54 protein-coding genes (2 of these 54 running past the window's edge) are annotated in these 57,671 nt (G+C 57.2%); 24 read left to right on the top strand and 30 right to left on the bottom strand.

All coding sequences use genetic code 11. The features are described from left to right. From QC816_RS01070 to QC816_RS01055, 4 genes are all read right to left on the bottom strand, one after another. Window positions 1-898, bottom strand: the 5' portion of a protein-coding gene (locus QC816_RS01070; RefSeq protein ID WP_085917196.1) for an arsenic resistance protein. The gene continues 74 nt to the left of window position 1, outside the view; the window shows 898 of its 972 coding nt (coding positions 1-898); it begins with the start codon at window positions 896-898; its stop codon lies beyond the left edge, outside the window. Window positions 899-963: 65 nt separating this feature from the next. Next, on the bottom strand, window positions 964-2,124 hold the full coding sequence (cfa, locus tag QC816_RS01065; protein ID WP_085917195.1) for a cyclopropane fatty acyl phospholipid synthase: 1,161 nt from the start codon (window positions 2,122-2,124) through the stop codon (window positions 964-966). 155 nt (window positions 2,125-2,279) lie between these two features. After that, window positions 2,280-3,140 carry a universal stress protein gene (locus QC816_RS01060; protein ID WP_085917287.1) on the bottom strand — a complete coding sequence of 287 codons (861 nt, stop codon included), beginning with the start codon at window positions 3,138-3,140 and terminating at the stop codon, window positions 2,280-2,282. A gap of 35 nt (window positions 3,141-3,175) precedes the next feature. Continuing rightward, complete coding sequence (locus tag QC816_RS01055) at window positions 3,176-4,666, bottom strand: SulP family inorganic anion transporter (protein ID WP_309780593.1); 1,491 nt, start codon at window positions 4,664-4,666, stop codon at window positions 3,176-3,178. Between the two features lie 550 nt (window positions 4,667-5,216). Between QC816_RS01055 and QC816_RS01050 the strand changes: the two genes are divergently transcribed. Further along, on the top strand, window positions 5,217-6,230 hold the full coding sequence (locus tag QC816_RS01050) for an isocitrate dehydrogenase (RefSeq protein WP_199283915.1): 1,014 nt from the start codon (window positions 5,217-5,219) through the stop codon (window positions 6,228-6,230). 11 nt (window positions 6,231-6,241) lie between these two features. Here the strand turns inward: QC816_RS01050 and QC816_RS01045 are convergent, their stop codons facing one another. Next, window positions 6,242-8,380, bottom strand: a complete 2,139-nt coding sequence (locus QC816_RS01045; protein ID WP_309780592.1) for a heavy metal translocating P-type ATPase — start codon at window positions 8,378-8,380, stop codon at window positions 6,242-6,244. A 68-nt stretch (window positions 8,381-8,448) separates the two neighbouring features. Here QC816_RS01045 and QC816_RS01040 point away from each other — a divergent pair, with 68 nt between their 5' ends. After that, a complete protein-coding gene (locus tag QC816_RS01040; RefSeq protein ID WP_268901966.1) occupies window positions 8,449-8,913 on the top strand; it encodes a MerR family transcriptional regulator in 465 nt (154 codons plus the stop codon). A gap of 12 nt (window positions 8,914-8,925) precedes the next feature. Here the strand turns inward: QC816_RS01040 and QC816_RS01035 are convergent, their stop codons facing one another. The 3 genes from QC816_RS01035 to QC816_RS01025 form a co-directional block, all read right to left on the bottom strand. Beyond that, entirely contained in the window at window positions 8,926-9,705 is a 780-nt protein-coding gene (locus QC816_RS01035) for a ZIP family metal transporter (protein WP_085917190.1), read from the bottom strand. 52 nt (window positions 9,706-9,757) lie between these two features. After that, window positions 9,758-10,342, bottom strand: a complete 585-nt coding sequence (locus QC816_RS01030; RefSeq protein ID WP_309780591.1) for a TetR/AcrR family transcriptional regulator — start codon at window positions 10,340-10,342, stop codon at window positions 9,758-9,760. Window positions 10,343-10,564: 222 nt separating this feature from the next. Next, complete coding sequence (locus tag QC816_RS01025) at window positions 10,565-11,536, bottom strand: sulfurtransferase (protein ID WP_309780590.1); 972 nt, start codon at window positions 11,534-11,536, stop codon at window positions 10,565-10,567. 253 nt (window positions 11,537-11,789) lie between these two features. Here QC816_RS01025 and QC816_RS01020 point away from each other — a divergent pair, with 253 nt between their 5' ends. From QC816_RS01020 to QC816_RS01000, 5 genes are all read left to right on the top strand, one after another. Then, entirely contained in the window at window positions 11,790-14,081 is a 2,292-nt protein-coding gene (locus QC816_RS01020; protein ID WP_309780589.1) for a PqqD family peptide modification chaperone, read from the top strand. A 57-nt stretch (window positions 14,082-14,138) separates the two neighbouring features. Then, on the top strand, window positions 14,139-14,384 hold the full coding sequence (locus tag QC816_RS01015) for a hypothetical protein (RefSeq protein WP_085917186.1): 246 nt from the start codon (window positions 14,139-14,141) through the stop codon (window positions 14,382-14,384). A gap of 77 nt (window positions 14,385-14,461) precedes the next feature. Further along, window positions 14,462-15,022, top strand: a complete 561-nt coding sequence (locus tag QC816_RS01010) for a DinB family protein (protein WP_309780588.1) — start codon at window positions 14,462-14,464, stop codon at window positions 15,020-15,022. Between the two features lie 425 nt (window positions 15,023-15,447). Continuing rightward, complete coding sequence (locus tag QC816_RS01005; RefSeq protein WP_309780587.1) at window positions 15,448-15,663, top strand: hypothetical protein; 216 nt, start codon at window positions 15,448-15,450, stop codon at window positions 15,661-15,663. A gap of 535 nt (window positions 15,664-16,198) precedes the next feature. Next, window positions 16,199-16,585, top strand: coding sequence for a DUF302 domain-containing protein (locus QC816_RS01000; protein ID WP_309780586.1), 387 nt, complete (start codon window positions 16,199-16,201; stop codon window positions 16,583-16,585). A 78-nt stretch (window positions 16,586-16,663) separates the two neighbouring features. On the opposite strand, the gene QC816_RS00995 is transcribed toward QC816_RS01000, so the two are convergent. Together QC816_RS00995 and QC816_RS00990 are read right to left on the bottom strand one after the other, a co-directional pair. Beyond that, window positions 16,664-17,722: a L,D-transpeptidase family protein gene (locus QC816_RS00995; RefSeq protein WP_422823720.1), complete on the bottom strand. Its 1,059-nt coding sequence runs from the start codon at window positions 17,720-17,722 to the stop codon at window positions 16,664-16,666. Between the two features lie 84 nt (window positions 17,723-17,806). Then, window positions 17,807-18,580: a YiiX/YebB-like N1pC/P60 family cysteine hydrolase gene (locus QC816_RS00990; protein ID WP_309780585.1), complete on the bottom strand. Its 774-nt coding sequence runs from the start codon at window positions 18,578-18,580 to the stop codon at window positions 17,807-17,809. 198 nt (window positions 18,581-18,778) lie between these two features. On the opposite strand from QC816_RS00990, the gene QC816_RS00985 reads away from it, so the two are divergent. From QC816_RS00985 to QC816_RS00950, 8 genes are all read left to right on the top strand, one after another. Further along, window positions 18,779-19,336 (top strand): carboxymuconolactone decarboxylase family protein, encoded by a 558-nt coding sequence (locus QC816_RS00985; RefSeq protein ID WP_309780584.1) that lies wholly within the window; start codon window positions 18,779-18,781, stop codon window positions 19,334-19,336. Between the two features lie 60 nt (window positions 19,337-19,396). Continuing rightward, window positions 19,397-19,705: an EthD family reductase gene (locus QC816_RS00980; protein WP_309780583.1), complete on the top strand. Its 309-nt coding sequence runs from the start codon at window positions 19,397-19,399 to the stop codon at window positions 19,703-19,705. A gap of 57 nt (window positions 19,706-19,762) precedes the next feature. After that, a complete protein-coding gene (locus tag QC816_RS00975) occupies window positions 19,763-20,329 on the top strand; it encodes a sigma-70 family RNA polymerase sigma factor (protein ID WP_309780582.1) in 567 nt (188 codons plus the stop codon). 142 nt (window positions 20,330-20,471) lie between these two features. Then, window positions 20,472-20,903 carry a DoxX family protein gene (locus QC816_RS00970; protein WP_085917182.1) on the top strand — a complete coding sequence of 144 codons (432 nt, stop codon included), beginning with the start codon at window positions 20,472-20,474 and terminating at the stop codon, window positions 20,901-20,903. Window positions 20,904-20,945: 42 nt separating this feature from the next. Continuing rightward, complete coding sequence (locus QC816_RS00965; RefSeq protein WP_309780581.1) at window positions 20,946-21,224, top strand: hypothetical protein; 279 nt, start codon at window positions 20,946-20,948, stop codon at window positions 21,222-21,224. Window positions 21,225-21,273: 49 nt separating this feature from the next. Continuing rightward, window positions 21,274-21,474, top strand: coding sequence for a zf-HC2 domain-containing protein (locus QC816_RS00960; RefSeq protein ID WP_085917180.1), 201 nt, complete (start codon window positions 21,274-21,276; stop codon window positions 21,472-21,474). A gap of 10 nt (window positions 21,475-21,484) precedes the next feature. Further along, window positions 21,485-22,147 carry a DUF3047 domain-containing protein gene (locus tag QC816_RS00955; RefSeq protein WP_309780580.1) on the top strand — a complete coding sequence of 221 codons (663 nt, stop codon included), beginning with the start codon at window positions 21,485-21,487 and terminating at the stop codon, window positions 22,145-22,147. Between the two features lie 221 nt (window positions 22,148-22,368). Beyond that, the gene (locus QC816_RS00950) at window positions 22,369-23,640 is read left to right on the top strand and encodes a methyl-accepting chemotaxis protein (RefSeq protein WP_309780579.1); all 1,272 of its coding nucleotides are present in this window, start codon (window positions 22,369-22,371) and stop codon (window positions 23,638-23,640) included. Between the two features lie 88 nt (window positions 23,641-23,728). On the opposite strand, the gene QC816_RS00945 is transcribed toward QC816_RS00950, so the two are convergent. The 8 genes from QC816_RS00945 to QC816_RS00910 all read right to left on the bottom strand — a co-directional run bounded on the left by QC816_RS00945 (window position 23,729) and on the right by QC816_RS00910 (window position 31,058). After that, window positions 23,729-24,379, bottom strand: a complete 651-nt coding sequence (locus tag QC816_RS00945; RefSeq protein ID WP_085917177.1) for a peroxiredoxin — start codon at window positions 24,377-24,379, stop codon at window positions 23,729-23,731. 156 nt (window positions 24,380-24,535) lie between these two features. After that, window positions 24,536-25,588 (bottom strand): CNNM domain-containing protein, encoded by a 1,053-nt coding sequence (locus QC816_RS00940; RefSeq protein WP_085917176.1) that lies wholly within the window; start codon window positions 25,586-25,588, stop codon window positions 24,536-24,538. A 245-nt stretch (window positions 25,589-25,833) separates the two neighbouring features. Beyond that, complete coding sequence (locus QC816_RS00935; RefSeq protein ID WP_085917175.1) at window positions 25,834-26,301, bottom strand: S-ribosylhomocysteine lyase; 468 nt, start codon at window positions 26,299-26,301, stop codon at window positions 25,834-25,836. A gap of 52 nt (window positions 26,302-26,353) precedes the next feature. Next, entirely contained in the window at window positions 26,354-26,701 is a 348-nt protein-coding gene (locus QC816_RS00930) for a putative quinol monooxygenase (RefSeq protein ID WP_309780578.1), read from the bottom strand. 87 nt (window positions 26,702-26,788) lie between these two features. Continuing rightward, window positions 26,789-27,247 (bottom strand): DUF302 domain-containing protein, encoded by a 459-nt coding sequence (locus QC816_RS00925; RefSeq protein WP_264823594.1) that lies wholly within the window; start codon window positions 27,245-27,247, stop codon window positions 26,789-26,791. 16 nt (window positions 27,248-27,263) lie between these two features. After that, window positions 27,264-27,941, bottom strand: a complete 678-nt coding sequence (locus tag QC816_RS00920; protein ID WP_085917172.1) for a haloacid dehalogenase type II — start codon at window positions 27,939-27,941, stop codon at window positions 27,264-27,266. Window positions 27,942-28,056: 115 nt separating this feature from the next. Beyond that, window positions 28,057-29,490: an aminotransferase gene (locus tag QC816_RS00915; protein WP_264823596.1), complete on the bottom strand. Its 1,434-nt coding sequence runs from the start codon at window positions 29,488-29,490 to the stop codon at window positions 28,057-28,059. Between the two features lie 71 nt (window positions 29,491-29,561). After that, on the bottom strand, window positions 29,562-31,058 hold the full coding sequence (locus tag QC816_RS00910; RefSeq protein ID WP_309780577.1) for an NAD-dependent succinate-semialdehyde dehydrogenase: 1,497 nt from the start codon (window positions 31,056-31,058) through the stop codon (window positions 29,562-29,564). A 361-nt stretch (window positions 31,059-31,419) separates the two neighbouring features. On the opposite strand from QC816_RS00910, the gene QC816_RS00905 reads away from it, so the two are divergent. Further along, on the top strand, window positions 31,420-32,622 hold the full coding sequence (locus tag QC816_RS00905; protein WP_199283924.1) for a GGDEF domain-containing protein: 1,203 nt from the start codon (window positions 31,420-31,422) through the stop codon (window positions 32,620-32,622). A 40-nt stretch (window positions 32,623-32,662) separates the two neighbouring features. Here QC816_RS00905 and QC816_RS00900 read toward each other — a convergent pair whose 3' ends face one another. The 10 genes from QC816_RS00900 to QC816_RS00855 all read right to left on the bottom strand — a co-directional run bounded on the left by QC816_RS00900 (window position 32,663) and on the right by QC816_RS00855 (window position 46,825). Further along, window positions 32,663-35,440: an aminotransferase class I/II-fold pyridoxal phosphate-dependent enzyme gene (locus QC816_RS00900; protein ID WP_085917168.1), complete on the bottom strand. Its 2,778-nt coding sequence runs from the start codon at window positions 35,438-35,440 to the stop codon at window positions 32,663-32,665. Window positions 35,441-35,501: 61 nt separating this feature from the next. Continuing rightward, a complete protein-coding gene (locus QC816_RS00895; RefSeq protein ID WP_268901956.1) occupies window positions 35,502-36,485 on the bottom strand; it encodes a C45 family autoproteolytic acyltransferase/hydrolase in 984 nt (327 codons plus the stop codon). 56 nt (window positions 36,486-36,541) lie between these two features. Then, window positions 36,542-38,164 carry a biotin carboxylase gene (locus QC816_RS00890; RefSeq protein WP_233337272.1) on the bottom strand — a complete coding sequence of 541 codons (1,623 nt, stop codon included), beginning with the start codon at window positions 38,162-38,164 and terminating at the stop codon, window positions 36,542-36,544. 32 nt (window positions 38,165-38,196) lie between these two features. Beyond that, window positions 38,197-39,075: a carbon-nitrogen hydrolase family protein gene (locus tag QC816_RS00885; RefSeq protein ID WP_264823598.1), complete on the bottom strand. Its 879-nt coding sequence runs from the start codon at window positions 39,073-39,075 to the stop codon at window positions 38,197-38,199. A gap of 186 nt (window positions 39,076-39,261) precedes the next feature. Then, complete coding sequence (locus QC816_RS00880) at window positions 39,262-39,732, bottom strand: Lrp/AsnC family transcriptional regulator (RefSeq protein WP_085917166.1); 471 nt, start codon at window positions 39,730-39,732, stop codon at window positions 39,262-39,264. Window positions 39,733-39,740: 8 nt separating this feature from the next. Further along, the gene (gene doeB, locus QC816_RS00875) at window positions 39,741-40,772 is read right to left on the bottom strand and encodes a N(2)-acetyl-L-2,4-diaminobutanoate deacetylase DoeB (protein WP_085917165.1); all 1,032 of its coding nucleotides are present in this window, start codon (window positions 40,770-40,772) and stop codon (window positions 39,741-39,743) included. A gap of 12 nt (window positions 40,773-40,784) precedes the next feature. Then, a complete protein-coding gene (gene doeA, locus QC816_RS00870; protein ID WP_085917164.1) occupies window positions 40,785-41,984 on the bottom strand; it encodes an ectoine hydrolase DoeA in 1,200 nt (399 codons plus the stop codon). 163 nt (window positions 41,985-42,147) lie between these two features. Further along, window positions 42,148-43,347, bottom strand: a complete 1,200-nt coding sequence (gene iadA, locus QC816_RS00865; RefSeq protein ID WP_309780576.1) for a beta-aspartyl-peptidase — start codon at window positions 43,345-43,347, stop codon at window positions 42,148-42,150. Further along, entirely contained in the window at window positions 43,344-45,980 is a 2,637-nt protein-coding gene (gene cphA, locus QC816_RS00860; protein WP_268901953.1) for a cyanophycin synthetase, read from the bottom strand. The genes iadA and cphA overlap by 4 nt, the downstream gene beginning before the upstream one ends. Continuing rightward, entirely contained in the window at window positions 45,977-46,825 is an 849-nt protein-coding gene (locus QC816_RS00855) for a cyanophycinase (protein ID WP_233337273.1), read from the bottom strand. Before QC816_RS00855 ends, cphA begins: the two co-directional genes overlap by 4 nt. Before the next feature lie 356 nt (window positions 46,826-47,181). Here QC816_RS00855 and QC816_RS00850 point away from each other — a divergent pair, with 356 nt between their 5' ends. The 7 genes from QC816_RS00850 to QC816_RS00820 all read left to right on the top strand — a co-directional run bounded on the left by QC816_RS00850 (window position 47,182) and on the right by QC816_RS00820 (window position 55,319). Beyond that, complete coding sequence (locus tag QC816_RS00850) at window positions 47,182-48,483, top strand: ATP-grasp domain-containing protein (protein WP_085917160.1); 1,302 nt, start codon at window positions 47,182-47,184, stop codon at window positions 48,481-48,483. Between the two features lie 41 nt (window positions 48,484-48,524). Further along, window positions 48,525-50,567, top strand: a complete 2,043-nt coding sequence (locus QC816_RS00845) for a CocE/NonD family hydrolase (RefSeq protein ID WP_085917159.1) — start codon at window positions 48,525-48,527, stop codon at window positions 50,565-50,567. 125 nt (window positions 50,568-50,692) lie between these two features. Then, on the top strand, window positions 50,693-51,628 hold the full coding sequence (locus QC816_RS00840) for a 2-hydroxyacid dehydrogenase (protein WP_085917158.1): 936 nt from the start codon (window positions 50,693-50,695) through the stop codon (window positions 51,626-51,628). Between the two features lie 76 nt (window positions 51,629-51,704). Then, window positions 51,705-52,274, top strand: a complete 570-nt coding sequence (locus QC816_RS00835; RefSeq protein WP_085917157.1) for a nicotinamidase — start codon at window positions 51,705-51,707, stop codon at window positions 52,272-52,274. Beyond that, window positions 52,271-53,620 (top strand): nicotinate phosphoribosyltransferase, encoded by a 1,350-nt coding sequence (locus tag QC816_RS00830; RefSeq protein WP_309780574.1) that lies wholly within the window; start codon window positions 52,271-52,273, stop codon window positions 53,618-53,620. The genes QC816_RS00835 and QC816_RS00830 overlap by 4 nt, the downstream gene beginning before the upstream one ends. Window positions 53,621-53,672: 52 nt before the next feature. Next, window positions 53,673-54,386, top strand: a complete 714-nt coding sequence (locus QC816_RS00825) for a hypothetical protein (protein ID WP_309780573.1) — start codon at window positions 53,673-53,675, stop codon at window positions 54,384-54,386. Beyond that, entirely contained in the window at window positions 54,387-55,319 is a 933-nt protein-coding gene (locus QC816_RS00820) for a LysO family transporter (RefSeq protein WP_309780572.1), read from the top strand. It begins immediately after the preceding gene. 48 nt (window positions 55,320-55,367) lie between these two features. Here the strand turns inward: QC816_RS00820 and QC816_RS00815 are convergent, their stop codons facing one another. Next, window positions 55,368-55,583: a DUF2798 domain-containing protein gene (locus QC816_RS00815; protein ID WP_085917154.1), complete on the bottom strand. Its 216-nt coding sequence runs from the start codon at window positions 55,581-55,583 to the stop codon at window positions 55,368-55,370. 101 nt (window positions 55,584-55,684) lie between these two features. On the opposite strand from QC816_RS00815, the gene QC816_RS00810 reads away from it, so the two are divergent. Then, window positions 55,685-56,587 (top strand): LysR family transcriptional regulator, encoded by a 903-nt coding sequence (locus tag QC816_RS00810; RefSeq protein WP_309780571.1) that lies wholly within the window; start codon window positions 55,685-55,687, stop codon window positions 56,585-56,587. An 89-nt stretch (window positions 56,588-56,676) separates the two neighbouring features. Here the strand turns inward: QC816_RS00810 and QC816_RS00805 are convergent, their stop codons facing one another. Then, a protein-coding gene (locus tag QC816_RS00805) for an OsmC domain/YcaO domain-containing protein (protein ID WP_264823605.1) crosses the window boundary here: on the bottom strand, window positions 56,677-57,671 show its 3' portion. Its footprint extends 1,189 nt past the window's final position; 995 of the gene's 2,184 nt are visible here — the last part of the coding sequence; its start codon lies beyond the right edge, outside the window; its stop codon occupies window positions 56,677-56,679.

Below are 57,671 nucleotides of genomic sequence, written 5' to 3'. Positions count from 1 at the left end.
GCAATTCGACCAGTGACTGCAGGACAATGACCACCACCGATGCTGCCCAGATATCGGGCAGCGCAATCGCCAACGGAAGTACCACAAAGGAATTGCGGGTACCGAGGCTGAAAACCAGCGTCCGGCCAGAAGCCGTGGGAAGGCGAAACAGCATGTGGAGCGTCTTGCCGACCAGGGCTGCAACCAGCAGATAGAGCACAAAAAGCACGGCGATTTGACCCAGCATCTCCTGCGACTCAATAATCAAGTGCACTTGCGAGGCCGCAATCAAGAACACCACTGCTGTCAGCAAAGGCACGGGTAGCCAGCCCATCACCTCAACGCCTCGCTTGAGTACAGCAGATTGCGCGGCGCCTGTTTCGGTCAGCCAGGCAAGTAGCAACGGCGTTACGATCAGTCCCCAAAAGGCAGGTAATAATTCGCTCAGCAGATGGTCACTGACAAGCTGCTCGCCCATCATTAACGTGACATAAAGCGGCAGCAGCGTTATCTGCAGCAAAAGCAGTACCGGCGTCGCGGCAATTGCCTTGGCACTATCCCCCTGCCCAAGATGGGTAAAGCTGATAAACCAGTCGGTGCAGGGCACCAACAACACCAGCAGGACGCCGAGCAGCACAGCACCTTTCAACCCAAACAGCGTGGCCAACCCCCACACCACCAGCGGCATGACAATAAAGTTACCTAGCGCCAACGCGCTCATAAAGCGTCGGTCTTTGAATGCTTGCGGGATATGTAGCAGCGGTACTTGAGTAAAGGTCGCATACAGCAACAAGCCAAGCAGTGGCCAGAGGGCAACGTTCCATGCCTGAATCACTTCCCAACGCGCCCCCAAACCAATACCGGCAAGGATGGCAACGAGATAAAGCCAGACTTGATACTTTTCCAGGGTTTCGCGCATCAAGGTAGTGTCGGATCCAGAGAAAAATGTCCCTCTCAGGGGCGTTGGTCGTGCCTAAACGATGATTAGCTCACGCGCTCATAACCGCCCACCACGCCTTTCTTGCTCAGCACGAACTGCCAAAGCTGGATTTCCCGCGCACGGAAAGCAGCCGCACAGCTCAGCAGGTAATAACGCCACATGCGGTAGAAGGTCTCATCAAAACGGTAGCGGAAGTTTGGCCAGTTGGTTTCGAAATTGGCGTGCCAGGCCATCAGGGTCTTGTCGTAGTCAGCGCCGAAATTATGTACATCTTCAACGACAAATAGCCCTTCTGCCGCATCGGTGACCTGGCCCATGACCGGCAACTCACCATTGGGAAAAATATACTTGTCGATCCAGGGATCGCAGGCCGTGGCGCGCAGATTTTTACCAATGGTGTGAAGCAGGAAGAGGCCGTCGTCTTTCAGGCAACGATGCGCCACCTCCATGAACTCGCGATAGTTTTTATGCCCCACGTGTTCAAACATGCCAATACTGACGATACGGTCAAACGTCTCGGTTTCATCGCGGTAGTCCCGCAGACGGAACTCCACCGGCAATCCGTTTTTCATCAGGCGCTGGCCAAACTCTGCCTGCTCTCTGGAGATGGTCAGGCCAACACATTCGACGCCATAATGCTCGGCGGCGTAGGCCATGAAACTGCCCCAGCCGCAGCCAATATCGAGCACCCGCATGCCGGGCTCCAGATTCAACTTACGACAGATCAGGTCGAGTTTGGCCTCCTGAGCATCGTCCAGATTGGTGGCATCTTTCCAGTACCCGCAGGTATAGGTCATACGCTTGTCGAGCATGCCCGCGTAAAACTCGTTACCCAGGTCGTAATGTTTTTCGCCCACTTCCCAGGCACGTTTGGCACTTTGCCGATTGATCAACCTGGCACGCAGGGAATGATAAATCAGTTGCGTGGGCTTGATCCGCTGATGAAGCTGAGCACGCATCAGGCGATAAAAGAATTGATCCAGCGACTCAACCTCCCAGTCGCCTTGCATATAACTTTCGCCAAACCCCAGGTTGCCTCGCGAAAGGGCGCTATCGATAACGCCAGGGGCTTTCAGTTGAATATCCCAGGACCTCTGGCCATTGATTTCAATATCGGCTTGCTTGAGCAGGTCGGCAACGAACCGATGGGAAGGTGAACGCTCGTCGAACACCTCACTTTTTTTCTCCAATATTGGTAAGTTCAAGGTAACACCCCCGCCTATCCCGTGAGTGAATTAGTAACACCTCAGTTAAGCATAGAACCAACGTCGACATTAGGTGAAGTGCCTTAATAGTCACACCACCCACAATGATAAAAAAAACCGGCACACTCACTGTACGAGGGCCGGTTTCGGGGAGCTTAACGCAATATCAACACGGGTATGGTGCTCTTGCGCAGCATGTCGGTGGTCGTGCTGCCCACCAACAGGTGGCGTATGCGCGAATGGCCATAGGCCCCCATGACCATCATGTCGATGTCATTGTCCTTTGCGTAGGCATGAAGTGTTGTTTCCACTTCACCGGCGCGAATCGCCCCTTCGGCTTCGTGGCCGGCCTCGCGCAGGGTGGAAAGCGCCCACTCGAGCTGCGAGCTGTTTTCGCCGGTATCGGCGCCGACGATGACCACATGGCAGGCAATACCGCTGAACAGCGGGCTCTTGGCGAGCATTTCAATGCCCTTCCGCGCCGTCTTGCTGCCGTCGAACGCCATCATGACCTTTGCCGGGGTTTTGAAACCGCCTCGCGGCACCATCAGAATCGGCCGGTGCATTTCGCGCACCACGCGTTCAAGATTGGAACCCAGATGGCCGCTGGCCTGGTCGGCGGTTTCGCCGCGCTTGCCCACGACCAGCAGACGCACATCGTTTTCAAGCTCTACCAGGGTTTCCACCAGGGTGCCGTTGCGCTGGCGGGTGGCCGGGTCGGCGATGCCGTCTTCAGCGGCACGCGCCTTGGCCGCCTCGAGCATCAGCTTGCCCTGCTCACGGTTGACCTTGGCCCGCTGTTCATCAAGATCGGAAAGCTCTTCCATGAGCTTTTCCCGCGCGCCGAGGCGCAGACTCCCCGACAGGTTGGCGTCCTCGCTGGTTTGCGGATGGTTGTCCACCACGTGGACGAATACCAGCGGCGCGTTCAGCGCCTGGCTGGCCCAGGCGGCGTAATCGCAGACGCTTTCTGAAAACGATGAGCCGTCGATGGCGGCCAGTACCTGACCGGACATTGAGAATTGATCAGACATTGTGCACTCCTTGCTGATTAGTGGCCGCCCATGAGTTTTTCTACCGCCACGGGGTCGTCATGTACGGCGTAACGATCCACCACGGTGGCGCTCGCCTCGTTGAGGCCGATCAGCTCAACCTCGGTGCCTTCACGGCGGAACTTGATCACCACCCGGTCCAGCGCCTGTACGGCGGTGATATCCCAGAAGTGAGCCCGCGATAGATTGATGGTGACCTTGTCGATGCTTTCCTTGAAATCAAACGCTTCGATAAAGCGCTCGGAGGAGGCAAAAAACACCTGGCCCACGACCTGGTATTCGCGCTCGCTACCTGGCGCGACTTCCGTCGAGCCGATGTACATGATATTGCCGACCTTGTTGGCGAAGAACATCGCCGCCAGCAGAACGCCCACGAAGACACCAATCGCCAGGTTGTGAGTGCCGACGGTGACCGCCACGGTCGCCACCATCACAATATTGGTGCTCATGGGGTGTTTCTTGAGGTCGCGAATCGACTCCCAACTGAAGGTACCCACCGACACCATGATCATGACCGCGACCAGCGCCGCCATGGGGATCTGGGAGACCCAGTCGGCGAGGAACACCACCATCAACAGCAGCGCAATGCCGGCAATCAGGGTCGAGGTGCGTCGACGGCCGCCGGATTTTACGTTGATCACCGACTGGCCGATCATCGCACAGCCCGCCATGCCGCCGATCAGGCCCGAACCGATGTTGGCAATGCCCTGGCCTTTACACTCACGATTTTTATCGCTCTTGGTATCGGTCAAATCATCGATGATCGTCGCGGTCATCATTGATTCCAGCAGGCCAACAATCGTCAGCATCAGCGAATACGGCAGGATGATCATCAGGGTATCAAGATTTAGCGGCACATCTGGCCACAGGAAAATCGGCAGGCTATCGGGTAGCTCACCCATATCACCCACACTGCGGATGTCCATGCCGGTCATCATATAAACCGCGGTTAGTACCACAATGCACACCAGCGGCGAGGGAATCATCCTGCCGATAGCGGGCACATAGGGAAAGCCGTAGATGATCGCCAGCCCTGCCGCCGTCATGGCGTAAACGTGCCAGGTAACGTCGGTCAGCTCGGGCAGCTGGGCCATGAAAATCAGAATCGCCAGGGCATTCACGAACCCCGTGACCACCGAGCGCGAGACAAAGCGCATCAGGTCGGCAAGCTTCAGGTAGCCGGCGATAATCTGCAGCACGCCGGTCAACAGCGTGGCGGCCAGCAGATACTCGAGCCCGTGCTCCTTGACCAGGGTGATCATCAATAGCGCCATGGCCCCGGTGGCGGCCGAGATCATGCCGGAGCGGCCGCCGGTGAAAGCGATGATCACACAGATGGCGAAGGAGGCGTAAAGCCCGACCTTGGGGTCGACCCCTGCAATGATGGAGAACGCGATCGCCTCGGGAATCAGGGCGAGTGCCACTACGATACCCGCCAGGGTGTCGCCCTTGAGGTTCGAAAGCCAAGACAGTTTAAATTTTTCGTACATGCGGGGGTCCATAGTTAAGGGTTAACGACAGGCCGCAAGCCTGTGGCGTAAAACGCCCGACAGCGGCGCGTAAAGCGCTTGGGTCATACAAGACGGTGCTTGAGTGCTTGAGAGATTGACGTCCGGTGACGCCAGGACATAGCAAAGGCGATATGCAAGATACCGCCAGGCGATGACAGCCGGGTGAAGGCGTCATGCAAAGCAAAATAGGAAGGGAGGCCTAGGGTGGAGTCATCAGCCCTGAGGTGGCAAATGCCGGCAATGTCATAAACAAGGTCACTGTGTCATCTACACGGATTCGTCTATATGCCTGCCCTGAAAATAAGGGCGGCGGCAGAAGGCGCAAGATTCTAACAGTAATTTTACCACGCTGCACCCGGCCATCGCCGTTGGCGTTCTTTGACAACGGTCAGGAAGGCACCATGTTCGACGACCGCAGGGTGCCCAAGCCCATCACTTTGGCGTACCATTGCAACGCAATATATCGACTGATCGAGTCCCAACTTTCCACGTTGAAGCGGCACCCCCGCCGAGAGAAGAGGAGCAGTAGATGAGCCATTCCATAGCAGTGATCAAAGGCGACGGTATCGGCCCCGAAATCATGGACGCCACGCTTCGCGTGCTGGATGCCCTGGATTGCGGTTTGGATTACGAATTTATCGATGCAGGACTTGGCGCGCTGGAAAAACACGGTACGCTGATTCCTCAGGCATCGCTGGATGCCATCGAAAAACACGGTATCGCGCTCAAGGGCCCGCTCACCACGCCGATTGGCAAAGGCTTCTCCTCGATCAACGTGCAGCTTCGCCGTCACTTCGACCTTTACGCCAACGTGCGCCCTGCCATCAGCTTTCCCGGTACTCAGTCACGCTACGACAACATTGACATGATCACCGTGCGGGAAAACACCGAAGGGGCTTACCTCGCCGATGGCCAGGAATATATCGATGATGGCAACACCGCCCTGTCAGTCATCAAGGTGACCCGTAAAGGCTCCGAGCGCATTGTGCGTTATGCCTTTGAATTGGCGAAAAGCAACGGCCGCAAGAAAGTCACTGCCGTGCATAAAGCCAACATCATCAAGACCAGCTCAGGGCTTTTCCTGGATGTTGCCCGGGAAATCGCCGAGGAATATCCCGACATCGAATTCCAGGAGATGATCGTCGATAACGCCTGCATGCAACTGGTCATGAACCCGCATCAGTTCGACGTCGTGGTGACCACCAACCTGTTTGGCGACATCATGTCAGACCTTTGTGCGGGTCTGGTCGGCGGGCTTGGCCTGGCACCGGGCGCCAACATCGGCGAAAAAGCGGCGATCTTCGAGGCTGTGCACGGCTCCGCGCCGGATATCGAAGGCAAGAAGATCGCCAACCCCTGTGCGCTGCTGCTGGCCGCGGCGCAGATGCTCGACCACCTGAACATGGACGACAAAGCCACCGCCATTCGCAAGGGGATTCGCGACGTGCTGGAAAACCGCCGCGATATGGTCACCCCGGACATGGGCGGCACCGGCACCACCGATACCTTTGCCGACGCACTGGTCGACTACGTCGGTCATTAAGCAGCTACCGCTCACCGGCCCTCAGTAACGGCCGGTGAGCGAAACCGGTAGCCCAACAGGCGCATCGCATTAAGCGTGACCAACACGGTAGCGCCGGTGTCAGCCATTACTGCCACCCACATGCCGGTGATGCCCAGTACGGTCGACACCAGAAACAACGCCTTGAAGCCCAGCGCCAGCGCCACGTTGGTCTTGACGTTGTTCAGTGTCGCCCGGGACAGCGCGATGAGTTCGGCAACCCCCATCACACGGTTCTTCAGCAAGGCCGCATCGGCGGTTTCCAACGCCACATCGGTTCCACCGCCCATGGCGATCCCCACGTCGGCGGCCGCAAGCGCCGGGGCATCGTTAATACCGTCACCCACTTTACCCACGGTCCCCAGTCCCTGGGCCTGCCAGTCCCGCACCCGCTGGGCCTTGTCCTCGGGCATCAGCTCGCCTTCGGCCTCAATACCCAACTGCTTACCCATGGCGGCCACCGTGCGCGCGTTATCGCCGCTGAGCATCACCACGCTGACGCCCAGGCGTTTGAGCGCCTCAATCGCGGCTGGCGTATCCTCACGGGGTTCGTCGCGCAGTGCCAACACGCCAAGTGCCTTGCTTTCAGCCAGCAACAGGACCACCGTTTTACCCTCTGCTTCCAGCGCGGCAATTCGCGCTGACTGTGTCTCGGTCCCCTGCCAATGGCGCGGGCTTGTGAGGGTTAACTGCCGGCCCTCGAACCGACCGCTGACACCCTGCCCGGCCTGAGCCTGCCCCTCGGATGCCCTGCCAAGCCACAGCCCCAACTGCTCTGCATGCTGCACAATGGCCTGGGCAACCGGGTGGCTTGAGTCCTGCTCCAGCGCGGCGGCCAACCTGACCACCTCGTCCTCGCTCGACTCGGTCCATGCTTCAACATCGGTCACGCTGGGCGCACCAGCGGTCAGGGTCCCGGTTTTATCCACCGCCACGCGCTGGAGCTTGCCCAGCTGTTCAAGCACGGCACCGCCCTTGATCAAAAGACCACGCCGCGCGGCGGTTGAAAGCCCCGCGGCAATGGCGGCGGGTGTCGAGATGACCAGTGCGCACGGGCAGGCGATCAGCAGCAGCGCCAGCGCCCGGTAGACCGACTCGGACCAGGCAAGCCCGGTCAGCCAGGGCGGCACCACCGCCACCAGCACGGCCACCCCGACGACCAATGGCATGTACCAGCGGGCAAAGCGATCGATAAAGCGCGCCACCGGGGCTTTGGCGGCCTGCGCCTCTTCGACCAGATGGATAATCCGGGCAATGGTATTGTCGGCAGCCCCCCGAGTGACTTCCACCTCTAACGCCGCGTCGAGATTGACCGCGCCCGCCCAGATATCCTCGCCGGTGGCACGCTGCCGGGGCACCGACTCGCCGTTGATAGGCGACTCATCGAGCTGGGAGGTTCCTGCGACAATACGCCCATCGCAAGGCACACGGTCCCCCGGGCGCACCAATACCCGCTGGCCGGGCGTCAACGTATCAGCTGCTACATCGCGGATGGCTTCCCCTTCAAGCAGACGCGCCGTCGCCGGCGTCAGATTGCCTAGCGCCGCGATGCGCCGCCGCGCCTGCCCGGCCGCCACCCCTTCGAGCAATTCACCCACCGCGAACAAAAACACCACCATTGCCGCTTCAGCGGCGGCGCCGATGGTTAAAGCGCCCAGGGCCGCGATACTCATCAGCATTTCAATGGTCAGCGGATTGCCCATGCGCAGTGAGCGCCAGGCGGCTTGCCCGATCGGCACCCATCCGATCAGCGTGGCCAAGATGAATGGCCAGGCACCCACTTCGGGCAGACGCCAGGCCAACAGCCACGCCATTACCAGCAGTGCGCCACTGATCAGTACCAGCCGTCCTTTTGCCGTTCCCCACCAGCGCGGCGTCGATGCCGTGGATGGTGAGGCGTCAATCACCGGATAGCCAAGCTTGGACAGGGTGTGTGTCAGGGCGTCATGGTCCAGCGCCTGATCGGCATAAGCGGTCACGCTTACCGTACCGCTCATGCTTGAGGCGCTGACTTTTTCAACCTGCGACAACCCTTCTAGCGCTGCCTCTACCTTGCGTTCGCAGCCGCCACAGTCCATGCCCTGGACGTTCAGACGCGTGGTGTCGCGGGTGTCTTGCTGGCGAGTGGTCATGGCATCATCCTTCCCGTTCGGCTATCGTGGGAATAGCGTAATACCTGTAGTCACTAGAGGTTCAAGCCATGACCAACACGTCCAGCTATGCCGCTATCGGCATTGGCGAACTCGCCAGCCGGACCCACTGCAAGCCGGAGACCGTGCGTTATTACGAGAAGATCGGCCTGCTACCCGCCGCCCCGCGTAATGAGGGCAACCAGCGGCGCTACAGCGAGGCTACGGTGCAGCGGTTGATGTTTATTCGACACGCGCGGGATTTTGGTTTTTCGGTGGAGGCCGTGCGGGAGTTACTCGATATGGCCGATCACCCGAGCCAGCCGTGCGAGCAGGTCGATAGCCTGGCAAGGCGGCACCTGGCGGAGGTGGAGTCGCGCATTCAGCGGCTGATGGTTCTGCGCGACGAACTGAAGCGCACGGTTGCCCAGTGCGACGGCGACAGCGTGGCCCAGTGCCGGATTATCGAGGTGTTGAGCGACCACCGGCTGTGCAGCCACGATGCCGCCCACGGTGGCGCGGAGGCACTACGCTAATACGGAGGCGCGTCATGCCCCCAGCCACACGTCGAGGAACAGCATGATCACCAGGCCGATGGCTAGGCCAAAGGTTGCCTTCTTCTGGTGACCGCAGCGGTGAGTCTCGGGGATGATTTCATGGCTGATCACGTAGAGCATGGCCCCGGCGGCAAAAGCCATGCCCCAAGGCAGTAATATCTGCGAGACGCTGATAATGCTGGCGCCGAACAGGCCGCCGATGGGCTCGATCAGTCCAGTGAGCGCGGCAATCGTCCACGAGCGAACCCGTGAATACCCCTCACCCATGAGCGCAATCGCCACGGCCAGCCCTTCCGGTATGTTTTGCAGGCCAATGCCGATCGCCAGCGGCATGCCGCCCTCCAGGCCGTTGGCGCCGAATCCCACGCCTACCGCCATGCCCTCGGGCAGGTTATGAATGGCAATGGCAAACACGAACAGCCAGACCCGCCGCAGCGAGGCAGCTTCGGGGCCTTCGCGGCCCTGCTGGAAATGCTCGTGGGGCAGGCGCTCATTGAGCAGCGCAATCGCACCCATGCCCAGCAAAATCGCCGCGCAGACGATGGCGGCAGGCACAGGGCCACCCGCGTAGTAGATTTCGGCGGCGTCCAGCGCCGGGATGATCAGTGAAAAGAATGACGCCGCCAGCATGACACCGGCGGCAAACCCCAGTGCCAGGTCACGAAAGCCGCGGTCAGGCGTTTTGCCCAGCAATACCGGTAGTGCGCCGACGGCTGTCAACGACCCGGCCACAAGGCTACCCAAGAAACCTAGTAAAAACGTATTTTCCATGCGCCAAGCAGGCCTTGTATCTAGAGAATCAGCGCCGGGGGGGATGTGTAGCCTACCCCAGCCCGCGCAGAATAAAGTTTACCGTTTGCCGTGCCTGTTGCTGAGAAGCCCCGCTCTTCATCAACAGCCGCAAACCGGACATGGACAGCGTCAAGAATTGCGCAGCGCTGTCCGGATCCCGCGTATCGGTTATGCTGCCTTCCCGCTGAGCGCGTTTGATCACCTCGGAGAAGAATGCATTGATGCTGGCCACGCTGTCCCGGGCAGTCTGAGCTGGAAGCGAGTCTTCTCCGCCCAGCTCGGTGGCAGAATTGAACAGCAAACAGCCAAGCGATGCCTGTTGGCTGTCGGTATCGGCGGCTGAATACAACAGCTGCTCGATAAACGACCAGGCGCTATCGGCGGCGTCCAGCTGCTCGGACAGCGACGCCAACAGCTCTTCGCGGTAATTCTGCAGGGCTAGCAGGAACAGCGCTTCTTTGTTACCGAACGCCTGGTACAGGCTGCTGCGCGACAGCGCCATGGCGTCCAGCAGGTCGCGCATGGACGTATGATAGTAGCCGGAGCGCCAGAAGGTGTTAACCGCCGCCTTTAGCGCTTCTTCCGGCTGATGCTGTAAGGGTCTGCCGATGGTCATTGTCACCACTCTTGGAAACTGTCGCCCACGCTTCAACGGGACAAATCACTCTCTAGGCCATTAATTTAACATGTTGCGGGGGGATTAGGGGAGTCAGCGCCCCTTCGCGACCGCGGGGCAAAGAAAAAGCTGCGCGTGGCAGCCGAGGGGACACAGCAACACTCACCCCCGGCGCGGCCTGGCCGAACCGAGGATGGGATGCGTTTGGAAGCCGTTGAAGGCTTAGTTCAGCAGCTCTTTCACCTGCTTGATGCCTTCGCGAGCGAGCTGCACCGGGCGGGAATCGCTGACGGTCCAGGCGGCCATCGAGCCGTCATACATGGCGATATTGTCGAACCCGGCGACTTCGCTGAGCACGAACCAGTCGGTAGCGGCCCAGTGACCGGTGTTGCAGAAGGCAATCGTGCGCTCACTGCTATCCAGCTCCACGGCATTGATGCGCGACTGCAGACCCTCGACGTCCAGATAGTAAGCGCCGTTCTGGTCGTTCAGGTGCGACTGGTGGGGCAGGCTCCGCGCGCCCGGAATCGTACCGGCGACCCGTGCCGCGGGGGATTGGTTGTCACCGGAAAAATAGTCCGCGGGGCGGGCGTCGACCAACTGTGCCTGGCTTTCCCGGGCGGCTTCCACGTCCTCGGTTGACGCAATCAACTCCTCGCGGAGCGTCGCCTCGAATTCAGTAGCATCGTAAGGCTCAGGCTCGCCGCTTGCCACGTCGAAGCCCTGCTGTTCCCAGCCCGCAAAGCCACCGTTGAGGATGGCAACATCGTCGTGGCCGAGGACCTTGAGCGTCCAATACACCCGCGCCGCGCTGCCGAAATCGGTGGCGCCGGTACCGGCGGGCACAATCACCACCGCGCTGTCGTTATCGATCCCCAGGTCGCCAATCAGCGTTTCCAGATCGCTCACCTCGGGCATCAAGCCCGCTACGCTGTCGCGGGTTTCGCGCCAGCCGTCATCGGTGTAGCTTGAATAGCGGCTGCCCGGAATGCGGGCCTCGGCAAAGCTCTCGGCATCGCCGCCATCGTCGATGGACGAACGCACGTCCAATACCACAAGTTCCTCTTGATCAAGGTGTTCGTTCAGCCACTCGGCATCCACCAGCGGCGTCATTTCAAGTGGCTTTTCTTCAAGTGCTAAGGCCTGGGCGGAAACCCCCAGGGCGCCGATCAGGCCCAATAGTAAGCGGGACATAAAACCTCCATTGCGGTCGCGAGCAACGCTCATCGACTTCAGTAAAACAGGCAAAAGAACGTTTGGTACATTAATATGATAGTGGGTGATATAAAACCATTATCAAAATGCTTTTTTGGCATAACCGTATAGATAAAGGTACCAATGGTCGTGGCATTGATGCAGGGTCTGCTTTGCAAAATCGCTGAAAATGTTGTGTAAGCAATCGCGCTGATCGACCACTCACTGGTAACGACCCGACAAGGAGCCCAGGATGAGCGCGCACGCTACTCCCCCACCACGCTTTTGGCTGAGCGGCAAACGCCATGCCGAGCAGGATGTTTTTTTTCGCCAGACGCTGGAAGCCAAGGGCTGGCAGCAAGGCGACGACGCGCAGTGGCAGGCAGCCTGGGTCACCGGCATGCCGCCCAGGGCGGCATTCAAGGCGACGTCTCCCAGCCGCGTGATGAACCATATTCCCGGCAACGCCGCGCTCACGGTCAAAAGCCGCCTGCATGCGGGGTTGAGAGGGCTGCGCGAACGCACCCGGCGCCACTTTGGGGAAGCGCACCCCAACACGAAGCGGTTGAACTTCTTCCCCCGCGCCTATGAAATGCCCCACGACTACCCCGCGCTGGTCGAGGACGCCGCCGCGCATCCCGACAAGCGCTGGATCTTGAAGCCGACCAATGCGTCCAAGGGCCAAGGGGTTCAGGTGTTGCGCGATCCGACCACCGCACCGCTGGAACCTAACTGGCTGGTGCAGGAGTATATTGCCAACCCCCACACCATCCGTGGCCACAAGTACGTGCTTCGCCTTTATATGCTGATTGCCAGCATTGACCCGCTACGCGTGTATCTCTACGACCAGGGCTTTGCCAAGCTGGCCTCGGCGCCGTGGAGCCCGGATGACATCGACAATCCCTTTAGCCAGCTGACCAACCCCGACATCAACGCGCTCAACCTGGATGCCAATATTCCGGTGGAGTTTATCGACCTTGACCGCTATCGCCACTGGCTTCGCGAACAGGGCCACGACGACCAGACGCTGTTTAGCCAGCTTCAGGATCTGGCCACGCTGACCGCGCTGTCCGGCGTCGAGGCGATGCGCGCCCGCTCCCGGGAAGACGGTGCCGACCCGCGGGGCTGTTACGAGTTGATCGGCCTTGACTGCCTGGTGGACGACCAGCTCAAGCCCTGGATTCTGGAGTGCAACCTGAGCCCTTCGCTGGGCACCTGCGCCAAGCCCGAACATGGCGGCGTGGTCGAAGAGGCCGTCAAAACCGGGCTGGTGCAGGACATGATTGCCCTCACCGGGCTTGCTCAGCCACCCCGGGAGACGGCCACCTTCGATGCCGCTGCGCTGGCGGCCGAGCGCGAACGGGCGGGTGGCTTCGTGCCGCTCTACCCGACCCAGGACGCCCATCGCCACCTGCCCTTTGTCGGGCTACCCAGCCTTGCCGATTACCGGCTGGCGACCGAACTCGCCCCGCTGAGCCTGTCTTTCCAAGGCCAGGACGTCAGCGAGCTTATCGATGACGATCGTCTGGCGCTTTACCACCATCCCAGCGGTCGCTACTTTCAGCTCAACGACAGCGCGGCGCTGATCTGGCTGCTGGTCAGCGAAGGCGCGCCGATCGAGAGCGTGCTCGAGCAGCTCCAGGCGGCTAGCGGCGGGCAGGTCGATGCCGACACCCTGGCCAGCGACCTCTGGGCGACGCTCTCGCTATGGTGGCAACATGGGCTGCTGGCGCCCGGGGATCGCGACACTTCAGTGCCCGACACGACATCTTCCGCTCGCGAGCGTCCCGCCACCTGGCGCGGTACGTTGTTTTTTGATCAGCGCCGCTGGTCGATCAGCGCGCCACAAGGCCCCGTGGCAGCGCGCATTGCCGAGACACTGGCGCCGCTGCTGGAAGCCGACGGCAACGCCCCTGACACGTCGCTGCATATACTGGAAAGCGCCAACGGTTACTGCCTGACCAGCGACAGCCGCGTGATTCGCTCCCGCCTGCACCTCGACGACATCGTCCCTGCCCTCACCCAGCACTGCTTGTCCCACGCTACCGGTGACGGGCAGTTGGTGCTCGACGTCGTCCTGCTGAGTCGGCCGGAGGGGCATGTCGTCTGCGTGGTGCCCGACCAGGAGCCTGCCCAGGCGATGGGCACGCTGAAGGCTGTGGCGGCACAGAACGGTCTTGCCCTGACGCGCGGGGCACGCCTCTCACTGGCCACACCGGATACCCTGGAACCGCTTAATGTACCGCTTGGGGATGCCGGATTCCTGTTTCAGGAGCGTGGCCCTTGCGTTGGGCTGTTATGGCTTGATGCCGACCCGAGCGACAGCCCAGAGGCGCCGTCGTCGCTCGAGTTACTCGGCGCCCTGCTCCCCGTGGCCCTGGAAACAGCAGACCATTCACAAGGGTTAAGCCCTGAAGCCTTGACCGCGCTGCAGCACATAACCCAGGACGCGCATGGCGCGCGGCTGGCCAGCACCCAGGTCGAGGCCGTTACGCAGTGGCTTGACCGGACACCGCTTTTACCCTCTTCCCACGCCGCGGTATAGCGGCAGGAAGTCGCGCCATCTGGCGCATTTGCTTGTCACACCAAAAGGAGAAGCCTCATGTCTCAACACGAAGCTAAACGTCGTTTACTAAGCCGCCTTAGCCGTCGGTTCGGCTATACCGCCCCCGCCCTTGCGCTGGTCGCAGGTGGTCTGGCCTTTCAGGCCCAGGCCGACGAGCCCACCGACGGATTCACCTCGATGCAGGAAGCACCCATGATGCTGGCAGAAGGTGGCGCTGAGGGCGAAGGCGAAGAAGAAATGGAAGGTGAAGGTGAAGGTGAAGGCGGTGCCGAAGCCGGCTAACACCGGCCTTGCCCACCAAGATAACTGCTTCTGTGCCGGTGTCCGCACCGGCACACTTCACCGGGAGGCTAACGACCATGTCGACATCATCGCTGTCGCCACTGATTGACGAAAACGTGCAAACCCTCGCGCAGCTCGCCCAACTGCTGGGCCGCGTTTCGGCACACGATTACCAGCGCTCGCTCGGCGCCAAGGGGACTCAGTCGCTAGGCAAGCACGTTCGCCATATCCTTGAGCACTACCAAACCCTGCTGGATGCCTGCGCGACGACATCTACCCAGGCGATCTTTGACTATGAAAATCGCCCGCGGGAAGCGGCGCTGGAAACCCAGCCCGGTTACGCGGGTGAGCGCGTCGAAGCGCTGCAGGCGGGGCTCAAGGCATTAGCGACCATGCAACACGATGCCGCCCTGACGCTGAGCTATCCGGTTGAGGGTGACGTTGACGATTCGGTAGCACTGCCCACCAGCCTGGGCCGGGAGCTGGCATTTTTAACCAGCCACAGCATTCACCATATGGCGCTGCTGGGCCTGCTCTGCGAACAGCTGGGCATCGCGCTACCCGAGCACTTCGGCGTTCATCCATCGACGCTACGTTACTGGGCTCAGCCATCAAGTCAGAAAGGTTTATCAGCTTAATCTTATTTCCCGGGCTTCCGAGGCATCACACGGCCCCTAGAGATCAATTGATACGCCTTTTGTGAAACGAAACCAACTGACTTGTTTCCAGTAACACTGGTCTCTTCGTGTAAGGACTCAATCATCGGGCAACTGATATTGCCTTGTAGAACGTGGTATCGGTCGTTCATTTCGTCCAACGTATTTTCGATTTTCTCTAGCCTGTCAATCTTTTTACGCACATGTCGATGAAGTGCAGAATGTCAAATACGAGCAACTTATCATGATCTGTGCCAAATTCATTGCTCTATAACTTAAGATCGCCATACCAAAAAAGTTTGTAAGTTTCTTGCGTACTCCTTCACAAATAAAGACCAAGATTGAGCAACAGCGCAATCTGGTGTCATATCTCCAACACTCATTGCATGATAAAACGAGGTATCACCATGAATATTAAAGTAATTACTACCGGGCTATTAGCAACTCTTATGGCGGGTTCTGCCTTGGCCATGGACTCTGCGGCCATTGAGGAGCATATGGCCAAGATTAACGAAAACTACATTGAGACAACCGAAGAAGAGGGCAAGACCAAAGCTCTCGAAGAAAAAGTGGCAGAGCTTGAGGCTATGGTCCAGATGATACTCGAAGATCAGGATACCTAATACCATCTAGTTTACTAAATGTAATACTTCGAGCTTCTACGATTTCGTAGGGGCTCTTTTATCTTTATGTTTCTATAAGCAATTAAAAACCACTACTTAATCACTACCCAGCGTTAGTCAAACTTGACGACTGCCACTACCAGATGGCTTTTCACTGCATTCAAAACAAAGCCTTTTAAGAGCTTTCCCTCCCTGCAGCCCAGATCAGAACACTTAATGACTCTCCCTTTTTATGGCCGGAAGCCAAACATTTTTTCAATGAGACGCCATTGCATAAAATAAAACGCGCCATGTAAGTAAGGGTCTGCCTGCATTAACCACTAAGCATCAAGATCAAAACGCTACGCCAACACCGAGAGCCCCTATGCTTATAAACTCCAGGCTTTCGCCTTATAGACTACCGTTTTACCGCCCATCTACGTTTGCAGGTTTCAAACGCCGAATAGTGGCTCTTATCAGCGTGGCCATACTCCTAAGCTTTTCGCTTCAGGCGAATGCTCAGAAGTCTATAGACTGGCCACAGGACGGCTGGAACGTGATAACCACAGAGATAGCCTATGCCGACCTGGTGGAGGACCTGCGCCGCGCCGTTGAACAGGCCGACATGCTGATAGTGACCGAAGCCAGTCCAACCGACGCCGCTGCCCGGCGCGGCGAAACGATTCCCGGTAACAGGGTCATCGGCGTATTTCGTAACGATTTTGCCGTGCGCATTATCCGCGAAAGCGTCCCCGCCATGATTGAAGCGCCACTGCGCTTTTACGTCACCGAAAATGACGCAGAAAGCGCCACGCTGTCGTGGAAGACGCCTAGCGCCGTTTTCGCTCCCTACGGGCAGGGTGACGATGATGAGTTGGCGCATGTTGCCAGTGAACTGGACGCGTTGTTCATGCACATCGCCAACTTCGCAACTAATCAATAAGTGCCATTAGCCGACCACATCAAGTCCCATTGAGCCTCATCTCAATGGGGCGTTCGACGCCTGAAACAGAGTCACTCGCTAGCAGCTTGCCGCTGCTGGCTCGTCCAACAAGCGATAAACCGTCATGACATCGGCCTCGCCAGGCGGTTCGATCACCGCCTGATAAAAGGGCGATAACGAATGTATCTGGTCGTCAGGTTCAGCAAAATGCGCCATCAGCCGAACCTTGTCCAGGAGGCCTTCCCTCTCCTCGTCAATGGCACCTCTCGTTACCAGCATGTCCTCTAACTGCCTGATGCCCGACTCGGCACTCTCGACGCTCTTGAAGACCTGAAAGTAGGTATTTCCCTGTTCGTCCTCCCCCACCTTGATGGGGTGGTCAATGATATTGACCTGGGTGTTGGTAGGCACTTCATCAAAGACGGACTCGATATCCTCTGGGTACATGCGGATACAGCCACGGCTGGCCCGCATGCCGATACCGTCGGGCTGGTTTGTGCCATGAATCAGATAGCCGGGGATATCCAGCAGGATGGCGTACTCGCCGAGCGGGTTATCGGGACCGGGAGGCACGACCTCTGGCGGCGGGTCGCCCCGTTCAGCCGCTTCCTGGCGCATCGAACTGGGCGGATACCAGGCCGGTTGTTCTAGCCGCATGGTGGTCTGGGTAATGCCCAGCGGCGTGTCATACCCCTCTCGCCCAATGCCGATGGGGTAGGTCGCCACGCGCGATGGCTGCCCCTCGTCCGACTGGGGATAGTAATAGAGCCTCAACTCGGCAATGTTGATCACCACCCCCTTGCGCTCGACGTTCGGCAGGATATGCCGACGCGGAATGGTCACCGACGTGCCTTCACCGGGCACCCAAAGACTGACCTCCGGGTTGGCGGAGCGGATTTCCTCGTAGCCAACATTATGTTCCCGGGCGATATCCAAAAGCGTATCGTTTTTATTGGCGATGACTTCGTAGTCCTGCCCAATCAGGTCGCCCTGCGCCGGTATCGCATAATAACCGTCCGCATTCGGGTCTGGCTGGGCCGTGGCCATCCCGGGAAGCATCAACGCCCCCACTATCAAGGCGACATGATTTCGCTTGGAGACATACTCAGGATTTAAGGGCGTGAACACTCGACTCATGGGTTTTCTTTACTCGTCATTTCAGGGTGGATGCGTAACCTTGGGGCATTCTGCGATAAATCATGCAGCGCCCCTTTTCAGACATCATGTCAAATACGGCGCGCTAGCTTCTCGCCAGTGCAGCCGATGCGGGTCAAAACCATTCGCCAAGCGCGGTTTGATAATGTCGAAATAGGGCGATAAATCAAAATCTCGCGGGGTGAATAACGAGTAATGGCGCTGTGTCATCAACTGATCGCTGCCGTAAGCTTTCGATGCTGGCGATACATCCCCCTCCTCGATGGGCAAGATCGGATAAAGCACCGACTGAAAAGCCTGGGCGATCAGCGTGGAGCAGATGGCGCGGGTAGGATCACCGCTCCCCAGCGTCAGAAAGCGCTTTCTAAAGCGCTGCGGCACGGGTGGCAGGGGGAAGAAATAACGCCCCAGGTCAACGATGTTGTGCAGGTCGTATCGCTGTCCAAGCCGCTGGCCGACATACGCCATCAACGCCGCTATTTCGCTGTCGTGTAAACCGACCGGGCGACAGATGCGCAGATGGCACCCCTTGAACTCGCTCAACCTGACCAAGCGGACGCCTTCCGCGACGTCGGCCTCAATAAAGCATTCCTCTCCCTGAGCACCGAGGCGCCGGGCTTGATCGGCGCCCAGATATAGTGCCGCATGGGACCATGACGACTGGGTCAGGTATTGGATGACCACACTCAGTCGTGATGAACCCTCGACAAGCAAGACATCGCCCGGCTGTAACAACGACGCCACCTGCTCATTGTTTGGCCCCGCACTCAACTTGTCATGGCGTGGGCAGGACAGCCAGCAGCTCATCATGTAGCCCATGCGATGCAGTATTGCTTTCATCTCAGCTCCTCCCCCGCCTTCTCGCCATAGTGATTGGTGGGATATACGGTCAAAACTTTACAGTTTTTTTCAACAACGGTGACGATCAGGATTTTTCTTATTGACCATTGTTATTTTTGAACCGATTGTTCCATAATCAAGTAGCACAATGCAGCAATCCTGCATCAACCGATTATTCATCGATCCAAGGAGAGCGAAATGGCTGATTTTCCATTACACACCGCCGATAGAGCACCCGAAGCCGCACAAGCGAACTTGAAAGCCGCCGAAAAGAAAATGGGCTTCCTTCCGAATATCTTTGCCAAGATGGCCGAAGCACCGACGCTTCTCGAAGCGTATATGACGCTTGACGGCATCTATGCCAAGACCAGCCTGAGCCCGGTGGAACAGCAGACGGCCTTGCTTGCCATCAGCGCTGATAACCACTGCGCATTTTGCGTCGCCGCGCATACCGGTGGCATTAAACAAGCCGGCGCCGACGACGAGATCGTCAAGGATCTACGCGATCGCAAGACGCCCAGCGATGCCAAACTGGCCGCCGTTACGCGTTTTGCACGCCACTTGAATGCTCAGCGTGGCTGGGCCGAGCAGCCGGAGCTTGACGCCTTTCTTGAAGCGGGCTTTACCCATCAGCAGGTGCTTGAGCTGGTCATTGCCTGTGCGCTGAAAACGCTCTCGAACTACACCAACCACATTGCCGGCACACCGCTCAACGAAGAGCTCAAGCCGCTTGCGTGGGAAGCACCCGCGTCATAAACCGCGTTAACTTGTGGTCGCGAGTACGGCCACAAGCCTATTTATTAGCTGGAGAAATTGATGATTGACGTCATGGTTGCCTACCCAAATACTGATACATTGTCTTTTGACGATGATTACTACTTGGAAAAGCACGCCCCGCTGGTCAATTCGCTGCTTGAAAAACGCGGTTTGCGTTATCTTCGTGTCCACCGCCAGATCGATCCTCAAGCGCCCTATCATCTTGTGGCGCACCTGGGATTTGAATCGGCTCAACGCTTTGAAGCGGCATTTGCAGAGGTCGGTGATCAACTGCTGGCCGATATCGCCAACTTCACCAATATGGAGCCGGTTCTACAGGTAAACGACGTGGTCGATACACCGATATAAACTCGCGTATGAGCATGAACATTTTTCTGCCATCAGATCTTGTCGTTGAGGACTAACGTGATAACCGCCACGCATTCACCCGATGAACATATTGCGGCGCTGCGACCCAAGCTCGTCGCCTTCGCTCGCTTACAGCTTCGCGATAACGCCGCAGCTGAGGATACCGTGCAGGACACGCTGGTCACCGCACTGGAAAAGCACGATACCTTTGCCGGGCGTTCCGCGTTCGAGACCTGGGTCTTCGGCATCCTCAAAAACAAGATTCTCGAAAGATTCCGCCAGCAAGACCGCTATGTCGCGTGGCAAAATGATGATCAGAGTGAGGACGATGCACTGGAAAGCCTCTTTCAGGACAACGGACGCTGGCGGGCAGCGAATCGTCCAACGCCATGGGGCGACCCCGATCAGATACTAGAAAACACGGCATTTTGGAAAGTACTGGATGCCTGCCTCATAGCACTGCCGGAAAACACGGCTCGCGTTTTCACGATGCGTGAACTCATGGAGCTTTCAACGCAGGAAATATGCCAGATACTGGACATAACAGAGACCAATTGCTGGGTCATATTGCATCGAGCTAGGCTAAAGTTACGCCACTGTGTTGAAAAAGGCTGGTTAGCCTAACGCTTCCCCCTCCCCCTCAAAATATGCGATCCGCTGTAAAGTTTTACGTCTCTTGCCCACTAAGACCTGTAAAGCACGGCTTGATGGCTTTTGAAGGCTAGTAGCTAACAATAAGGCTTGGCATTGAGGAGGAGGCAATCAAATGCAAAACGATACGACCACACGCTCCCTAGAGGCATCTTTAATAGAACGCCATGCGCACTGGTTGTTGCGCCTGGGCTTGGCCAGTGTCTTTATTTTCATGGGAATCGACAAATTCATGGGCTCAGGGATTGCCGCATTTTCGGCCACGATGAGCCTACCGCTAATTCTTGGCGTTCTTGTTGCCCTAGGTGAGATTGGCACCGGTTTGCTTGTCGTCCTGGGTGGGTTGATGAAGAGTCGCTTGGGCGACCTCATAACTCGCCTAGGTGCGCTGGGTATGGTGCCCATCCTGCTCGGTGCCATCTTCATGGTGCACTGGGGGCAGTGGCACTTTATGTCCACCGCTTCGCACCCGCTGGGAGGCATGATGTTCCAGGTGACGCTCGCTATGATGGCAATCTATCTGCTAGCCAAAGGCAATAATGCTTAAAAACTTAACCTAATAAACTCATGCCTTTGTGAAGGAGGCTTTATGTCAGACAATAAACGACAAACGTTACTGGATAGCCTGACCAAAGGGTTCGCCTATGCGGTCCCCGTTCTGGCCCTGGTCGCCGGTGGGTCGGCAGTGCATGCCGTCTACTCCGACGTTACCACTGAATCCGGTTATTACATGATGGCCGCAGCAGAAGGTGGAGCCGAAGCTGAGGGTGGTGCTGAGGGTGAAGCCGAAGCTGAAGGTGGCGCCGAAGCCGAAGGTGCCGCTGAGGGTGAAGCTGAAGGTGGCGCCGAAGCCGAAGCCGCCTCATAAGTGGCAAGCTTAACTCACCCTGATCGCTCAACTAACCAAGGAGTCTTCTATGCTGATGTGCCGTGAAGCGACACGCTTGATGTCGCTTAAGCAGGACAAGGCGCTCACCTTACGGGAACGAGCGGCGCTGCGTTTTCACCTTTCCATGTGTGGGGCCTGCCGTGCTTGCGCCCGTCAGTTTGATCTGCTGCACGCCATTGGTGAACACCACCCTGCCGCATTGAAAACGACATCGACATCTGATGACTAGGAGTTGCGCTATGGCGATACGCCCACTTGAAATCGCTGTGGTTATCGTCGGTTCGCTGGCGATCAGCAGCGCGGCAACGGCAGATATATTATTGACGCCCAACCAGATCATGACCTGGCCCACCCGCAGTTTTGACGGTGAGACCCATTACGAGATCGTCGAAAAGGATGGTGCCAGGGTGCTAATGGCCCAATCACAGGGCCAGGCATCGGCACGCTATCTGGAACGCGAAATCGACCTCGATGAAACACCCTACCTGCACTGGTGCTGGCAGGTGGATTCCACCTACCCGGGACTCGATGAGACCACCAAGGCGGGCGACGACTACCCTGCTCGTGTCTATGTCGCTCGCAAAACGGGGCTGTTGCCCTGGCAGGTACAGTCCGTCAACTATGTGTGGTCGTCCACGCAGGACGCTGGCAGCGTCTGGACCAATGCATTTACCGACCGTGCCGAATTGATGGCCTTGCAGGGCGGCACCTCGAAGGTCGGCAAATGGGTCGCTGAAGTACGCGACGTGCGCGCCGACTTTGCCAACTTGTTTGGTGACACGGTGACCACCATCGACGGCGTCGCCTTGATGAGCGATGGCGACAACTCAGGCAGTGACGCTACCGCCTGGTTTAGCCAACTCGGGTTCTCCGCGACTAAACAGCTGCCTAATTGCCCATAAAAACGGCTTCTCGAACTCCTCGGACACTTGATACCCCGAACCTTGCATACCGCCTATCAATATTATCTTGAGGTGTGTAAACAGTTTTTTGATCTACCGTTGGCTCTTCAAGGCGACAAGGGATGTCAATCTCGCCGCTTTCGTATAGGATATGTACAACTATTAAATAACAGCAATACACTGATTACTCAGGCGGCTTAGAAGACACGGGACTTAAGACAATGATTTTTAACAACACGACTAACGCTCATCGACGTGCCTTGATGCAACACACCGCCTGTATAGAGTTTACCCCTGACGGTATTATTCTTGACGCCAGTAAACAGTTCCTGGATGCGGTTGGCTATTCGCGAGAAGCCGTCAAAGGCCAGCATCACCGACTGTTCTGCACGGAAAAAGAGGCGAGTTCTTCAGCATATCTATCATTCTGGCGGTCGCTTTCTGAAGGTGAAAGCCATCAGGGCACGTTCAAGCGCATAGATGCCAGGGGCCAGGAAATATGGCTTGAGGCTACCTATGTGCCTGTTTGTAACCGACGAGGACGTGTCGTCAGTGTCTTCAAGGTCGCTAATGATGTAACGGCCGAGCATCAGGAAGCGGCGCGCAAGGACGCTGTTCTGCAGGCGCTTGATAGCTCCATGGCAGTGATTGAATTCACTCCGACAGGCGACATCATCAACGCCAACACCAACTTCGAGCAAGCGGTAGGCTACACCAATGAACAGTTGGCAGGTACGCATCATCGTCAACTTTGCCCGCCCTCGTTTTATCAACAAAACCCGCATTTTTGGGAAGAGCTGGCCAGAGGCGAATTCAAGCAAGGCAAGTTTGAGCGATTGGATTCGCGAGGCAGAAGCCTCTGGTTGGAGGCGACTTACAACCCGATTACGGATGCCAACGGCGAGGTGTTTAAAGTGGTCAAGTTTGCCACCGACATTACCTCGGCCATGCGGGAAGCCCAGGCTGCCAACCAAGCGGTGTTGACGGCGCAATCGACATCATCGGAAACCGAACAGATTGCCCAGAGCGGCCTGTCTCACTTGCAGCGTGTACTGGAGGACGCCCAGCAATCAGCCCAGGCGCTGTCTGAGGCGCAACGCCTGGTTGAATCGCTCAACGAGCAGGCAAAAAATATCAACATGATTACTGAGGCCATCGCCAACATTGCCAACCAGACCAATTTACTTTCGCTTAATGCGGCGGTGGAAGCCGCTCGCGCCGGAGAGCAGGGGCGCGGCTTTGCCGTTGTTGCCAATGAGGTTCGCCAACTGGCCAAAGGGTCGAGTGAAGCGGTCGACAGCATTACCCTGGTGCTCAGGGAAAACAGTGACCTTGTTACACGCACCACTCAGACCATGAAGCAAGTCATAGACCGCAGCGAGTCGAGCCAGGCAAGCATCAGCGAAATTGAAACGATCGTGAATGAAATACTGACGGGGTCGCGTAATGTATCGTCGTCTATCGACCAGCTAACGCTCAAAGCCGCCAGCTAGCTTTCCTGGCCATCATAAAAAGTGCCAGCCTTTTGAAAGGCTGGCACTTTTTTTGGCAGGTTTTCATTCCCCGCCTTCAAGATACAACTTACTTCAACGGCGTTTTACGCAGATACGGCAGCACCGTCTCGTAATCGCCGAATTTTTGCTTCGCATCTTCGTCGGAGACGCTGGGCGGGATAATCACATCCTGCCCGACGGTCCAGTCTGCCGGGGTCGCCACGCCGTGCTTGGTGGTAGCTTGCAAGGCATCCAGTGCGCGCAGGATTTCAGCGAAGTTGCGGCCTACGGTCATCGGGTAGGTCATGGAGAGCTTGAGCTGCTTGTCAGGCCCGATGATGAAGACCGAGCGTACCGTGGCGCTGTCAGCGGGCGTGCGGCCATCCGGTAGATAGGCGTCTTCCGGCAACATGTCGTAAAGCTTGGAGACAGTCAGCCCGTCATCGGCAATGATCGGAAAATCAACGTCGCTGCCGCTCACGGTTTTAATGTCGTCGCCCCAGCGCTTGTGATCTTCCACGCCATCGACCGAAACACCAATCACCTTGGTACCGCGTTTCTTCCACTCATCGCTTAACGTGGCGACGGCACCAAACTCGGTGGTGCACACGGGCGTAAAGTCTTTGGGGTGAGAGAACAGGATCGCCCAGCTGTCGCCAATCCAATCGTGAAAGCGAATGGGTCCCTGGCTGGTTTCGGCTTCAAAATCGGGAACCACTGCATTGATACGTAGTGACATGTTTTCCTCCTGTGGGTCAAAACCCCTAATGCTTTATGCGCCTTTCAGATCCATCACTATAGAACATAAAGTGCTAAGCAAGCCAATCAAAACCATCACACCGTGATAAAAACGGCATAAGCAAAGGCATTGATTACTCTGGACGGTATATAAAAATTAGGCGCTATGAGAACCAGCCGACTTTTCAGCGGCTTTGGTTTCTCGTTTGACCCGCTTCAGCCATACCTGTTTGGCGTAGCTGCGCAAGTTGTCAACGTCGTCGGTCTCGTCGACGATATCCTGCCCAAGAATCGTCTCAATGATGTCTTCAAGGGTAATCAAGCCAACGAAGGTACCATGCTCGTCGTAAATCACTCGCATGTGCAGCCGGTCACTGAGCATTGAAGCAAACACCTGCTCCACATTACTTGAGACATCCACACTGGCAATCGGATGCATCATGTCTTTCATGATGCTGTGCTCATCCGCATGATACATATCCGCTTTATGCACATAGCCAAAGGCCTGCTCACCATTATCCATGACCGGAAAGCGAGTGAACGGTGTATGGCTGTAAGTTTCTTCAAATTCTCCCACCGTCAGATGGGGCAGCACTGTCTGGCAGACAGTGCGCGGTGTCATCGCCTTGCCTACCGGAATTTCGTGCAAATTGAGCATATTGACGATGGTGCGCGTTTCATCGGCATCCAGCACTTTTTCTTCCAGCCCCACCCGGGCAAGCACTTTGATTTCATCGCGAAGATCAACATCGTGCTCAGACTTGCCCAGGCGACGGGTGATTTGCTCCGACATCCAAATAAACGGCAGCAGAATGATGATCATCGGCTTGAGCAGACGCGGCAACAGCGGCGACAACCCCCGCCAGTAAGTCGCCCCAATCGTTTTGGGGATAATCTCCGAGAGCACCAGAATCAGCATGGTCATCACCGCCGATACGATGGCAATAGAGGCTTCGCCAAATACCACTGCGGCCTGGGCGCCAACGGCGGTGGCCCCTACCGTATGGGCAATCGTATTAAGGGTCAGAATAGCCGCGAGCGGGCGATCAATATTGTCTTTTAACTGCGTCAGCGATGCATGAAGCTTGGGGTTATCTTCTTTCTGCTTGGCGATGTAGCTTGGCGTGATAGAAAGTAATGCCGCTTCAAGAATCGAGCATAGAAAGGAAAAACCGATGGAGAAGGCGGCAATCGTGATCAGAAGGACCATGTAAGGCTCATGTAAGGAATGATAGGTATGTTATAGGGCCATGGACCACCAGAATCAACAGGCGGTTCAATAAAGCGTCTTTTCCACTGTCGAAGCCGAAAACCGCTGCACCGGACAAGCCATTACATTAGCCTGGACAGAGAGCGGCGGCCAGTCATGCGGTCAACCGAGAAGTCATAAAGCTAGAACGCCTCCCGTCAGGAGGCGCTTGGCTAACAGCCTTTACTTCTGCTTCCTTTTACCACTCAGGCAAACACTTCAGTCCACTCGCTACGTTTTTCCAGCAAGGCTTTGGCAAGCTCCTGAGCACCTTCCAGGCTATGGCTCGCTGCCCAGCCACACTGCATTTCGTTGCAGGCAGGCACTTCGGTAGCTTCCAGCACATCGTTTAGCGTTTTCTCGACAATGGACACCACTTCATCGTAGTCATCGTGGTTGATCATCGCGATATAAAAGCCGGTTTGGCAGCCCATCGGACTGATATCCACCACTTTATCGGTGTGGTTGCGCGATTTTTCGGCCAGCAGGTGCTCCAGCGAATGCAGCGCAGGCATGTCCATATGGCCTTTATTGGGCTGGCAAATGCGCAGGTCGTATTTATGAATACGATCTCCGTTTTCGCCTTCTTTGATATCAGCTAAACGGATATAGGGCGCTTTCACCTTGGTATGGTCCAGGTTAAAGCTTTCAACGTTCATTTTTTGCTCGGCCATATTGGCTCCTCTCCGTTTGCGTATTGACTCAACCTTATTCTACACCTTTAAGCTACACGTATGGCGCGTCGAAGTCCCAGGGCTCGTCGGTGTACACACACACGTTGGCATCTTCGATATCGCCATCGGGTGCTTCAACGTGCTGGGCAAAAAAATCCTGGATTTCCTTGCGCTGGCAGTGGGCTTCAAACTCTTCGCGGCTGGCCCAAATTTCGTGGAAAACGATCGGGTAGCTGGTGCCCTGAGCAAAGGGGTTATCGATCTGTCGCGTCACGGTGTAGTGGATGCAGGCATCTTCGCGATGCGCATTGGGTTCTAACGCCTGCAGCGCTTTAAACACCGCTTCTTCTTTACCGGGCTTGGGCTTGAAACCCGCCACACAATAGATTTTTTCTGACATGCTTATACCCTGAGTCATTGAACGCTTGCGTATTATGCGCTTTGCCACGCCACCTGGACAATGTGACTTGACCAAGGTTCGACAGTTTTACTGAGCAGCGCTCTCTGCGACGTCACGTAGCACATCCGCCACATTACCGAGGGGCAGATCGCACTCTTCCAAACCATGGCGTTCAGCAAGATAGTGAGGGTCGTTCCACTCCAGACGCACGCCGTCGTCGGTTTCGCGCACCACCATCTTTTGCGGAAGGTCCAATGCGACGCTTCCCTGGCACTGCATCATGGGGGTGCCGACCTTGGGATTACCAAAGATAAACGTCATGGTAGGCGGTAGCTCAAGGTCGTTGTTGGCCGCGTTTTGCCCGTGATTGACGGTGGCCATAATGTTCAGGCCATTATCCTCCAGCGCCGTATTAAGCTGCCTCACGACGGTGCTGTAAGCTGAATCACTGATGACATGTTCAATGCCGTTGTCACGCTCGGCAAGAACCGGCTGGCTCAACAGTCCGCCAAGTACCGCGATTCCCAACCCATAAAAAGGGCGCATAGTTCCTCCTTGTCAATTATTTGAGCAGCCGGTTAGCCAGGGTTTCCAGATCGGTGACCGTCATATCGGGTTCGATTCCCCAGGGGTCGAAGGGGGCATCAGAGCTGCGGCGTACCCAGGCACTGCGCAACCCCGCATGGGTCGCTCCGATCACATCAAAAGGATTGCTGGAAATCAGCCAGGTATTTTCAGGGCGGGTTTCCAACCGGGTCCTTAAAAACGCATACACCGCCGGGTCGGGCTTGAAGCGCTTGATATCGTCAACACTGACAACGTCATCCATATGCTGGTCAACGCCTGCACGTTTCAGCAGCGCCGAGACGGCGTCAGACGTGCCATTGGAAAACGCCACACAACGCATACCGGCATCGCGAAGCTGGTCAATCGCTGGCACGACATCAGGAAAGGCGGGCAATTCGGCATAAACCGCCATCAGGTGATCATAGTCATTGTCGGAGAGGCCGGTTTGCAACGCACGGTCGGTGAATACCAAGGCTTCCCGGGTGCATTCTACAAACGGCACATAGGCGCCCATCAAGCCATGGCGAAAGCTGTACTCCAACTGCTTGTCGCGCCAACGGCGGGCAAATTCGGCCGCTTTATCCCGCTCGGGCAGACGTCTTTCAAGCTCAGCCTTAACCCCCTGGGTATCAATCAGCGTGCCGTATACATCGAAAGCTAATACGGGCTGCATGGAAACTCCTTAGATTCTCGGATTATGGCGTGTATTTAGCATAGTCGAGGCGTTGAAAAACAAAAACGCCGCTGCCAAGAATCAGGCAGCGGCGTTTTGGCTATCGCCCTACGAATCAGACCGTAAACGCGGCTTCCTTTTCACCGGTTTTCAGGTCGCCTGCGCGCACCAGCTCATCGGTAACACGGTCGATGGCGCGCTTGGCGCGGCCAATCATCTCGTCCACCTCACCGCGATTAATGGTCAGCGGCGGCGCAAAGCCGAGAATATCGCCCTGGGGCATGGCGCGGGCAATCAGGTTCTCTTCCATGGCGGCGGCCGCCACACGAGGCCCAACTTTCAGCGCCGGATCAAAATGCAGGCGCTGTTTGGCATCCGGTGAGAACTCCAGCGCCGCCATCAGGCCAACACCGCGAACATCACCTAGCAGCGGGTGGCCCTCGAAGTTTGCCTTGAGCTGCTGCTGGAAGTAGGCGCCGGTTTCGGCAGCGTTGCCCACCAGATTTTCACGCTCGATGATCGCCAGGTTGGCAAGTCCGGCCGCGCAGCCCAGTGCATGGCCAGAGTAGGTCCAGCCGTGGCCGATGGGGCCATACTCGCCGGTGCCCTGCTCGAGTACCTGCCAGACTTTCTCGCCTACAATGACACCGGAGAGTGGCTGATAGGCGCTGGTAAGGCCTTTGGCGATGGTCACCAGATCAGGCTTCATGTTGTAGTGGTGGCTGCCGAAATCAGAGCCCGTGCGGCCGAAACCACAGACCACTTCGTCGGCAATCAGCAGGACATCGTACTTGGCCAGTACCGTTTGAATCGCGTCCCAATAGCCTTCCGGCGGCGGCACGATGCCGCCGGTGCCTAACACAGGCTCACCGATAAAGGCGGCTACCGTGTCCGGTCCTTCTTCCAGAATCATCGCTTCCAGCTTGTCGGCGCAGAAAGCCGAGAACTCAAGCTCGGACATGCCGTGCTGTTCGGCGGCGCGCAGGTAGTAATGCGGTGCTTCGGTGTGGCGGATGGTCTCAATCGGCAGATCGAAATGATCGTGGAACGCTTTCAGACCGGTCAGTGACCCCGATGCAATACCGGAACCGTGGTAGCCCCGCATCCGCGAAATGACCTTTTTCTTCTGTGGGCGACCCAGCACGTTGTTGTAGTAGCGCACAATCTTGAGCTGGGTTTCGTTGGCGTCCGAACCGGACATGCCGTAATAAACCTTCGACATGTTCATACCGGCGATTTTCAGAATCTGCTCGGAAAGCTCAATCTGCGGTTCATTCGAGTGGCCCACATAGGTGTGGTAGTAAGAGAGCTCCAGTGCTTGCTTGTAAATCGCCTCGGCCACTTCGGTGCGACCATAGCCAATATTGACGCAGTAAAGCCCGGCAAAGCCGTCGATAAACTCGCGACCGTCTTTATCCACGATATTGATACCTTGACCGCCGGTAATTACGCGCCCCGGGGCATCGCCATGGGCGAAGTCGCGCAGATGAGTGGATGCGTGGAAGGTGACGTTGCGATCACGTTCAATCAGATCCTGGTGCAAGCTCATAGTGTTCTCTCTATACGGTAAACCTCCCCGATCAGCGGGGAGGGTGTTGAAAATATGGCGAGCTTTTTTGACTAGCTCCCGGACACGGAGCCCAGGGCTCCAAGACAGTAATACTTGGTTTCGAGATATTCATCGATACCGGTAGCACCGCCTTCACGGCCAAGTCCGGACTGCTTCACACCGCCGAATGGCACCGGGGGACCCGTCATCTTCACCGAATTGACGCTGACCATGCCATATTCCAGCGCGCGCATCAGCTTCCAGATGCGGCGGATATCGTGGGTGTAGATATACGCGGCCAGACCGTATTCAGTGTCGTTGGCCATCTCGATCGCTTCATCATCATCGCGGTAAGCGGTAATACCGGCAACCGGGGCGAAGTTTTCTTCCCGCCATACTTTCATCTGTGGCGTGACACCGGTCAGCAACACGGGCATGAAGAAGTTTTCGCCAGGTGCCTGGCTCTGATCGCCCGCTACCATGGTGGCGCCGCGAGAGACAGCGTCATCAACGATGGAGGCGGCTTTTTCTACCGCTTGGCGATGGATCAAGGGCCCCAGGTCTATTTCACTTTGCAGGCCATTGCCCACGGTGAGTGCAGACATGCGCTCGGCAAACTGCGCGACGAACTCATCGTGGATGGATTCGTGCACCAGAATACGGTTGGCGGCGAGGCAGTCCTGCCCGGCGGTCTGGAACTTGGCCGCAACCGCCGCATAGGCTGCTTCCTTGGGATCCATATCCGGACCGACAATAAAGGGCGCGTTACCGCCCAACTCCAATGAGAGTCGCTTGACGGTGTTGGCGCTTTGCTCGATCAGGATGCGTCCGACGCGGGTAGATCCGGTAAACGACAGTGCCCGAATACGCGGCTCGGAACACAGAATCCTGGACACTTCGGGGGGATCGCCCAGCACGACATTGAAAATGCCTTCCGGAATCCCCGCACGCTCAGCCAATTCGGCCAGCGCGAGCGCAGAAAACGGGGTCTCGTTGGCCGGTTTGATGATCACCGGGCAGCCTGCTGCCAGGGCCGCTGCGGCTTTGCGGGTAATCATTGCCAACGGGAAGTTCCATGGCGTAATCATTGCCGATATGCCCACCGGCTCCTTGATGGTACCCAGCGAGGCGTTGGGAATCGGGCTGGGAATGGTGTTACCGTAGGTCCGCTTGCCCTCTTCAGCAAACCAGCGCACAAAGCTCGCACCATACTCGACTTCACCACGTGCATCAGGCAACGGCTTGCCCTGCTCCAGCGTCATGATGGTGGCCAGATCTTCGCGGTTGGCTTGAATCAAGTCATACCACGCCAGCAGTTTCTCGCAGCGTTCATCGGCGCGTAGTGCCCGCCACTGCACAAAGGCATCTTCCGCGGCATCAACCGCCGCGGTGATCTGTTCGGCTTCCATCAGCGGAATATGGCCAATGGCTTCGCCGGTTGCCGGATCAATCACGGCTTCTTCTCGACCGCCTTCGCCATGGGTCCACTTGCCGTTCACGTAGGCATACTGACGGAAAAGGCGCGGGTCTTCCAGGCGCTTGGCGAGCGTAGTCGATAGTGTGGTCATGGAAACCTCCCCTGGTTGACGCCTGGCGTGGGCGACAGCCGTTGCACATTAAAAATGACGGCCCTGAGCCGTCGTGTTTCGATGTGTCTAGCCTAAGGGAGATTGCGCACGAAGTGTTTTTGAAAGGACCGACGTATGACGCGAGTTTTTTTGTCAAAACCGCTTTTCCAACGCTTTTTTTTGGCGAGACGTCGCAAAAAGCTGAGCCATCATGATGGACTCATCATGATGGTCGCCGGGAATGTATTTTAGATTTTGATTCAGTTTAAGTTTTTGTGGCATTAGTCGATATAAAATGAATATTATTTAATACTTTCACTTACTCAATGTCTTCACGCTAGTGGCCACCATGGACGGACTCGTGTATCGACTGGATTATTTTCAACAGCTCTCCCAGCGTATCGGCAACGTAACGGTCCGGGAGCAGTACGACCTTGATCGCCACGACGAGCGTTTGCGATCACTTTTTGTGTTAACAACAGTATTGGCGCTTTTCTATTTCTCTTACACTTTTGTGGATATTTTTTTACTCCGTGATGTCACTTTTCGGTCAGTGCTATTGCGTGCATTGGTTGTGGGGCCCATAACCGTCTTTTTATTTTTTTATTACAAGCGTCCTGTTTCTATTCGCCGTAAGGAGCTTGCTGGTGTTCTCGTCGTCTGCATGGGAACTGTCGTATGGTGCGCAGTGCTACTGGGCTCATCGGCTCCCGGCGTACTAGATTACTTCTATGCAGGACTCGTATTCATTTTAGTCATTACGATTGTCATCACGCCACCCTTCGAATATAGCGTGTATGGCTCACTATTTGTGTTTGCTTGCCTTTACACAACGATTTGGTTTTTAGAGGGCGTCGATAGCCATTACATACTCAATCATTTAGCTCTTGGCTTACCCACATTTGTATTGACGCTCATCGCCAATTACCGTTTTTCAGCTGAATCTCTGAGACTGTATATGGCTAAAGTCCACGCAGACCGGCTAGGCGAAACCCTGTCGATGCAGAATGCAGAGCTCGAGAAGATATCCCGTCTTGACCCTCTTACCGGACTGGCTAATCGTCGCGCTTTAGTCCACTACGCCACTATGCTGTTTAAACAACCCACAGCGCATAAACGTTTTGCCGTGGTGATTGTAGATATCGATTACTTCAAACCCTTCAATGACCATTATGGCCACGCCGAGGGAGACAACTGTTTACAAGCTGTTGCCGGCGCCATTCGCTCCGCTTGTAGTCCAGAGGATTTGGTATGCCGCTTTGGTGGCGAAGAATTTCTTGTCCTACATTCAGACAGCCACCTGTCAGCACACGGCGCTTGGTCACTCGCGGAGCATATTCGCAGCAAAGTCGCGAACCTGGAAATTGCCCATCAAAAAAGCCCATTAGGACAGGTAACCATAAGCGCAGGGGGATATACCGCGCCGGTCGATACCCATACCAAGCTCGATGAAATCATCATCGCCGCCGACAGTGCACTCTACGAGGCGAAGCGTGAAGGGCGCAATCAAGTCCGTATAAGCGACCATACTCCCGTTGATGTGCCATACCAACGCCGCCTCTAATTGGCTGGCGGCGCTCCTCCATCAGTGCCTATACCAAGGCTCAGCCGTCTGCCGGGTTCAGCAGTGCCTCCTCGGTAAATACCACCAGTCCTAACTCCGGCCGGTAGCCATGGATCTCGGTCACATCCAGCGCTTGAAGAAAGTCGAGAATTTCCTCGCTGATGACCTGCCCAGGCACCAAGACCGGGAAGCCCGGCGGATAGGGGATCACGAAGCTTGCAGACACCACATCCCGTCCCTCACGCATCTGCGCCTGCAATTTGCCGTTATCGAAACGAAGATATTCGGTGTTTTCTTCCTCGTAACTAAGGAAGTAGGCGCAACGGATATCGCCCTGGGGCGTGTCGGCATTCGGACGAAAGGCATCGTGAAAGCGACTGAAGTCAGGCAACGGGGGCAGATCATGATTCAGGGAATGCACCTGCTGTTCGATGATCTTGCGCTCGGGGCGGCTGCTGTCTTCCAGACGATACTCGAACTCCTTAGCCAGCTTCATTAGCACATCCAACAGGTAGGCAATTGATCCGCGCGTCGTGCCGATATTGGTCATGAACAGCACGGTATTGCGTGATGTCTTGTTAATCTGAATACCGTACTTATTCATCAGGTATTCGTTCTTGAAGGTATCGCCATCGACCCCTGTATTGCCGATCGCGATGGTCACGCGGGAAGGGTCCACCACAAACTCATCGCGTGCCCAGGCTTCCTCCATTTTGTTCCAGCCGGTCACCGGGTCATAATAGGACTCGACACCCGACTCACGATAAGCCTCAGGCACCATGTCGCTATTTTTAAGTACACGGAAATATTTTTGCAGTAACGGGTGAGTATAAAGCTGTTCGCGGAGGGACAGCGCCGTTTCGACCTGGGAGTGCACCAGCTCGAAGCCCTCCATTTCCGCCTGCATACGTCCTACGTCCAGCGATGCCACAATTTGGTAATTGGGAGAGGTTGAGGTATGCGTCATGTAGGCCTCATGGAAAGAGGCCTCCACCTTCTGGCGAAAGTCCTGATCCCAGACGTGAATCATCGAGCCTTGTCGCAAGGAAGTCAGCGTTTTGTGCGTCGAATGGGTCGCATAGGTACGAATGCGTACCTGATCCGGGTCGGGCATCAGTCGCTGGTCAAGCCAGGTCGCATCATCTTCCGGATCGAGCTTGTCGAACTCGGCTTTCCAGGCCGCATATTCTTCACGATAGCTTTCACTGCGGTAACGATATCGCAGGGTGCTTGCCGTGTTCATCGCGGTACGCGGCCGATAAGTGGGGTTGAAGCCAGCGAAAGCGAACCAGGCTTCGTCCCACAGAAATACCAGGTCAGGCTTGATCGCCAGACACTCTTCCATTACGCGGCGTACGTTATACACGATGCCATCGAAGGTGCAGTTGGTCAGCAATAGCATCTTGACCTTGTGCAACTGGCCAGCGCGCTTGTAGGTAAGCAGTGTCTTCTTGATGTCGCGCAGCGGCACTGCGCCGTACATGGAGTAGTCGTCGAGTGGATAGGAATCCAGATAACTGACATGCGCCCCGGCCAGCACCATGCCGTAGTGGTGCGACTTGTGACAGTCACGATCGATGAGCACGATGTCCCTCGGCTTGATGAGGGCTTGTACCACGATCTTGTTGGCCGTTGAGGTGCCATTGGTGACGAAAAAACTGCGACGCGCTCCGAAGGCCCGGGCGGCATACTCTTGCGCCTTTTTAATCGGCCCGAAGGGTTGTAGCAGAGAGTCGAGACCTCCGGATGTCGCCGACGTTTCAGCCAGAAATATATTGATGCCGTAGAAGTCGATCATGTGGCCCGCCCAATGGGAGCGGGTCACCGACTTACCCCTGGAAATGGGCATGGCGTGAAACACCCCTGTGGGCTTTTTGCTGTACTCACGCAAGGCATCAAAGAAGGGGGTACGATAACGGCTATCGATCGCGCGCAGAATGGTGTGGTGCTGCTCGATATAATCCGTTTCACGGTAGAAGATACGGTTGAAATATTGAATGTCCCGGCTCGCCGTGGCCTCCACATCGCCACTGGTGACCAGGAACTGATCAATCTCGGGACGCAGTTCATGAATCATCGAGCTGAGCAAGATACTGCGCTCGGCTTCCGTTTGATGCTCCAGTTCCTTTTCCGACAGGCCTTCCAGGTAATTACGCAGGGCACTGAGGTTGTACTTTGACTTGTAGGGAAACTCGTAGCGGATCAGGCAGGCCTGAATATTGGGATTGACCAGGATGGCAATCAATGCATCCTCGAAGCTCTTTACCGTCACCACGTCATAGACAAAACGATCCTCGGGACGACGCATATTGTGAAACGCTTCGCGCACCACCTCCTCTTCCTGGTTGGAGAGGTTGTCGACGATCAACAGCTCGAAATAAGGTTGTGCCGAACTGTTGGAAGCAGGGTGTCCGCGGCGCAGCTGATTGAGCGCATCGAGTGCTTCCATGTCTTCTGAACCGGCATCCGTCTCGGAGAGATCGACATGGCGACGGCGGTAGGATTCGCTGATCAAGGCTCTTACCAGTCGCTTTACGACTTTGTCCAGCAGCGCGTACTCCCCCCGGTTGAAGAGTGTCCACAGGTGGCGAAAATCTTCCTTGGACGGAAACGCATGATAATCCTCAATGATTTCCAGGCGAGTCAGTTTAACGTCAATGGCCTTGACCAGATTCTTGGCGCGGCCCTCATCCTCAAGCCTTGTCAAAATACCCAGGTCACGTTTCAGTGCATTCCAGGTGTCGGCACGCAATTGGGAGATTTTGTGATAAAAACCCAAGGCGGTGTAGGACGTTTCGGTAGGATTATTCTCTGACATGACGACACCCATCCTTTGTCGGTATTTATCTAGCAACGCATTGGCGTCGGCAACGATTCAATCAGCCGTACAGCCCTCGTAAGCCGTAACGCACGATTATTTGTTCTTCGCAAAATTTATCGAAACTCAAATCCAGCACCCTGCCGGGCCAACGAAACTCAACAAGCCCTTCCTTGGGGTAATACACAGAGGTATACACGGTTCCAAGGCCACGCTGGTAGTCGTGGCGAAATAGAGGAGGAGCGGAAAAAGCCGAGATCAGACGCTCATTAGTGGTCTCGCCATCGTCCACCAGGATCGAAAGCTGACGCTCGCGAATCAGCGTTTCCGAGGCCAGCGCGTGGGCATACCATTCAATTTTCTTTTGATGATTGGTGGCCACCGCGACTCGCCGGATATTGGCGCGGCGGTCTGGCGCAATCATCGCCGTGACATAGCGCCCACTGGCGTCTGTCACGGTAATGTTGTAAGCCATGTGCGTGGGCACCCGCTCGAGTACGGCCGCCGCTTCGGGCACCGTATCGCAGAATTCAAGGATATAGCGCAGAATGATCGGCGCGCCGAAGCCATCCCCCACCACCTTGCGCCCACCGAAGGCCAGGGAAACGGCAAGCCCCGAATCATTCATCCCATCCAGCACGCCCCACAGACAGTCCGACATGGCGATCACACGGCGCTGATTCCAACGGGTGTAGAGAATCGTGCCCTCGCACAGTTCCGGTGGATAATCATAGTTGCGTGCCAGCACGGTAGAAGACGGCCTTGCCAACACCGCCTGGGAACAACCGGTGATATAGGGCGGCGGCCGATACAGACTGAGCAGCCGCGACGCCAGGTCGCCCCCACCGGTCAGTGCGCACAAGGTGCGATAGGTTTCCAGCAACTCCGGCATGTAGTGACGTAGGGCGTTGTAGCACTCCAGATAGGAGGGCCTTTCACGCTCACCTTCGGACAGGTACCAGGGTTCATAAGCAGGCCAGTGGTAATCAAACAGCGATTGCCACTTGAGTCCCGCCTGCTCTTCATGAACGGTGCGAAACGTCAACGCCTTGTCCAGCTCAACGCCTGGCGAACGGCCCGCTGACAACTTTCCGTCAATACTCACAGAATTTTGAAGTTGCCACCGCCAATCGCATGGCTGACGGCAACTCCCTCCACCACAGGATCTTGCAGCGCTTGACCAGCATATTCACCGCGAATGCCTTTGATCCAGGCCTTCGCCCGCTCATTAAGATTGAAATCGTCGTCCATCAAACGGCCACGGGTGATCAGAATGCCAAGGTCAGCGCCTTCGTAGCGGAAATCACCGGCTCCGCTAATGCGCATAAAGAAGGCTTCCTGCTCGTTTTCAGCGGCGTGGGGATGGTAGCTATAGTGGTCATAGTTGATGCTGCCATCGTCACTGATACGCCATACCCCCGTCTTTGGGGCCCGAGTCAACAGGTCAACGCTCTCGTCGGTATGCTTGATCACCAGCTGACTCCAGCTATCGACGCTCTCGGGGTGCGCCCAGCGCTCATTGATATCATCGATATCAAGATCGAAGTCGAGGTCTGAAAACTCCAGCAAGTGGAAAAGGAACAGCGGGATATCGGAGTGAGCGAACGCCGCCACGTTAGTCAGTGAACTGGCGCCGGTGACGCGCGGATTGAGCTCGCCAAGGTAGACGTCGTCGGTATCCATATCGATCAGGAAGTCGAGCTCGAAATAGCCGCGATACCCCTCCTCGCGAAGCGCCTCACCGAACTGGAACGTATAGTCGCGCGCCTTGTCACGTACTTCCTGGGTAAAGGCACCAGAGAACATCTCGTTGCCGCACCAGCCGCCCTTGTAGGGTGTCAATGTCTTGAACCCGACAAGCTCTGTCATCAAGGGGCCAACGACGGTTCCACAACGCGTGGCGCAGGCTTCTATCGCCGAGCCACGACAATTGATCCGCTTCATGATCTTGACTTCGGGCTCGGCCTCAATCTCTTCGGCGTGCTTGTAATAGTCTTCTTCATTGGCAATGAAAAAGGTGGTATGCCCCGAGTCGCCAAAGGCGGTCTGCACCACCAGGTCGCTGCCGAGCTCTTTACTGACCTCACATAGCTCCTGATAGCTGCCGACTTTCGCCAGTACATTGGGCACGCTTGGCACGCCCGCTTTATTGCCGATGCGCACCGTCTCGATCTTGTTATCCATGCGCTGGCGTAACGTCGCCGGGGGAAAAGCAATCTTGAGCCCCAGTTGCTTGCAGATCTCTTCGGTATGCTCATCAAACATCAGGAAAGACGCAATACCGGCGTTATCACCGCTGGATCGCGACTGAATAAAATCGATCACTTCCTTGTGTTCAAGCAGGTAGTTGTTGATATCTTCGATGCCTTCAAAATCGCGCGGGAATTTTTCTTTAGGCACAAAAACGTTTCGCTGCTGCCCCTCAAAACAGTCTATATAGTTGATATGGCGAAAATTGCTCACCCAGTCGCCAATCCCCAACAGATTGAAGTTGGTCGCTGATATGAAGTAAATCGGTTCCTGATTATTGCGAAAGTGACGACGAACATCGGCAATGGAGGTGATCTTGCTCATGGTTGATGCTCCCTGGGTGGCGGAAGGAGTGCGCGTGTTATCAAGCGTTGTCTGTGACGGAGCGCTTGACGGCTCAATAGCATCGCTAGCGGCCTTATTGTTCTGCGCGGGGCGCAATAGCCGACGCATCAGATCCAACAGAAATTTCATCGATGGTCTCCCTTTGCCGGCCATTGCCGGGATTAATGTTCCGGCGGCGTCTCAAGGTCAGCGCGAGCAGGCTTTACCAATGGCCCTAAGGTATCCAGAAATGGTGAAGAGCCGCCTTCGCTTGCATAGATAGAGAAGTTCACCTTCCGGTCACGGAAACTCTTGAGCGGCTGGCCAAGACCATGCAGGCCTCTCTCGCGTTCGCGTCTCACCCGGTTCAGGTCAATCTCGATGGGCATTACTTGTTCGCCACTCCCTGCCTGATGGATGACATCACCAGAAGGTCCAACCACAATTGAGCGGCCGTTGCCCAAGGCGCCAGCACCGTTGATATCGAAGAAGTAACACTGGTTGAGCGCCGCGCTGGTGCGGGCAATGGAAAGCTCCAGGTCCCGATCAATGGTATCGGTCATGGTGGGATGCAGAATGACCTCAGCGCCCATGGCGGCAAGGGTTCGAGTCGTTTCCGGAAACCACATGTCGTAGCAAATCGAGATGCCAAAGCGCCCGACGTTTGGCACGTCAAAGACAACAAATTCGCTGCCGCTTTCCACACCGGCTTCAAAGGGACGGAACGGGAACATTTTGCGGTAACGCGCTACCACCTGACCCATGGGATTAATGACCACGGAGGTGTTGTAAATATGGTCGCCGACCTGCTCAAACATGGAACCAGGTATCAACCAGATGCGATGCTGTAACGCCAGTTGACAAAACATCGCCTCGGTATCACTGGGCAATGGCTGGGCATGATGGGGTGAAGCCCCCATCGGCATTAACTCACTGAACAGCACCATCTGAACCTGAGGAAAGCGGGTCATGAGTGCGTCAACTCGATGACGCATGGCTTCGGTATTATCGCCATGGTGCAGGGCATGCATTTGGACACCAGCAATGGTGAAGTAAGACATCGTGTTCTCTCTGCGTTAGGCGAACGGGTTGTTTGAGCTTAGCCTTACGGTATAGCTCGGTGATTCAGGTGCGTGTATTCCATTAGGTGAGTGAATAAAGGTCATTTATCTCATAGTAAGCCAACGAAGCGCTGAATTGGCGTTGACCAAGTGCCTAGCAATATCAATATTTCAACTTTTGAAGCACTAAACGTTAATATCGATGCCGATAGGCTCCTGCTTGACGGTCTTGGTCACAATATAAGTAAAGTAGCGCTCGATACCTGCATCCGAGACCAGCCACTTGTCCATCAGGCGCTGATAGCTATCGATGGTGCGCGCCTCGAACTTGACGAGGTAATCCACGCCGCCTCCTACCGCGACGCACTCGGTGACTTCCGGGGTTTGCATCACCAGGGCTTCAAAGCGGGTAAAGCTGTCGGCATTGTGCTGCTTGAGCTCGATTTGTACCCAGACAGGGTTGCGCGGCACCAGCACGTCGGTATCAATGCGTGCACTGTAACCTTGAATGATACCGGCATTTTCCAGGCGCTTTACCCGCTCCCAGCATGGACTAACCGAGAGGTTGATCGCTTCGGCCAGCTTCGACTTGGTGATCCGCCCATCGCGGGAGAGGATATCGAGAATTTTCAGATCGTAACGGTCAAGTTTCATCACGGTGAATGTTACGCCTCCAGGCGCTCAACAACATCGGCGATCACCGCCAGGGTGTCCCCCATATTGATCAGCGAGGGCGCTCGACGGGCCATCAGAATACCGTCGCGCTCAGCCCTGTAAGCAACCGGCTCGGTGCCGCTGCGGGTCATGTCGTACACGTAGGCAAGTGTCTGGCCTTTTGTCACTTCGTCACCCAGCGAGACCAACAGCTCCAGCACGCCAGAGTGCTGGCTCTGCACGTAACAACTGGCATCGGGCATATCGAGATACACCTGCCCGCCCGAGGGCATTTCCACCTCGCCGTCTACCAGACCGTAGTGAATCAGGAAGTTGCGCACGCCGCGTTGCGTAATGGCGATGCTCTCCGGGGTGGAGGTGCCGCCGCCCCCAAGCTCTGTGGCGACAAAAACCTTGCCCTGGCGCTCACAGGCGGTGTCGAAAAGTTTCTCGGCATCCAGCTCGAACATCACCATGGCGTAGGGAGCACCGAAAGCTTTCGCGCCTTCAAGGGCTGCCTGCTGCTGGGCTTTGTTGTCTAGTACATGAGAGGCGCCAAACGGCAGGATATCCAGCGTGCGGCCGCCGGAGTGCAGGTCGAGTACCACATCGCTCATCGGCACCAGCACGCGGGTGAAGTAATCGGCAATTTGAGAGGTGACACCGCCATTAGGGTCACCCGGGAAGCTGCGATTAAGATTGCCTTTATCCATTGGCGAGGTGCGCTTGCCGGCCATGACAGCCGGGGTATTCATGCATGGCACGATAATCACCCGCCCGGTGACGTCTTCCGCTTTCAGCGTTGAAGACAGCTTCAACAGCGAGGTAATGCCTTCGTACTCGTCGCCGTGGTTACCACCGGTCAGCAGCGCCGTGGGACCGTCACCGTTTTTGACTACGGTGACCGGAATCATCACCGCGCCCCAGGCGGATTCATCGGTGGAGATGGGCAGCTTTAAAAAACCGTGCTGCACGCCGTCGGCGTCAAAATCCACGGTGGCCGAAATCGGACTGGGCCGCTGTTGGCTGGAGGGTATCGTCATGGTGTCTTCCTTTTACTTAACAAACAGCTGGCGCGGAAAATTGGCCAGGGTTTCGCAGCCGTCTTCGGTGATCAAAATGCTTTCGGTAATTTCCAGTCCCCAGTCGTCATCCCACAGGCCGGGCATAAAGTGAAACGTCATGCCGGGTTCCAGGATAGTGTCATCCGAGGGACGCAAACTCATGGTGCGCTCGCCCCAGTCGGGCGGGTAAGAAAGGCCAATGGAGTAACCGCAGCGAGCGCCGCCGCGGTCAAAACCGTATTTATCCATGGCCGCCCCCAGCGCCATGGCAATATCCGCCGTACGATTACCCGGCTTGGCCACTGCCAGGCCGTTCTCAATGCCTTCCAGCAGCGCCGACTCCGCACGGATAAAGTCCATCGGCGGCTTGCCCAGAAAGACCGTGCGCGACATCGGGGCGTGGTAGCGCTTGAACACGCCGGCGATCTCGAAAAACGTGCCTTCGCCTTCACGAAACGGCGTATCATCCCAGGTCAGATGGGGCGCCGCTGCGTCTTTACCCGTCGGCAGCATCGGAACAATGGCAGGATAATCGCCGCCGAACACCTTGCCGTTTTCGTCTTTCCAGCCTTCGATACCCACGCGGTAAATTTCCGAGACCAGCTTGCTTTTGGGCACCCCGGGCTCCATCACCTCCAGAATACGCGAATGCATGCCTTCCACAATCTTGGCGGCAATACGCATATAGGCAATTTCCTGAGGTGACTTGATCTTCCGACACCAGTTGACCAGGGCGTTGGCATCCATGAAGCGCGCGTGGGGCAATGAACGCAAAAGGCTCAGGTAAGCTTGAGCGGAGAAATAGTAGTTGTCCATTTCCATGCCGACTACGCCCAGGTGCCAGCCCCGGTCGGGCATGATCGACTGGGCCAGGTATTCCATGGGGTGCATGTCCGGATTCTGGACGTAGTAATCCGGGTAATAGGTGATGTTCTCTGGATCAATCCAGCAGGTACGCAGTGCGCCATTGGCATCCATGCGGCGACCAAACCACACCGGCTCGCCCTCAAGACCCACCAGAACGCACTGATGCACATAAAACGACCAACCGTCGTAACCGGTCAGCCACGCCATGTTAGAGGGGTCACTGACGATCAATACGTCAATGCCTCTACCGGCCATTTCAGCACGCACCTTCCACAGGCGGTTAGCATACTCTTCACGAGTGAAGGGCAGGGAAACCTGAGTCATCGGGCAACTCGCCATTAAAGATCACTAAGAACCAGCGCCGCTGGGCCACAGGATCGACCTGGCCATCGCCACAGTAGGCCCGCCAATGTCGTCTTGAGCCGATACTAGCACTCACCCTTGGTTGCCGGTCAAAGCCTTTATTACAAAATGTGCATACGGCATGCTAATCAGTGCTGAAACACTCTCCGGCACTCTTTTTCACACGGTCCACGTCATAAATACATTTTCCCGCCACGAACGTCAGTTGCGGTTGAAGTTCGCTGCCGAGAAGCACCACATCGGCATCGAAGCCGATGGCTATTCGTCCCTTGATGTCATGTAACCCAAGCACTCGAGCCACACTGGTTGAAATCAGGCCCAACGCCGCCTCGATAGGCAGTACACCGTCACGAACGAGGCGTTGCCAGTCCGCAATCAATGTCGTGTTGCGGGCCACTTTCATGCCCAGGTAAGCGCCTTGGGTATCGAATTCAGGCAAGCTGCCGTTGCAATCGGAGCTCATGGTAATGCGCTCGGGGGGAACACCGCACTCGAGTAGCCGCGACACCGCGTCAAAGGCTGAAAGACCGTCGCCGGGTTCTTCAAAGGCGGTGACGTCGACACAGGCACCGAAGGCGAACGCGTACGCAGCGGCTTCCTCAAGCAAAGCGGGATGGCGATTGACATGGGTGGGGATGATTTGATCGGCGGGAATTTCGGTTTCGGTTAGCAACCTGCGCAGCGGTTCCAGGCCCCGCTTACCGTCCCCAAGGTGGAAATGGCAGATACCCCGCTTGCCCGCCAGCATGGCGCCCACACGGGTATCACTGACGATACGTTCGATTTCATCCTGGCGCGGCTGGCTCGAGCGATGGTCCGAGATGGCAATTTCGCCTAGGCCTATCACCTCAGGTATCCAGGCCAGATCACGCTGGAGGTCGCCAGTCAGCGTGGGCGGCGGGACGCGATACGCGCCGGTGTACATGTAGGCCGATATGCCGTCGGCCCTGAGTCCACGCACCTTGGCCAGCAGGTCAGCCGGAGAGCGGCTGATGCTGTCGGTGCCCAGCACCCCCACCACCGTGCCAATCCCCATCGAGGCGATTTCGTGGGCGGTGATTTCCGGACAGCGGGTGCCACAGCCGCCTTCGCCACCGCCGCCGGTGACGTGGACGTGCTGATCGATAAAGGCGGGCACGGCGATAAGATGACGTGCCTCCACCACCTGGATGGGCCAGCCCACCGGGATTTCGATATCACGGCCCAGCGCGGCAATCCGGCCGTCGGCAATCAGGATATCGGTCGCTTCTAGAGGGTCCGGTGCGAAGATACTGCCCACCCGCAGCAGGGTCAGCAGTTGGTCCTGGGCGTTGGCGGGCATCATGTCGGCTCACCGTCGGGTGTCGTGGCTGCAGCTGGCTGGAAGCGACGCCCCCGGATACGCTCAATGGCGCCCTCGACATCGTCGATCAGCAATACCAGCAGATCGCCCTCGCCGGCCTCATTAAAGGCCCGGTCGACAGCTTCCTGCTCTTCCATGATGACCTCGACACGGCAGTCCCCCGGGATTGATTCGGCCCCTTCGCGCAGCAGGCGAGCAGCATCACCGGGGGTTCTGCCGCGGGCATCGGTTTCATAGATAAAGACGACATCGTGCATCCTGGCCAGCAGAGTGCCCAGCGTGAACAGGTCTTCGTCGCGGCGGTTGCCGGGGGCGCTTGCCACGCTGATGCGTCGGCGGGCCGGAATGCAGCCGACCAGTTCGCTCAGCGCCTCTAGCGCCGGGACGTTATGGCCATAGTCGATCAGCACCTTCATGCCGTCGGCGTCGATCAGGTTGGTACGCCCGGGGTTCTGACCCGGCGTGGGATGGAAGGTCTGCAGGCCCCTCTGGATATCGGCGATCGACAGGCCCAGCGCATAGGCGGCGGCACTGGCTGCCAGGGCATTGGCCACATTGAAGCGCGCATGGCCTTCAAAGGTGATCGGCACGTCCACTACCGGAATCACCTCGGCTTCAACGTGACCCTGGCGCATCACGATACGCTCGTTGTGAACGGTAAAAGCGATGCCCTGTTCGCGGACATGCTGACGGACGGGGCGGGAATGGGGGTCCAGCGTGAAGAAGATGATATCGCCTCGGGCCCACTCCTGACCTTCCAGCACCCGTAGATCGTCGGCATTAAGCACCGCCGTCCCCCCCTGACGGACGGCGTCGATGACCACCGTTTTGCAGCGCGCCAGTTCATCGAGGGTATGAATGTCGTGCTCACCCAGGTGGTCGCTGGCGATATTGAGCAGCACGCCCACATCACACTCGTCGAAACCCAGACCACGGCGCATGATGCCGCCGCGTGCGACTTCCAGCACAGCGCACTCGACCGTGGGCTCACGCAGGACGATCGCCGCTGCCTGGGGGCCACTGTAGTCACCGCGCATGATCACATGGTTATCGATCTCGATGGTCCCGGTACAGGCCATGCCGACGCTGCGTCCCGCCTGGCGCAGCAGGTGCGAGAGCAACCGCACCGTGGTGGTCTTGCCATTGGTGCCGGTGACCGCCGCAATAGGGATGCGTCCAGTGGCCTCACTGTCAGGGAACAGCATATCGATGACCGGACGACCCACGTCGCGGCCCTCCCCGTGGGTGGGTGAAAGGTGCATACGAAAGCCGGGGCCGGCATTGACCTCGACCACGGCGGCAGATTGCTCTTCCAACGGCAGTGTCAGGGTCTCGGCCAGCAGGTCGATACCGATGATATCCAGCCCCACCAGCCGAGCGATGCGCTCTGCCACGTAACGCACCTCCGGGTGGACATCGTCGGTGACGTCCGTGGCCGTGCCCCCGGTGCTGAGGTTCGCGGTGGGCTTGAGATAAACGATATCACCGGCCGGGATGACGCTCTGCAGGGTCAGGTTCTGCTGGCCGATCAGTCTTAGCGACTGGTCATCCAGCTGAATCTGGGTGAGCAGGTTCTCGTGGCCGATACCGCGACGTGGATCGCGATTTTCCTTATCGACCAACCCTTGGAGGGTGGTGACCCCATCACCCACCACATGCGCCGGGCGACGCCTCGCAGCAGCCACAAGCTTGCCATCGATGACCAACAGACGATGATCCTCGCCTCGGATGTACTGCTCGACGATTACCGATGGGTGACGCAGGGAGGCAATATCGAAGGCATCACTCAGTGCCTGGTCATCCTCGATGTTGGTACTCACCCCGCGGCCATGGTTGCCGACAACCGGCTTCACCGCGACGGGATAACCGATGCCACGGGCAATATCGAGCGCCTCGTTGAAGGCGCCACACACCTGCCCCTTGGGCACCGGAATCCCGGCATCACCGAGTAGCTGCTTGGTCCACTCCTTGTCGTCGGCAATGCCATAGCCAACAAGCCCCGTACGGCCGGTCACCGTGGCCTGAATACGCTGCTGCCGATGACCATGACCAAACTGGATATAGCTGTTTTCCTCGCTCAGCCGGACATGGGGGATGCCACGCTGGGTGGCGGCATTGACGATAGCCGCCGTGGAGGGACCAAGCATGTGGGCATCGCGCACCTGTCTGAGGCGCTCCAGGATGTCGGGCAAATCGATTTCTGCGTCGCGAAACAATCGCTCGACGAGATCGACGGACTCGACACCCGCGGCCAGACCGCAGGCCTCGTCACGGTAACGGTAGACCACGTTGTAGATGCCGGTTTCGTAGGAATCAACCGTCTTGCCGTAGCCCACCGAAAAACCAATCAGGTTCTGCAGCTCGATGGCGACATGCTCGACAACATGACCCGCCCAGGTACCGCGCTCCAATCGCGCCAGAAAGCCGCCGGGGCGGCCTATCGAGCAGCGATGCTCCTGCAGGGTTGGTAACAGCGTTGTCAGACGCTCGACGATGCCGGGAACCAGGTCGCTCGGCCGCTCTTCGAGCTCACCGATGTCCAGGCGCATGAAGATGGCCGGATAACGACTGTAATAGTTCGGTCCGCGCAGAGCTCGATGCTCGATAATATTCATCGACTCTCCGCGAGGGCAGCACTGAGTTCATGGGGAACGAGATAACGTCGGGCTTCAACGTCAAATCCATGGCCGCTGACCAGTGCATGCAGGATCATGTGTTCAACAGCCACCGGCTTGCCCATATCAAGATCGGCGATGTTCGAGCTCGCCAGGTCGAGGCTATCGATGAGGATGACATGCCCCGGCCCGATGGCTTCGAGAATACCGTGGGGATGCATGATGACCCCGGCATCTTCGCCCAGCCCCACCCCCAGGTGCTCAGGATTGCTGGCGCCGACTTCCATCAGGCGGGTAAATCGGCCGCGCTCGAGGAAGTGGCTGTCGATGATCAAACCGTCGACGAAGCCGAGGCCAGAGGTCATATTGACGGCCCCCTTGCGCAGAGCATCGGCGGCAGCACCATTGTAGATCATGGTGCTCGGCATGGCCGCCGCGCCAGCGCTCGTGCCAGCCACTACCGCGCCGTCCTGCAGGCGCTTGCGTACGGCTCTCAGAACCGGCGAGCCCCCCAGAACATTGGTCAAGCGCAGCTGGTCACCACCGGTAAAAAAGATGATGCCGCTCTTCTCTATCCTGCGCACCGTGTCAGCATCGGCGGCTTCCCGACGGTCACGGATTCCCAGCAAATGGACCTGGCTCGCGCCCAGGCGTGAGAAGGCTGCCTCGTATTCGGGCAGGACCTGTTTGGGTATGCCGCTGGCCGTGGCAATAACCGCGACCTCCCGGTTACCTTCAGGGGTCAGGGCGAAGACGTTCTTGAGGATTTCGAGATCGGAGGTTCTATCTTCGGCACCGCCGATGGCAACGAGGTGGCCGGCTGCCGAAAAAAGGGGATGGGCCATATTCCTTTCGTCGCCCAGCGACGCTTTGGAGGAACGCTGAATCATTACCGATAGCGGCAATGTCGTATCGCGTAAGTTTTAACCTGATCTTAACTTATACCAGCTGGAAACTGCGCTAGCCAGATTAATCATGCCCCTTGGTGGGGTGAAATCTCCTTGGGTAATACTGAATGGCTGCGCCATCACGTATTGGCCAAGCGCCGCCACCATAAATCGCTATACTGCAAAAGGCGCCTACTCCTTACCTGGCCCTAAGGTCAGACCGATACCCCCGACCCCGCCTGCTGCCCATTGCCGTTGGGTGGAGAGGACGGTGGTCAGCATAGTGATAGCGAAGTTTGCGCCTGGAGGCGATCATGAGCGTTCGGAATATCTTTGTTGTCGGAATGGATGACTATAATCGTCAACGCCTTGAGCATATACGCGGAGCTGAGCAATACCGCTTCCATGGCGTGATCGAACCGGAGGAAGTCAACGATACGGAAATCTTTCCTATCGAAGACATGCTGGCCCGAGCCGAAACTCAGTTGAAAGCATTTGGCGAGCCTATCGATGCCATCGTGGGCTACATGGATTTTCCCGTGTCGACCATGCTGCCACTGCTCTGCAAGCGCATCGGCACGCCCTCCACCAGCCTTGAAAGTTTGCTCAAATGTGAGCACAAGTACTGGAGTCGGCTCGTCCAGCGTGAGGTAATGGCCGACTACATTCCCCGATTTACGGCCTTTGACCCTTTCGACGCTAATGCCCTTCAGCGTATCGGCGAAGCCGGGCTGTACATGCCCTTCTTCGTCAAACCGATCAAGTCTTCGGGTTCACGACTGGGCTTTCGCATCGAGAGTCCGGAAGACTTCGCTTATGCCGTGGAGCGGCTATGTGAAGGCATAGGGACAATTTCAGAACCGTTTAATTACGTGCTGGAACACGCCAACCTGCCAGACGACGTTCGCTCGGTCGACGGCGGCCACTGCATGGCAGAAGAGATCATCGGCGGCTGGCAGTGCACGGTCGAGGGCTACGTTTTCCAGGGCGATGTTGTCCCGTACGGCATTGTCGATTCGATTCGCTATCCGCAGGTACTGAGCTTTTTCTACTATCGCTATCCATCCCGCCTTCCCGATGCCATTCAAGCCAAGATGCAGGACCTGACGCGTCAGATCATGGCTCATATCGGCTATGACAATGCGGCCTTCAACATCGAATACTTCTGGGATGAAGTGCAAGACCGCATCTGGCTGCTGGAGATCAATACCCGTGTGGCGCAATCGCACTGCGACCTGTTCGAGAAGGTCGACGGGGTCAGCCACCAGCAAATAACGGTGGACCTGGCGCTGGGGCAGTTGCCCGACATGCCGCACCGCCAAGGGGCTTTTAACGTCGCCGCAAAGTTCTTTTATCGCGTATTCTTCACCGACGCCATCGTCACCCAGGTCCCCAGTGCTGAACAGATCGAGGCGCTGCAGAAAGCTTTCCCCGGCACCGTGATCACGCTCCAGGTGGAGACCGGAACGCGCTTATCCTCCCTGCCCGAGCAGGACAGCTACAGTTACGCCCTGGCTTACGTATGGATGGGGGCCGACGACGATCTCGCGCTGGAAGACAACTACGCACGGCTTGCCGAGCAGCTCCACTTCACCTTTGACGACATCACCAGCTGACGGAATTGCGTCGCGCTACACAAACGATAAGGAACATGCCCATGCAGATCGTCAGCGATTTCCCCCGCGAGGTACAGGAGGAAGAAGACTGGATCACGTTGGCCGACGGCTGTCGGCTGGCCATCCGTATCTGGCGCCCGGTGGATGCCGAAAGCGACCCGGTACCGGCCATTCTGGAATACCTGCCTTATCGCAAGCGAGATCTGACGGCGATGCGCGATGCCCAGACACACGCCTATTGGGCTGGCCACGGTTACGCCGGGGTGCGCGTCGACATGCGCGGCAGCGGCGAGTCGGACGGCGTGCTGACCGACGAATACCTGCAACAGGAACTCGACGATGGCGTCGAAATTCTACAGTGGCTGGGTAAGCAACCCTGGTGTACCGGCGACGTTGGTATGATCGGCATCTCCTGGGGCGGGTTCAATGGCCTGCAGATCGCGGCGCTCCAGCCACCCGAGCTGAAGGCCGTCATTACGCTATGCTCCACCGACGACCGCTACGCCGATGATGTCCACCACATGGGCGGCTGCCTGCTGGGCGACAACCTGTCGTGGGCCTCGACCATGTTCGATGGCAATACCTGCCCTCCCGACCCGCAATTGGTCGGTGAGCGCTGGCGCGAGATGTGGATGGAGCGCCTTGAGCACAGCGGGCTCTGGCTGGCGACATGGCTCCAGCATCAGCGCCGTGACGACTATTGGAAGCATGGCTCGGTATGCGAAGATTTTTCGCGCATTCGCTGCCCGGTTTATGCCGTTAGCGGCTGGGCCGATGGCTACTGCAACGCCGTCTTCCGCCTGCTCGAGGGGCTCGACGTGCCGCGCAAAGGCCTGGTGGGGCCCTGGTCGCACAAGTACCCTCATCTGGGCGTTCCCGGCCCGGCCATCGGTTTTTTACAGGAAACGCTGCGCTGGTGGGACCATTGGTTGAAAGGCAAAGAAACGGGCATCATGGACGAGCCCATGCTTCGCGTCTGGATGCAGGATTCGGTGCCGCCGTCGGCCCGCTACGAGGAACGTCCAGGGCGCTGGGTCGCCGAGCCGAGCTGGCCCTCGCCGCGAATCGACCCCAAACATTTCCGTCTCACCAGTGGCCATGACCTGCTGCCCGTTGCACAGGATCCCACCGTATTTGCCGCGGACAACGCTGTTCCTCTCAGCGTACGTTCGCCGCTGTCCGTAGGCCTGTATGCAGGCAAGTGGTGTTCCTATAACGCGCCGCCGGACCTGCCTCACGACCAACGCGACGAGGACGGCGGTGCGCTGATATTCCAGACCCCTCGACTCGATCACGACATCGAGATTTGCGGACAACCCGTGGTCGAGCTCGACATCGAAGCCGATCAGCCGGTGGCCATGGTCGCGGTTAGGCTCATCGATATTGCCGACGACGACAAGGCCACCCGAATTTCCTACGGCCTGCTCAACCTGACCCACCGTGACAGCGACGAATTTCCACAGCCCCTGGAGCCCGGCAAGCGTTATCGCGTACGCGTCAAGCTTAAGCATATCGCCCAAAAATTTCCCGTCGGCCACGCCATACGGCTATCGCTCTCGACCAGTTACTGGCCGTTGGCGTGGCCGTCGCCGGCTCCTGTCAAGCTGACCATGCACCCTGCCGGCTGCCAATTGATCCTGCCGAGCCGTGAGCCCCAACCTCAGGAAGAAGCGGCACTGCCCCCGTTCGGGGAACCGGAAGGCGCCCCGCCACTGGCCGTGAGCCTGTTACAGCCCAGCCAGGAATCATGGCGGGTAATACGCGACCTGGCCCAGGATCAGACCATGCTGGAGGTCATCAATGACGAGGGCACCTTCCGTCTCGATGATATCGATCTCGAACTCTCGTCGCGGGTGGTTGAGCGCTACACCTATTCATACGGCAACTACGACAGCCTGAGCGGCTGGACCGAATGGGAGCGTCGTTTTCGCCGCGGTGACTGGGAAGTCCGAAGTTTGACCCGCACCTTGATGACGTCCAACGCCACGCATTTTCGCCTACGGGCGACCATGGATGCCTTCGAGGGCGATAGCCGGGTCTTTTCCAAGAGTTGGGACGAGGAGATCCCGCGGGACCTGGTGTGAGACGCCTTGGCGGTCGGATGGCGTTGCAAGGGCAACGGGCACATAAGCGCTAACCCCTGCTTGCAGCGCTCTACGATGCTCCCCATGATAGACGCAACGAACAAGCGTCTGAGGGAGACAAGGCAATGAAGATCATCGTGCATATTGACGAGGCCGCAGCGTGGCAAAACGCGCTGGCCGATGCGTTTCCTGATGCCCAGGTCGTTACCAGCGATGCGCCGGCAGACCAGCGTCAAAACGCCGATTATCTGGCCGTCTGGAAAGCGCCTGCGCATCTGATCGAAGAGCAGACCCACCTTAAAGGCATTATCAACCTTGGCGCGGGCGTCGACTACCTGCTCAAAACCCCGGGCCTGCCGACGGATGTGCCCATCGTCAAGCTGCGCGATGCGGGCATGGGCGAGCTGATGGCCGACTACGTGCTTTATGGTGTGCTGCATTTTTACCGCAGCATGGACCGCTATGCCGCTCAGCAGCAGGACGCCACCTGGCAGCCGCAAGACGTCGTAGCGAAGTCTCAATGGCCAGTGGGCGTACTCGGTCTGGGGGCGATTGGCCGCTATGTAGCCGGTGCGCTACACCAGGCGGGCTTTCCGGTACTCGGCTGGAGCCGTTCACCCAAGCAGATCACCGGTGTGCACTGCTACCATGGCGATGAAGGGCTTGCCGCGCTCCTGGGTCAAGTGCAAACGGTGGTCACCATACTGCCCGATACCGCAGCCACCCGGCATATTCTTGATGCCCAGCAGCTTGCCAAGCTGCCCAAAGGGGCCAGCGTGATCAACCCCGGCCGGGGCAGCTTGATTGACGAGCAGGCACTGCTGGAAGCGCTGGGCCACAACAGCCAACCTGGCCATATCCGCGGTGCCCTGCTGGATGTCTTCGAGGCAGAGCCACTATCCGACGATCATCCACTGTGGCAACATCCCAGGGTCATCATCACGCCCCACATGGCGGCTCCCACCCCTCTCAATGACGCCATCGACCAGGTGATTGCCTACATAAAAGCGTTGGAAGCGGGTGAATCCGTGACGACCATCGATCCAGAGGCAGGTTACTGAACGCTGAAACACTCGGCTTGCTATCCTGTCCATATGACTAGCCGGTAACCCGTTGGAAACGAAGGAGAAACGTACAATGCCGTCTTCCCTCCATGATTATCAACGCCACGACGCACTACTGGTCGTCGATATGCAAAACGACTTCTGCGAAGGTGGTGCGCTGGCGATTAACGGCGGCAGCGCTCTGGTGCCGGGCATCAACGCCGAGATTGCCGCTGCCCAAGACGCTGGCGCCACTATCGTGGCTTCCCGCGACTGGCACCCAGTGGACCACGTAAGCTTTAACCACCGGGGTGGCCCCTGGCCGATTCACTGCGTTCAGGACACGCCGGGAGCGGCTTTCCACCCCGACCTCACGCTGCCCGACGAGGTCATTCGCGTCAGCAAGGCAACTGCGTTCAACGCCGATGCCTACTCGGCATTCGATGGCACGGGGCTTGGCGAGTACTTGCGCGAAAACGGTATCCAGCGCGTCGTGGTCTGCGGCCTGGCGCTGGATGTCTGTGTTCATGCCACGGTGCTTGCCGCCTGCCGTGAGGGCTTTACGACCCTGCTGCTGGAAACGCTATCCGCCGCAGCCGACCCTGGCGCCGTCGAGCGCTGCCGCCATGAAATGCAGGATGCCGGGGCCGAGGTACGCGCATGAATGAACCGTTAACGCTGAGCGTTGCAGACGAGGAGTTGGCGCTATTAACCGACCTCTACCAACTGACCATGATCCAGGCGTACTGGAAAGAGGCGATGCATGACACGCCCGCTACTTTCAGCCTGTTTTTTCGCCAGCTGCCGCCCTCACGCCGCTTTATCCTCGCCTGCGGCCAGCAACACGCCGCGGCCACGCTCAGCCAATTGCATTTTAACGCTGCGGCCATTGAAAAACTCGCTTCAACCGAACGCTTCGACGATGACTTTCTAAGCTGGCTCGCGAACTGGCGCTTTTCAGGCGATATCTGGACCGTGCCTGAAGGAACGCCCCTTTTTCCCCATCAGCCATTGCTTGAGGTGGATGCGCCGATCGCCGAAGCGCAGCTGCTCGAAAGTCTTGTCATGAACCTGGTGCAATTGGAATCCGTGCTCGCTTCCAAAGCCGCCCGCATTGTGTGGGCAGCAGGCAACCGCCCGGTCGTCGATTTTGGCATGCGCCGTATGCACGGTATCGATGCTGCCGTCCGTGGGGTCAGGGCCTATAAGGCCGCCGGACTGAGTGGCACCAGCAATGTGCTTGGTGGGCTGCGTCATGACCTGGCGCTGAATGGCACCATGGCGCATAGCTACATTCTTGCCCATGACGATGAGCCGTCGGCATTTCGAGCCTTCGCTCGTCACTACCCCAACACCACCTTGCTGGTCGACACCTACGATACCCTGCAAGGCGTCAGGCATGTGATTGACATGCTCCGCGACATACCCGATTTATCGGTGAGCGCCATTCGCCTCGACTCCGGTGACTTTGGCCAGCTTGCCAGCGAAGCCCGTGCATTGCTGGACGATGCCGGCTTCAGCCGGATCAAAATCATTGCCAGCAGCGGCCTGGATGAACATGGCATCGCCGAGCTTGTCGCCCAGAACGCCCCCATCGATGCCTTTGGCGTCGGCACCCAGATGGGCGTTTCGGCGGACGCCCCGGTCATCGACCTCTCTTACAAACTGGTTGAATACGACGCACAGCCAAGGGCTAAACACTCCCCCGGCAAGATAAACCTGCCGTCACGCAAGCAGGTTTACCGTCGGCAGGATACTGCCGGACGCTATACCGGCGACACCATTGCCCAACGCGATGAAACCGATATCGCCGGAGAACCCCTACTGAGGCCGGTGGTCAAAAATGGGGTTGTCGACCCCGACGTCATGTCGCCAGCCCAACAGGCAACCTCTCGCGTAGCGGATACGTTACCTCGTTTCCCTGCCTCGGTAACGGCATTGGAGCAAGGTGAAAGCGATTATCCGGTGGAGCTGAGTGACGCCCTGAAACATCTATCGTCCACGGTGTGATAGCGCTAGGCTACCCCGTTGGCTGGACTACCGCTTGTCAGGGAGACTCTCTATGCGATGCGCTCTATATCAACATATTCAATACCCACGCTGCCTTCTCGCGGTCACGCTGTGTCTTACCGGACTGATGACGGCCGGAGCCCAGGCGTCGCCAAGTACGGCATTCTCAACACCGCAGCCTTTTGAGGCACAATACCGTCTCAAGGTTGACGGCTGGCCAAGCGCGACCATCACCCACCACTTGAGCCAGGAAGAAAGCCACTGGCGCAGCGATATGCGCTTCTCGATTGCCGTTATCAGTGGCGAAGAGCGCAGCCGCTTCAGCGTCGCTGACGACGCCACGCGCGCATTGCTTTATAACAGCCGCTATTCGCTGTTTGGCATCGGTAACGACTACCAGCTCAAGGAAGAACAGCTCACGACGCTTGATCGGCAAACGGCCCTGTTCGACCTTTCCCGCCGCGCGGGTAAGGAAAACTGCATTGAAGCGGCCCCCTGCGATTTACGCTTTCTTGATCACGAGGGTGAAGAGGAACACTACCGGTACTATATGGATAGCCAATCCCCGATTAGCGTTCCTGCCGGTGAGTTCGACGCGCTGAATGTTGTCATGCTCAATGCGGAAAAAAGCGATAGTGAACTTCATCTAAGCTTTCATCCGGACTGGCCGGGGCTGGTGCTTTCAGCGGAATACTTCAAAGACGGCGAGCGTGAAACGCAGATTGCCCTGACTGAATTCAGCCCAAGCGGAGGCGTCACGCCGTAAATGCTTTCCGGATTACTGATTGTTTTACTACCGCTCCTACTGGGTTACCTGGTACGTGTTCACTCGTCGCGTTGGCAGCTCCGTATCAACCATGCCGTTAACAGCGCCGTTTACATCATTCTGCTGCTGATGGGCATTAGCCTGGCAGGGCTTGAAAACCTGTCCAACCAGCTTGCCAAGCTGGGCGGTAACGCCCTGCTGCTGTTCAGCATCACCACGCTGTTTAATCTGGCCGCGCTGTGGTGGCTGTCGCGCAGGGTGGCGCTGAAGACCGGCCAGTCGCCGGTGGTCAAGGATGCGCCGACCAGCAAGCTGGCGGCGATGCAGGGCTCGTTATTGTTGGTTGCCGTAGTGGCGGCTGGGGTGATAACCGGCCTGTTGGCTGGGCCGCCATTAGGTGAAGGGCTATTTTCCACGGCCGATTTGTTGGCCGAATGGGTTCTCTATGGCCTTCTTGCGCTGATCGGCTGCCAACTGCGTAACTCAGGCATGCCGCTAAAGCAGATACTGCTCAACCGATTGGGACTGGCCATTGCCGTCACCCTGGCGCTGAGTTCCCTACTGGCAGGCGTACTGGCCGCCCCGCTACTGGCGCTGAGTTGGAACGAAGGCCTCGCCATGGCCGCAGGCTTTGGCTGGTACTCGCTGTCGGCGATCCTGATTGGTGACCAATTGGGGCCACTGATGGGTGGCGTGGCGTTTTTCAACGACCTCACACGTGAGCTGCTGGCGTTCATCCTGATCCCGTTGGTGATCCACCGCCACACCGCCCTGGCCATCGGCTACGGCGGCGCCACCTCAATGGACTTCACCCTGCCCGTCATTCAACAACACGGCGGCGTGGCCTGCGTTCCCATCGCCGTGGTCAGCGGGTTCATTCTCTCGCTGCTGTCACCACCGCTGATTCTGTTCTTTCTGTCGCTGTCGGGTTAACGATGGAGGGTATTCGACGGTCAGGATCAACGGCTCTCACCTCGAGTGTCAGATCTTCTCGGCAATACGGTGGGCTAACTTATGGATAAAGGGGCCGCTAATAAAGGCGATGATCCCAGCAGCTGGCCAAGCAAGGAGCCATGCATGCATCCAAATAACCACAAAATCGGGATGAGCACCGATATTTACGTAAGTCACCCACGCCGACATAATCAGTGACAGGGTGAAAGACATCAGTAGCGCGAAAATAATTCTGTGTTTCATGGGGTGTCCTTATGAGCTTTATTTACCTGGGACAAGGCTATCAAACACCTATTACGGTAATATATGCCAATATATAAGAAACCATTTTACAGAATTGCAAAATGCGCAAACCGTCTCTGGATGATCTAAACATCTTTATCGTGGCTGCCAATCAGCACAGCCTTACCGCAGCGGCGACAACGCTTAAGATGACGATTGCTACCGTGTCGCGACGCATAAGTGCACTGGAGGCCACGCTAGGCGTAGAGCTACTCTATCGCTCAACCAAGGGATTAACGTTAACGCCTCAGGGCGAGTCGTATTACCGCGAGTGCGAGGAACTGGTGCTCGCGCTTGATCAGCGTATTTTGGATCTGGATCAGGCGCTACATAGCCTAAGCGGTCCGTTGAAGATTATGGCGCCCGTCAATTTGGGCAGCGGGCCGCTAGATGCGTTTTGGCGACATTTTATCTATCACCACCCTGACATTGCGCTGACGATCGAACTCGATAACAACATAGTTGATATTCGCGATCACCAGGCCGATATTGCGCTTCGCTCTGGGCCACAAAAGGATTCGACGCTAATCCAGAAATACCTGGGCTACATAGAGCCGATTTTGGTGGCTTCACCGACGATGAAGCACTCTCTTCCTCATACGGTTGAAGAATTGCAGGCATGCCCCAGCGTGGCAGCAAAAATGTTTAGCGAGTGGCAGTTGTTCCACCAAGCAGGTAGCCAGCACGCTTGCCATAAGAGCCATTTTCATATCAGTAACGACATGAATATTGTGCTCAACCTCGCTAAATCGGGCGCAGGCGTCGCCTTAATGCCCGCCAGTATGGTGGCGAATAGCTTACAAAAGGGAGAGTTAATACGGGTACTCCCTGAATGGCGGGGGCGCCACAGAGAGATCTTCTTGGTCTGGCCCTACCGGCGTAGCCTTTCAGCGCGGGCCCAGTTGTTTCGCACCGAGTTAATCGAATTCCTCAGCCACCAATCCTGGTTCCACTCTGCTGATTAGACCGTCTGTTCGGAGCAGCCACACAGCGCAAGCTCTGCTGGCACCGTCACGCCAGCAGAGATCTATCAACACGTTTGGATAATGCTTAGTTAGATGCCCGCTTTAGCCGCCCGTGCCGCGTGAAGCTTCTTATAGCTTTCGATCAAGCGCTGGTGGCGCTCAAGGCCTTCCAACTGCATGTTGGTCGGCGTTAGGCCATGGAAGCGCACGGCGCCTTCCACCGAGCCCACCACCGCTTCCATGGTGGCTTCGCCGAACATGCGCTGGAAGTTGGGCAGGTAATCATCCAGTTCCAGCTCGTCATCCAGGGCGATTTCCAGCACCGCGTTCACTGCCTGGTAGAACAGACCACGTTCGACGGTGTTGTCGTTGTACTGGAGGAACATCTGCACGCAGTCCAGCGCCTCTTCATGACGCTGAAGCGCCAGATAGACCAGCAGTTTCAGCTCCAGAATGGTCAACTGCCCCCAAACGGTGTTCTCGTCAAACTCGACGCCGATCAGCGTGATGATATCGGCGTGATCGTCCATCTGGCTGTCTTCCAGTCGTTCGACCAGATCGGTGAGTTGATCGTCATCCAGGCGGTGCAGGTTGAGAATATCCTCGCGGTAATCCAGCGCCTTGTTGGTGTTGTCCCAGATCAGATCCTCGATGGGATAAACCTCGGAGTAGCCCGGCACCAAAATGCGGCAAACCGGCGCGCCCAGATCCTCGTGCACCGCCATATATACTTCGGCACCCAGCTCTTCAAAGATACCAAACAGCGTCTCGGCTTCTTCCTGGTTGGTGCCGGAGAAGTCCCACTCGCTGAACTCAAAGTCGGGCTTGGCGCTAAAGAAACGCCAGGAAACCACACCTACCGAGTCGATGAAGTGCTCAACGAAGTTGTTCGGCTCGGCCACGGTTTGCGAGTTGAAGGTCGGTAGCGGTAGATCGTTCAATCCCTCGAAGCTGCGGCCCTGGAGCAACTCAGTCAGGCTGCGCTCCAGCGCCACTTCAAAGCTTGGGTGGGCGCCAAAGGAGGCAAAAACGCCGCCGGTACGCGGGTTCATCAGCGTGACGCACATCACCGGGAACTGCCCGC

Source organism: Vreelandella janggokensis (assembly GCF_031451615.1).
Lineage (GTDB): Bacteria > Pseudomonadota > Gammaproteobacteria > Pseudomonadales > Halomonadaceae > Vreelandella > Vreelandella janggokensis.
The sequence above is the reverse complement of the archived record's forward strand: the minus strand, read 5'-3'. Positions and strand labels throughout refer to the sequence as shown.

Bases quoted from the DNA above. Each gene is read 5' to 3' on its own strand.
- QC816_RS00960 (WP_085917180.1), top strand. From the start codon at position 21,274: ATGCTGATGTGCCGTGAAGCGACACGCTTGATGTCGCTTAAGCAGGAC.
- QC816_RS00940 (WP_085917176.1), bottom strand. From the start codon at position 25,588: ATGGTCCTTCTGATCACGATTGCCGCCTTCTCCATCGGTTTTTCCTTT.
- QC816_RS01035 (WP_085917190.1), bottom strand. From the start codon at position 9,705: ATGGAAAATACGTTTTTACTAGGTTTCTTGGGTAGCCTTGTGGCCGGG.
- QC816_RS01050 (WP_199283915.1), top strand. From the start codon at position 5,217: ATGAGCCATTCCATAGCAGTGATCAAAGGCGACGGTATCGGCCCCGAA.
- QC816_RS00955 (WP_309780580.1), top strand. From the start codon at position 21,485: ATGGCGATACGCCCACTTGAAATCGCTGTGGTTATCGTCGGTTCGCTG.
- QC816_RS01025 (WP_309780590.1), bottom strand. From the start codon at position 11,536: ATGTCCCGCTTACTATTGGGCCTGATCGGCGCCCTGGGGGTTTCCGCC.
- QC816_RS01030 (WP_309780591.1), bottom strand. From the start codon at position 10,342: ATGACCATCGGCAGACCCTTACAGCATCAGCCGGAAGAAGCGCTAAAG.
- QC816_RS01055 (WP_309780593.1), bottom strand. From the start codon at position 4,666: ATGTACGAAAAATTTAAACTGTCTTGGCTTTCGAACCTCAAGGGCGAC.
- QC816_RS00830 (WP_309780574.1), top strand. From the start codon at position 52,271: ATGAATGAACCGTTAACGCTGAGCGTTGCAGACGAGGAGTTGGCGCTA.
- QC816_RS00945 (WP_085917177.1), bottom strand. From the start codon at position 24,379: ATGTCACTACGTATCAATGCAGTGGTTCCCGATTTTGAAGCCGAAACC.
- QC816_RS00855 (WP_233337273.1), bottom strand. From the start codon at position 46,825: ATGGCCCATCCCCTTTTTTCGGCAGCCGGCCACCTCGTTGCCATCGGC.
- QC816_RS00810 (WP_309780571.1), top strand. From the start codon at position 55,685: ATGCGCAAACCGTCTCTGGATGATCTAAACATCTTTATCGTGGCTGCC.
- QC816_RS00890 (WP_233337272.1), bottom strand. From the start codon at position 38,164: ATGAAATTTCTGTTGGATCTGATGCGTCGGCTATTGCGCCCCGCGCAG.
- QC816_RS00910 (WP_309780577.1), bottom strand. From the start codon at position 31,058: ATGACCACACTATCGACTACGCTCGCCAAGCGCCTGGAAGACCCGCGC.
- QC816_RS00935 (WP_085917175.1), bottom strand. From the start codon at position 26,301: ATGGCCGAGCAAAAAATGAACGTTGAAAGCTTTAACCTGGACCATACC.
- doeB (WP_085917165.1), bottom strand. From the start codon at position 40,772: ATGACGATACCCTCCAGCCAACAGCGGCCCAGTCCGATTTCGGCCACC.
- QC816_RS01040 (WP_268901966.1), top strand. From the start codon at position 8,449: ATGACCAACACGTCCAGCTATGCCGCTATCGGCATTGGCGAACTCGCC.
- iadA (WP_309780576.1), bottom strand. From the start codon at position 43,347: ATGATGCCCGCCAACGCCCAGGACCAACTGCTGACCCTGCTGCGGGTG.
- QC816_RS01010 (WP_309780588.1), top strand. From the start codon at position 14,462: ATGTCGACATCATCGCTGTCGCCACTGATTGACGAAAACGTGCAAACC.
- QC816_RS00820 (WP_309780572.1), top strand. From the start codon at position 54,387: ATGCTTTCCGGATTACTGATTGTTTTACTACCGCTCCTACTGGGTTAC.
- QC816_RS00985 (WP_309780584.1), top strand. From the start codon at position 18,779: ATGGCTGATTTTCCATTACACACCGCCGATAGAGCACCCGAAGCCGCA.
- QC816_RS00925 (WP_264823594.1), bottom strand. From the start codon at position 27,247: ATGCGCCCTTTTTATGGGTTGGGAATCGCGGTACTTGGCGGACTGTTG.
- QC816_RS00840 (WP_085917158.1), top strand. From the start codon at position 50,693: ATGAAGATCATCGTGCATATTGACGAGGCCGCAGCGTGGCAAAACGCG.
- QC816_RS00980 (WP_309780583.1), top strand. From the start codon at position 19,397: ATGATTGACGTCATGGTTGCCTACCCAAATACTGATACATTGTCTTTT.
- QC816_RS00825 (WP_309780573.1), top strand. From the start codon at position 53,673: ATGCGATGCGCTCTATATCAACATATTCAATACCCACGCTGCCTTCTC.
- QC816_RS00815 (WP_085917154.1), bottom strand. From the start codon at position 55,583: ATGAAACACAGAATTATTTTCGCGCTACTGATGTCTTTCACCCTGTCA.
- QC816_RS00845 (WP_085917159.1), top strand. From the start codon at position 48,525: ATGCAGATCGTCAGCGATTTCCCCCGCGAGGTACAGGAGGAAGAAGAC.
- QC816_RS00965 (WP_309780581.1), top strand. From the start codon at position 20,946: ATGTCAGACAATAAACGACAAACGTTACTGGATAGCCTGACCAAAGGG.
- cphA (WP_268901953.1), bottom strand. From the start codon at position 45,980: ATGAATATTATCGAGCATCGAGCTCTGCGCGGACCGAACTATTACAGT.
- QC816_RS00850 (WP_085917160.1), top strand. From the start codon at position 47,182: ATGAGCGTTCGGAATATCTTTGTTGTCGGAATGGATGACTATAATCGT.
- QC816_RS01005 (WP_309780587.1), top strand. From the start codon at position 15,448: ATGAATATTAAAGTAATTACTACCGGGCTATTAGCAACTCTTATGGCG.
- QC816_RS00990 (WP_309780585.1), bottom strand. From the start codon at position 18,580: ATGAAAGCAATACTGCATCGCATGGGCTACATGATGAGCTGCTGGCTG.
- QC816_RS00885 (WP_264823598.1), bottom strand. From the start codon at position 39,075: ATGTCTTACTTCACCATTGCTGGTGTCCAAATGCATGCCCTGCACCAT.
- QC816_RS00995 (WP_422823720.1), bottom strand. From the start codon at position 17,722: ATGAGTCGAGTGTTCACGCCCTTAAATCCTGAGTATGTCTCCAAGCGA.
- QC816_RS01020 (WP_309780589.1), top strand. From the start codon at position 11,790: ATGAGCGCGCACGCTACTCCCCCACCACGCTTTTGGCTGAGCGGCAAA.
- QC816_RS00900 (WP_085917168.1), bottom strand. From the start codon at position 35,440: ATGTCAGAGAATAATCCTACCGAAACGTCCTACACCGCCTTGGGTTTT.
- doeA (WP_085917164.1), bottom strand. From the start codon at position 41,984: ATGACTCAGGTTTCCCTGCCCTTCACTCGTGAAGAGTATGCTAACCGC.
- QC816_RS00970 (WP_085917182.1), top strand. From the start codon at position 20,472: ATGCAAAACGATACGACCACACGCTCCCTAGAGGCATCTTTAATAGAA.
- QC816_RS01015 (WP_085917186.1), top strand. From the start codon at position 14,139: ATGTCTCAACACGAAGCTAAACGTCGTTTACTAAGCCGCCTTAGCCGT.
- QC816_RS00915 (WP_264823596.1), bottom strand. From the start codon at position 29,490: ATGAGCTTGCACCAGGATCTGATTGAACGTGATCGCAACGTCACCTTC.
- QC816_RS00835 (WP_085917157.1), top strand. From the start codon at position 51,705: ATGCCGTCTTCCCTCCATGATTATCAACGCCACGACGCACTACTGGTC.
- QC816_RS00930 (WP_309780578.1), bottom strand. From the start codon at position 26,701: ATGTCAGAAAAAATCTATTGTGTGGCGGGTTTCAAGCCCAAGCCCGGT.
- QC816_RS01060 (WP_085917287.1), bottom strand. From the start codon at position 3,140: ATGTCCGGTCAGGTACTGGCCGCCATCGACGGCTCATCGTTTTCAGAA.
- QC816_RS00920 (WP_085917172.1), bottom strand. From the start codon at position 27,941: ATGCAGCCCGTATTAGCTTTCGATGTATACGGCACGCTGATTGATACC.
- QC816_RS01045 (WP_309780592.1), bottom strand. From the start codon at position 8,380: ATGACCACTCGCCAGCAAGACACCCGCGACACCACGCGTCTGAACGTC.
- QC816_RS00950 (WP_309780579.1), top strand. From the start codon at position 22,369: ATGATTTTTAACAACACGACTAACGCTCATCGACGTGCCTTGATGCAA.